Origin of the sequence: Skermanella aerolata KACC 11604 (assembly GCF_000936425.1) — a bacterium.
Taxonomy (GTDB): domain Bacteria; phylum Pseudomonadota; class Alphaproteobacteria; order Azospirillales; family Azospirillaceae; genus Skermanella; species Skermanella aerolata.
Genome location: NZ_AVFK01000003.1, coordinates 115,344 through 173,014, shown reverse-complemented (window position 1 = coordinate 173,014; position 57,671 = coordinate 115,344). Strand labels below are relative to the sequence as shown.

The window sequence follows — 57,671 nt, the reverse complement described above, 5'->3', positions numbered from 1 at the left end:
GCGATCTCGACGCTGATATGGGCGCGGGCGTAGGTGCAGAGCGCAGCACCTACGAAGGTCAGCGGCGCCATGGCGACGATGCCCAATTCGCTGACGTTCGGAACAGGCAGTTCGAAATAGCGCGCGATGACGCTGAACACGATGGTAGCGAGCATCACGACGAGGGATGCCCCGGCGATGAACGCCTCCACCCGGTAGATTTCCCGTTCGACCCGGTCGAGCGCCGAGGACCCGGGGACCGGCGCCACCATGGCGCCGGGGTGCATCTGAGTTCGGTCCAACTGGGTTCGCTCCGCCATGGACATCAATCCAGGTCCGCGATCTCGGCGCGCAGCAGCTTGACCCGCTCCTCGCCATAGATCTTGCCCAGGCCATCCCATTGCGCCCGGCCGAACTCGGCGAACTCCTTTAGGGTCTCGGGCGAAAGCTCGGTGACCTCGACGCCGCCGGCCGCGATCTTGGCGAGGAATTCCTTGTTGAGCGCCCGGTTGTTTTCGATCTGCTTGCGGGTGACTTCCGTCGCGGTATCAAGGATCATGGTCCGCTGCTCGTCGCTGAGACGGCTCCAGAAGCGGTCGCCGGCGACGACGGTGCCCATGGCGTAGACGTGGTTGGTCGTCGTCATGAACTTCTGCGCTTCGAACAGGCGCGAGTTGTAGGTGATGCTCGGACCGTTGTCCTGGCCGTCGACGGTGCCCTGCTGGAGGCCGGTGAACAGTTCCGGGAAGGGCATCGTGATCGGCTGGGCTCCTGCTGCGGCAAAGAAGCCCTTGATGCCGGCGGAGCCGGGCACCCGCAGCTTGAGGCCCTGGAGGTCGGCAATCTTCTCGACCGCGCGGCGCGAGTTGGTGACCGAGCGGAACTCCAGCTCGAAGAAGCCCAGCGGCTCCATCTTGTGCTTGCTCAGGGTTTCCCGCAGCGTCTTCTGGAGGATGCCGTTCTCGTTGTAGAAGATCTTGTCAGCCTGCGCGAAGTCGTTGACGATGTATGGCAGGTAGTGGATGTCGAGCAGGGGGTCCAGGCCGGTCAGCGAGCCGGGGTTGAGGAACGCCAGTTCCAGCGAACCCCTCGCCAGCTCGCGGCCCAGCGTCTCGTCGCCGCCGAGCTGGCTGTTGGGGAACACCGAGATGTCGATCTCGCCGTTCGATCGCTCCTTGATCAAACGGGCGAATTCCTGGCTGGCCTGATCGACCGGGCTGTTGGTGGCGAAGACGTGACCCAAGCGGCCCCGCATCTCGCGCGCCTCTGCCGGCATGGCATTGAAGGCCGCGAAGGCGAGCGCGCAGGCGCAGGCACCGAACAAGGCGCGACGGGACAACATGGGCGATCCTCCCCTTGGAATTTACGGTTGATTATCGTTGCTTGGTCTTGGCTGGTGACTTGACGGGTGCTCAGCCGTGCTTGAGAACGACCGTCTTCGCCACGGTGAACTCGCGCAGCGCCTCGAACCCCTTCTCGCGGCCATGGCCGCTCTTCTTGACGCCGCCGAACGGCAGTTCGATGCCGCCGCCCGCCCCATAGGCATTGACGAAAACCTGTCCCGCCCGCACGGCGCGCGCCAGACGGAGCTGGCGGGCGCCATCCTTGGTCCAGATGCCGGCGACCAGCCCGAAGTCGGTGCCGTTGGCGATCCGGATCGCGTCGGCCTCGTCGTCGAACGGGATGGCGGACAGCACAGGCCCGAAGACTTCCTCGCACGCCAGCGAGTGCTTCAGCGGCACAGGTCCGAACAGCGTCGGCTTGACGTAGTAGCCGCCTTGGGGAGCGCCCTCGACGATGACGCCCTCGGCGAGGACGGGAACACCGTCGGACTTGGCCTGGGCCAGGAAGCCCTGGACGCGGTCGAACTGGTTGGCGCTGATGACGGGACCGCAATCCAGGTCGTCGCCATGGGGACCGACGCGGACCGCCGCGACGCGCCGGGCGAGGTCGGCGATAAAGCTGTCGAAGATCGAGCGCTGCACCAGCACGCGGCTGCCGGCGGAGCAGGTCTGGCCGGCGTTCTGCACGATGGCGTTGACGATGCTCTCGATCGCCAGCCGCTGGTCGGCGTCCTCGAACACGATCTGCGGCGACTTGCCGCCAAGCTCCAGCACGCAGGGAACGTGGTGTTCCGCGGCCGCCTTCTGGACCAGCGTGCCGACCTCGGGCGAGCCGGTGAACGACAGGAAGTCGATGCCGGGGTGGGCGGCCAGCGCCGCGCCGGCTTCCTCGCCATAGCCGGTCACGACGTTGATGGTGCCGGGCGGGAAGCCGATCTCCATGGCGATCTCTGCCAGCCGGATGCAGGACAGGCAGGCCTCCTCGGCCGGCTTGAGCACGGCGGCGTTGCCGGCGGCGAGGCTTGGGCCGAGCGTGCGGCCGAACATCTGGGCCGGGTAGTTCCAGGGGATGATATGGCCGGTGACGCCGCGCGGCTCGCGCAGGATCATGACGGTGTAGCCGTCGAGGAACGGGATGGTGTCGCCGTGGATCTTGTCGGCGGCGCCGCCGTAGAACTCGAAATACCGGGCGGCGTTGACGATGTCGGCGCGGGCCTGCTTGAGCGGCTTGCCAGTGTCGCTCGCCTCGATCTGGGCCAGTTCCTCGGCGTTCTCCAGGATCCGCTGGCCGAGACGGGTCAGCAAGCGGCCCCGCTCCATCGCCGGCGTCTGGCCCCAGGCGCCCTCGAAGGCGCGGCGGGCAGCGCGGACGGCGTTGTCGACATCCTCGGCCGTGCCGCGGGCGATGCGGGAGATCTCCTTGCCGTCGCTCGGGCTCAGCATCGGAATTGTCTGGCCGCCCGACCCCGAAGACCAATTGTTATTGATGAGAATCTGGTCGAAAGGCATGTGTCCTCACTCTCGTGGTGCGCGGTCCGAGATATTTCCTGAGCCATGATGGAGTTCTTGATCGGCTTTACTGGCTTTGCCCAGCCGTGCCGCCGGCGACTACGCGCCAGCCCAATCCCATCTCCCCGAACCGCGTTTTTATTCTTTGGCGGTCTTGAGAATAGACGCGTCGAGAAAACGTGGGAAATACGATATAACGTATGGAGGTATCGGAATAAGCTATAGCCGGGGAGGGAGGCTGCGGATGGCGCTATAGCCGTGGCGATGGCTGGCGGTTTGTAAACTACTCGCCCGCCGACGGCCGATCGAGGCGTGACGCAGCGCGATCACCGACGCGAGCGTCCCAGCCCATCATGGCGACCTGCGCCACATCCTCCAGTTCGGCGCGGCTCGCACCGTCCCGCGCCAGGATCGACATGCCGCTCTGGACCGTTTGCACGAAGCGAGCCAGTGCGTTGAGATCGACCGACGTCGGAACTTCGCCATCCGCGACGGCCCGCTCCAGCCGCGCCTTTATGCGTTCAAGTCCGACAGCGCGCGCCGACCGCAGCAGTTCGCCGAGTTGCTCGTGACCTTCGCTGCCGACCGACGAAAGGGCAACCATGCAACCGTTGGGGATATCGGCGCGGCATCCGCTCATGGATGCGGCAGAGTCCAGCAGCAGTGACATTACCGCTTCGCGCGCCGTGGCGGCAGAGTGGAAATTGCTCCAGAAGAGCGGTTCGTAGCACTGGCCATAGTGTTGGAGCGCCTCGGCATACAGCGCTTCCTTCGACCCGAAAGCCGCGTAGAGGCTGGGCGAACCGATCCCCATCGCTTTCGTGAGGTCGGAAATCGACGTCGCTTCGTAGCCTTTGGACCAGAACACACGGGTCGCCTGTGCTAGAGCGGCCTGACGATCGAACTCGCGAGGCCGCCCGCGGCTGCGTGCGGGACTTCTCGGTTCAGCTTGCTCGCTTTGCGGTGACTTCTGCATCGGACGATACATATCTCCAGCAGCGTATCGCCGCAATGCGGCAGGTCGGATTCACGTCGGCCGGCACGGATGATATGCTTACGGCGATCCGATGGTTTCCAGAAATTTGATCAGCTCGACGTTGACGCGGCTCGCCGCCTCGTGCTGGATCCAGTGGCCGGTGTTCTCCAGCTCGATATGGTCGACGAGGCCGGGCATGACGCGCCGAAGCTCCTCGGTCGTGGGCGGTGTGGGATGGAACATCCCGCTGAGGCCGTCGGCCGCGCCATAGATGTAAAGGGCCGGCTGCCGGATCACGGCGCCCTTGAATGCCGGCGTGAGATCGAAGGTCGTTTGCAGTGCGCGGTAGTAGTTCAGCCCGCCGCGAAACCCTGTTCGTTCGAAGGTGCGGATCGTGTGGCGAACATAGTCCGGATCGGCCCAGTCCGGCACGGCCACGGGCGAGGGCCGAAGCATGTGCCGGGCCGGATCGCTGGGGTCCCATCGCGTCTCCGGCGGCGGACTGGCCGATAGCCAGTACAGGACGCTCGGTATCGTCGTTCGAGCCGGCGCAAAACGGGCCTCGGCGTCCTGCTTCAGCATGTCGAAGTAATAGGAGCGGCCTTCCATGCCCTGCCTGCGCAAGCTGTCCCAGTGGCTGATCTCGCCGCGTGGCAGATAGGGGATGCTCAGGCTGACCATCGCGCGAAAGCGATCCGGCCGCATCAGCATCGCGCGCCACGCGTGATCCGCTCCCCAGTCGTGCCCGACGAGGACGGCGGACTGGATTCCAAGGGCATCGAGCACACCCACCAGATCGCCGGCGATGTGGAGGGAGGAATAGAGGTTCGCCTCGGCCGGAGCATAGCTCCCGCCATAGCCCCGCATGTCGAGAGCCACCGCACGGTATCCCGCTTCGGCCACGGCGCGCATCTGGCTGCGCCAGGTCTCAGCGGTATCGGGAAAGCCATGACAGAACAGGACGGCCGGTCCCCGCCCCTGTTCGATCACGTGGAAACCGGCCCCATTGGCCTGGACCTGCGCCTGTCGAACCGGGAACCGGTCGGCCGGGTCCGGAACTGCCGCCAGCGCGGACGGCATACTCAGGCCAAGGCCAAGCACGGCCGATGCTTTAAGAAGTTCGCGCCGCGACGGGTGCCAAACGGCGCGGGTGGTATCGTCCATCATCCGTCTTCTTCCTTGGTTGCCTCAAGGTCCTCGTACCGCTTCCAGCCCCGCCCGATGGGCGGCGAAGGCCCACATGTCGGCGATCTCTTCGCTGTCCATCAAGCCCACACCGGGAAGTTCGGCCGCGAACAGATCGGGCCGCTGGTTGACCACGGCCCCCCCAGGAGCCCGCCACCGGACTCGCCCTGGTCCAACCATCCAGCGGAGCGGGCGAGTAGACCGGGATGACGTCGATCCCGTGGCCGTAGTACCAGGCCCACGACCCGAAGTCGGGAAAACGCTTCCGCTCAGGCGTTCAATCCGCCGTCGACGGTGACGACCGTCCCGGTGATCTGTCTTGCCGCAGGGCTGGCAAGGAACGTCACGGCGGCCGCCACATCCTGTGGGTTTCCGTAGCGCCCGAGCGGCGTCAGGGCGCGCAGCCCATCGGCCTGTTCGCCATCGGCCGGATTCATATCGGTGTCGGTCGCTCCCGGCTGCACCAAATTCACGGTGATGTCGTGCGGCCCGAGTTCGCGCGCAAGGCCCCGGGTGAAGGCGAGCAGCGCTGATTTGGTCAAGGAGTAGACCGTCACGCCCGGAAACGGAACCCGTTCGCCCAGACTTGATCCGATCGAGACGATGCGGCCGCCCTGCCCGAGATGCGGGATCGCTGCCTGCGAGGCCAGCACGACCGCACGCACGTTGATGTTCAGGAGTGCGTCGATATCGGCGAGGCTCATCTCGGCCACCGTGCCCGCGCGGGCGATGCCGGCGTTGTTGACGAGAATATCGAGGCCGCCGAGCCCTTCGGCCGCCTCTTCGACCGAGCGCTTCACCGCCGCCGGATCGGCGCTGTCGGCCTGTATGGCAAGACCCCGCCTGCCCTTTTCCTCGATGGCACGGACGACATCGGCCGCGCGATCGGCCGAACGCTCATACGTGATGGCCACATCGGCGCCCTTTTCCGCAAGCGCCAGCGCGATGGCGGCACCGATACCCCGCGAGGCGCCCGTCACCAGGGCGCGCTTACCAGCCAAATCACTCATCGTTCATCCTTTCCATGACGGACCGTCGGTAATCCCGGTCGGGTCGCGCGATCGGCCCGTTATTTCTGTATCGATCATTATATAAACAGCTAGACGCGTTGCTGGAGCAAGTCAACCACATTATCTGGCGATCGATACAAAAACCCGGCGGGGGATTATCACGGATAGGCGGGAGAGACCTGATGGCCTCCCCCGCTTCCCATATTTCCGGCGGTTCTCAAAGGACGACGAAGAGACCCCAGACGACGACGGGCGCCACGACGGTCACCAGCGCGCCGTAGCCCATCAGGCGGCGGAAGAACTGGTCGCGGTCGACGCCTTGGGCATTCGCTAGGACGAGCGCGCCATTGGTCGAAAACGGGCTGACATCGACGATGGTCGACGAGACCGCCATCGCGGCGATGAAGCCGATTGCGCCGACGCCGGTATCTGCCTGAAGGAACGGCACGGCCAGCGGGATCAGCGATCCCAGGACCGCCGTCGATGAGGCGAAGGCCGAGACAACGGCCCCGATGAAGCACAGCAGCAGGGCTGCGATCAGCGGCGAGGTCATGCCGGCGACGCTGTGTCCGACGAAGTCGATGGTGCCCATCGCCTCCAGCACGCCGACATAGGTGCTGACGCCGGTGATCAGCACGATTTCCGGCCAAGACACCTGCCCTATCGCCCGCTTCTGGAGGTTGGGCGACATCAGCGACAGGACCAGGCCGATGGTGATCGCGACGAAACCAATGTCGAGCTTGAACGCCAGCGTCAGCACGGCGAGCAGCACCAGACCGGCGATGGTGACCATCTGGTATGGCTTGGAGAAAGCGCTTTCGCGGGCGACCTGCTTGCCCATGACGCTGTCGGCGTTGCCCATGGAAAGCTCAAGCTCCTCGCGGAGCGACTCAGCCTCGGCATCGCCGTAGACCTGGGCGCCGCCCTGCGGCGTGGACTGGCCAATGGTGCGGATGTTCGACATGGCGCCGACGCTGCCCGCCGGTACGCCGTCGGGGATGCTGTCGGAAACCCCGGCCATTACGGCGCGGCGGCTCATCAGCTTCCGGCCGCCCAGCAGCACGAAAAGCAGCGCCGCTACAGCGAAGTTGACGAAGAAGCTGGCCGCGAAGGTCGTGACGGCGCTCAACGGAAGGCCCGCCTTGGCGACGATGCCGTTGGTGATGCCGCCATAGATGCTGATCGGAGAAAAGCCGCCGGCCTGCGCGCCGTGGATCACCATCAGGCCCATCAGCAAAGGGCTGATCTTGTGCTGGATCGCGAAGCCGAGTGCTATCGGGGCGATGATCGCGACCGCCGCCGGGCTGACGGCGCCGACGGAGGTCAGGACCGCGGCAATGAAGAACATGATCCAGGGGATCGCCGCGACATGTCCCTTGACCGCCCGGACCGCTAGCTGGACCAGCCAATCGATGGTGCCGTTGTTCTGCGCCAGGGCGAACAGGTAGGTGATGCCGACCAGCGTCAGGAACAGTCCGGTCGGGAAACCAGCGATGATTTCCTTGGTGCCCAGCCCCGCCACCAGCGTCCCGATCAGGAAGGCACCGACGAACGCCAGTATGCCCATGTTGATCGGCAGCAGCGTGGCGATTATGAACATCACCGCCAGCGCATAGATCGAGATCAGTTCAGGGGACATGGCGCAGCGCCTCCCCCTCGATATCGGATCGGCACAGGGGTACCGGGAGCGGGATAGATCCTCGCTTCTGCATATCGAACGTTCCCTCCGTTATGAGCCGGGCTTAGTCTTTGTATGCCCGCTCTTGCCTTTTGCTGCATTATTGTATGCATGCCAATCAGATTATGGCAAGCATGTATCTTGAAACCGGAACAAACGGCATTCGGCGTATACAGAAGGGAGGGGTTTGAGCTGTTCAGGGCACAGTTTGCACGGTCTTGCGGGAGGAACGGCATAGCCTTTCGACGCCAACCTTGCGTCTATGTTTGACCCGTGCCTTAGTGCCTTATATGTTAGTCATATAAGGTGTTTTGACCTGATATGCCTGATATATGAGGCAACTATATGCTGGATCTGCTGGGCATCGGCGAAAGGATCGCTGTCGAGCGCAAGGCGCTGGGGCTGACCCAGACGCAGCTTGCCCAGCGCTCCCGCACCAGCCGGGCTACGATAACGGCTCTGGAAACCGGAGCCCAGCGCGAGCTCGGCTTCAACAAGATAATGGCCATCCTGACCGTGCTCGGCCTCGATCTGCGCCTCACCGCCGCCAACGCCGGCCAGCAGACACTCGAAGATCTCCAACGGGAGAGGGATCGATGATCAGGGTCTGGAGCGACAATCTCGGCTATGAGACCAACGGCCCCTAAGTTTGACCTGAGAGTTCCGGTACGGATGTCGGGCTGAAGAGGCCCGACCTACGGATGACGCTTGCTGCAAGCGCCCCAGCAGGAAACACCGATGCCGACGCAGGGTAGATTCGCAGGTCGGGCCTCTTCAGCCCGACATCTAACGTTCCAGACAGGACAGTGTTTGTTGGGCCACGGCCCAACCTACGGGCTCCTGCTTCGTAGGTTTGGCCGTGACTCAACACTTGCCGTCCGCCGGTCAACCTCGTCGGCTCCTGGTATCAGCCGTCAGAAAGACGACTCACCCGTTGATGTCGACCACCACGCGGCCTCTGATCTGGCCGGCTAGGATCTTCGTTGCCAGATCGGGCAGGGCGTCGAAGGGCTGGACTTCGTACATCGACTTCAGGTGCGCCTTGTCGAGGTCGCGGGCGAGGCGGGTCCAGGCGGCGTCGCGCTTGGGCTGCGGCGCCATCACGCTGTCGACGCCGAGCAATGCTACGCTGCGCAGGATGTGAGGCAGCACCGTTCCCGGCAGGTCGGCCGAGCCTGCCAGACCGCAGGCGGCGATGGCGCCGCCGTAGACGGTCTGCGACAGGGCGGTGACCAGCGTCTGGCCGCCGACCGCATCGACGCCGCCGGCCCAGCGTTCCTTCTGCAAAGGCGCGCCCTTTTCGGAGAGTGCGCCGCGCTCGATGAAGCTGGTGGCGCCGAGGCTGCCGAGATAGTCGTGGGTTTCCGGACGGCCGGTCGCCGCGGTCACCGGATAGCCCCGCTTGGCGAGCAGCGCCACCGCGACCGAGCCGACGCCGCCGGCGGCCCCCGTGACCAGCACTTCCTTGCCGCCGGGCTGGATGACGCCCCACTTCTCCAGCGCGTCGACGCACAGGGAGGCGGTGTAGCCGGCGGTGCCGATGCCCATCGCCTCTTCAAGGGTGAAGGCGTCGGGCAGGCGGGTCAGCCATTCCGGCTTCAGGCGCTGGAACTTGGCATAGCCGCCCCATACCGTTTCCGACAGGCCCCAGCCGTTGACGATCACCCGGTCGCCCTGCTTCCAGTCGGGAGAGCGGGATTCGACCACCGTGCCGGCAAGGTCGATACCCGCGACCATGGGCAGCTTGCGGGCGATGCGGCCCTTGCCGGAAACCGCCAGGCCGTCCTTGTAGTTGACGGTGGAATAGGCGACCTCGACCAGCACGTCGTTGTCGGGCAGGTCGGCGAGGGTCAGGTGCTTGAAGCCGCCCTTCGGCTTGCCGTCAGCATCCTCGATGACAAAGGCTTTGAAGCTATCGGTCACTGTGGATTTTCCTCCGAGCAGCGTGATTTCCAGGGGAGGACTCAACGGTCCGCCGCGATGGGAATCACGCTACGAAGCATTGGCATATTTGTCAAACAAATAGGCCGATACTCACCGGGAGTTCGTCCTCAGTGGGAGATCATCCAGGGGCGCTTGGACGGGAAAGTCTTGGCCCCGTCCCTGGTATAGACGGCGCTGCTCTTGCCGCCCGAACAGCAGGAGCAGCCGGGGGCGTGGGCTCCCGCTTCCCGCTCCGCCTTGCTCGACCGCTTCGGCGCATGGGCGCTTCGCTCGTTGGTCTCGAAGGCGTTGCGGCGGGCCGGGTCCATGCCGCCGATGCTGGGGAAGGACAGGAATGCGCGAGCGGCGGGCGCCCCGCAATCGGGGCACCCGCACGGCTCGGCCGACTTCGCCATGGGCCGCAGCGCCGTGAAGGCGCCGCAGCTTTCGCACATGTAGTCGTAGACGGGCATCGGTTGATCCTCGGTTCAGGAGCGTCAAAGATCGGGAGCGAGCGGCACGTCGATCAAGCCGTCCAGGAACTTCTTCGGCCCGTCGGAGCCGGGATTGATGTCGAACTCGAAGATCCCGGTCGGCAGCCAAAGGGTCGCGCAGGCGTTGGGGATATCGACCACGCCGCTGATGTGACCCTGGACCGGTGCCGTGCCGAGGACGGCATAGGCCTGGGCGCGGGTGAAGCCGAACTTGGTCAGGTATTCGATCGCGTTCAGGCAGGCCTGCCGGTACGCGATGTGGACGTCGAGATAGTGCTGGACGCCGCCCTCGTCGACGGAGATGCCTTCGAAGATCAGGTAGTCGTCGTAGGTGGGCTTGATCTTGCTCGGCTTGAAGATCGGGTTCTTGATGCCGAACTTCGCCATGCCGCCCTTGATCAGCTCGACCTTCATGTGAATCCAGCCGGCCATCTCGATGGCGCCGCAGAAGGTGATCTCGCCGTCGCCCTGGCTGAAGTGAAGGTCACCGACCGAAAGGCCGGCGCCCGGCACGTAGACGGGGAAGAACACCTTGGCGCCGCGCGACAGGTCCTTGATGTCGCAGTTGCCGCCGTGCTCGCGGGGCGGCACGGTGCGGGCGCCCTCGGCCCCGGCCGCCGCCGCGTCGTCGCCCTTCAGGCGGCCCATATGGGCGGTCGGGCCGTAGGGCAGCGTGGCCAGCGCGGGCACGCGTTCCGGATTGGTGTCGAACAGCGCCTTTTCGCGGGTGTTCCAGGTCTGGAGCATGTCGCGCGACGGCAGGCAGCCGATCAGGCCGGGATGGATCAGGCCGGGGAAGCGGACGCCGGGGACGTGGCGCGACTTGGTGAACATGCCCTCGAAGTCCCAGATCGACTTCTGCGCCTCGGGGAAGTGTTCGGTCAGGAAACCTCCGCCGTTGTTCTTGGAGAAGAAGCCGTTGAAGCCCCACTGGCTCTGCGGGAAGGCTCCGATGTCGAGGAAATCGACCACCAGCAAGTCGCCCGGCTCCGCCCCCTCGACGCCGATCGGCCCGGACAGGAAGTGGACCTGGGACAGATCGACGTCGCGCACGTCGGCGGCGCTGTCGTCGTTCTTGATCTGGCCGCCGGTCCAGTCGAAGCACTCCACGATGAAGTCGTCGCCCGGCTTGACCGTGGCGACCATCGGGATATCCGGGTGCCAGCGGTTGTGGATCATGTCGTTGTCGTAGGGCGAGGAGCCGAGATCGATCCTGATGATTGTTTCCGCCATGTCATGTCTCCTTCCGGTGAGTTCTTATTCGAGTGGGGTTTTTGTTTCAGGGGGCGAAGGGTTCGTCCGGCCGGCTACACCGACAGGTATCTGGCGACCTGTGCCTCGTCGATGCCGGCGCGGGGCTGGTCCTGGACGATGTTGCCGTTCTCCAGCACCAGGACGCGGTCCGCGATGTCGAGCGCGAAGCTCAGCACCTGTTCCGATACGACGATGCTGAGGCCGCGTTCGTCGCGGATGCGCTTGAGGGTTCGGGCCATGTCGCGGATGATGCTGGGCTGGATGCCCTCGGTCGGTTCGTCCAGCAGCAGCACCTTGGGCCGGCTGGCGAGTGCCCGAGCGATGGCGAGCTGCTGCTGCTGGCCGCCGGACAGGTTGCCGCCCCGGCGGCCCTTCATCTCGAGCAGGACAGGGAACAGTTCGTAGATGTCGGGCGGCACCTTGGTCTCGCCCGAGACCGTCAGTCCGGTCTCGATGTTCTCCTCCACCGTCATGGTGGAGAAGATCATGCGGCCCTGGGGGACGAAGCCGACGCCCTTGGCCACCCGCTGATGGCTTTTCAGGTGGGTGATGTCGGCGCCGCCGACCGCGACCGACCCGCTCCGGGTCGGCACGATCCCCATCAGCGACTTCATCAGCGTTGTCTTGCCCATGCCGTTGCGCCCCATGATCGCGACGATCTCGTTGGGGGCCACGGTGAAATCGAGGCCGTGAAGGACCTCGCTCTGCCCATAGGCGACGTGCAGGTCGGAGACGTTGAGCATTTCCGGCGTTTCCCCTAATGGCCAAGGTAGACTTCGACGACGCGGGGATCACTCTTCACATGGCTCATTGATCCTTCGGACAGGACCTTGCCCTGATGGAGGACGGTGACCCGGTGGGCGATGTCCTCGACGAACTTCATGTCGTGCTCGATCACGATCACCGAGCGGTCCTTGATGATGCGGTTGAGCAGTTCGGCCGTCTTGGCCCGCTCGGCGACACTCATGCCGGCGACCGGTTCGTCCAGCATCAGGAGCTGCGGGTCCTGGATCAGCAGCATGCCGATCTCCAGCCACTGCTTCTGGCCGTGGCTGAGGAACTCAGCCCGCTGGTCGAGGTGATCGGCAAGGAAGATGGTTTCGGCGATCTCGTCGATGCGGTCGCGCACGGCGGCGTCCCGCTTGAAGGCGAGGGCTCCGAACACCGAGTGGCCGCGCGGGTAGGAGATTTCCAGGTTCTCGAAGACGCTGAGGTCTTCGTAGATCGACGGGTTCTGGAACTTGCGGCCGATCCCCTCGGCGACGATCTTGTCCTCCCGCAGCTTGGTGATCTCCTTGCCCTTGAACCGGATGGAGCCGCCGGTAGCGCGGGTGCGGCCGCAGATCAGGTCGAGCACCGTCGTCTTGCCGGCCCCGTTGGGTCCGATGATGACGCGGATCTCGTTCTCCTCGACGTAGAAGGACAGGTTCTCGACCGCCTTGAAGCCGTCGAAGGATACGGTCAGCCCTTCGACCGACAGCAGGAAGCTGGAGGGTTCGGTCATGGCTCAGGTCCTCCGCTCGGCGGGCGCCGCGGTGGGGGAGATCGGGGCCGGGGAGATCGGCCGGGGAGCGCCGCGCTGGCCGATCCGGTCGAACCAGGGCTGGGCATAGGCCTGCCAGAGACCAGCGAGACCGTTGGGAAACGCCATGACGACGCCGATGAACAGGGCGCCCATCGCGAACAGCCACAGTTCCGGGAAGCTTTCGGAGAAGATCGTCTTGGCGTAGTTGACGAACAGCGTGCCGTAAACAGCGCCGAACAGCGACAGCCGGCCGCCGACCGCGCAGTAGATCACCATCTCGATCGACGGCACGATCCCGACGAAGGAGGGCGACATGAAGCCGACCTGGAGGGTGAACATCGCGCCGCCGATGGCGGCGAGGACGGAGGCGAAGCAGAAGATGAAGATCTTGAAGTTGGAGACGTCGTAGCCGGAGAAGCGGACGCGGTCTTCCTTGTCGCGGATCGCCACCAGGATGCGGCCGTACTTGGAGCGGCGGACGAACTGGGCCAGCAGCAGGCAGCCAAGCAGCAGGGCGACGTTGACGAAATACAGCACCTCCTTGGCGAAGTCGGTGCGGATGTCCCAGCCCTTCAGAGTGCGCAGGTCGGTAATGCCGTTGATGCCGCCGGTGTAGCCTTGCTGGCCGACGATCAGGATCGTCAGGATCGCGGCGATGGCCTGGGTGATGATCGCGAAATAGACCCCGCCGACCCGCCGCTTGAACATCGCGACGCCGATGATCCAGGCGAAGACGGCGGGCACCACCAGGATCGCCACGATAGTCAGGGTCAGGCTGTGGAACGGCAACCAGAAGGCCGGCAGTTCGGTGATCTGGTTCCAGTCCATGAAGTCGGGGATGCCGGGAGTGGACTGGATCGCGGTGTGCTCCGGGCTGGATGCCTCCAGCTTCAGGAACATCGCCATGCCGTAGCCACCGAGACCGAAGAAGATCCCCTGCCCCAGGCTCAGGATGCCGGCGTTGCCCCAGCACAGCACGAGGCCGAGCGCCACGAAGGCGTAGGTCAGGTATTTGCCGACCAGGTTCAGCCGGAAACTGTCGAGCGCCATGGGAAAGACGACGAGCAGGAGGGCCGACAGGATCACGACGAAGACGACTTCGTTGCGCTTGAGGAAGATGTTGCCGCTTCTCATGGATTGTTCCTCACCGCCGTACCTTGAGGACGAACAGGCCCTGCGGCCGCAGCATGAGAATTCCGACGACCGCCAGCAGGGTCAGCACCTTCGCCATCGATCCGCTGAGGAAGAATTCCATGGTGGACTGGGCCTGCGAGATCACGAAAGCCGAGGCGATCGTGCCGAGCAGGCTCTGCGCGCCGCCGAACACCACCACTAGGAAGGTATCGACGATATAGAGCTGGCCGGAGGTCGGGCCGGTCGAGCCGACCATCGTGAAGGCGCTGCCGGCGACCCCGGCGATGCCGCAGCCGATGCCGAAGGTGTAGCGGTCGACCTTCTCGGTATCGATGCCGACGGCCCCGGCCATCACCCGATTCTGCATCACCGCCCGGACCTGCTTGCCCCAGCGCGAGCGGTACATCAGCACGGCCACCGCCACCGTGATCAGGAGCGTCAGGGCCATGACGAACAGGCCGTTGATCGGAACCTCGATCACGTCGGTCACGGGCAGCGAACCGATCAGCCATTGCGGCAGTTCGACCCCGACTTCACGCGCGCCGAAGACGGAGCGGTAGAACTGCTGAAGCATCAGGCTGAGGCCCCAGGTCGCCAGCAGCGTGTCCAGCGGCCTGCGGTAGAGGTGGCGGATCATGCCCCATTCCACCAGCATGCCGAGAGCGCCGGCGCCGACGAACGCCAGGATCATGGCGACGAAGAAGTAAACGCTGAACAGGGCCGGCAGGTAGTTCAGGAAGAAGTTAGACGTGAAGTAGGTGATGTAGGCCCCGAGGATCATGAATTCCCCGTGCGCCATGTTGATGACGCCCATCTGGCCGAAGATGATCGCAAGGCCAAGCGCCATCAGCACGAAGACGGAGAACAGGATCAGCCCGGCGAACCCCTGCATGGCGAAAATGGAGCCGAGTTCGGCCAGCGTGTAGCCTTCGAACATGGATCGCTCTCCTGGAGGGTATCTTCCGTCGATTGCCGGGCGGAGCGCCGCGGACGCCGCGGCGCTCCGCCCGGCCTACGGGTTTTCGATCACTGATAGCCCTTGGGGAACGGGTCCGGCTCCATCAGGTCGGCCGTCTCGTAGATCACCTCGTACTGGCCATCCAGCTTGGCCTTGCCGACTCGGGTCTTGCTCCAGAGGTGATGGTTCTCGTGGATGCGGACATAGCCTTCGGGGGCCTTGCCGAACTCGATGCCGGGGGAGGCCGCCGCCACCTTGTCGATGTCGAAGCTCCCCGCCTTCTCGACCGTCAGCTTCCATAGCCAGGGACCCAGATACGCCGCCTGGGTCACGTCGCCGATCACGATGTTCTCGCCCCACATCTTCTTGAAGGCGGCGACGAAGTCCTTGTTGTTGGGGTTGTCGAGCGACTGGAAGTACTTCATGCAGGCATAGGCCCCGGCGATGTTCTCGCCGCCGATGCCGAGGATCTCGTCTTCCGTGACCGAAATCGTCACCAGCGTCTGCTTGGACAAGTCGATGCCGGCCGCCTTCATCTGCTTGTAGAAGGCGACGTTGGAGCCGCCGACGATGATCGCGTAGATCACGTCGGGCTTGGTCAGCTTGATCTTGTTGATGACCGAGTTGAACTGGGTGTGGCCCAGCGGGAAATACTCCTCGCCGACGACCTTGAGGCTGTTCTTCTCGATGTGCTTGCGGGCGATCTTGTTGGAAGTGCGCGGCCAGATGTAATCGGAGCCGAGCAGATAGAAGCTCTTGGCCTTTTTCTCCTTCACGACCCAGTCGATGCCGGAGAGGATCTGCTGCGTCGCTTCCTGCCCCGTGTAGATCACGTTCTTGGACTGCTCCAGGCCTTCGTAGAAGGTCGGGTAATACAGCATGCCGTTATACTGCTCGAAGACAGGCAGCACCGCCTTGCGCGATGCCGAGGTCCAGCAGCCGAAGACGGCGGCGGCCTTGTCGTTGACCAGCAGTTTCTTGGCCTTCTCGGCAAAGTTCGGCCAGTCGCTGGCGCCGTCCTCCTGGATGAACTCGATCTTCCGGCCGAGCACGCCGCCCATCTCGTTGATCTGCGAGATCGCCAGCTTCTCCGCCTGCACCGAGCCGGTCTCGCTGATCGCCATGGTTCCGGTGACGGAATGGAGGATGCCGACCCGGACGGTGGTGTCGGTCACGGCGAGGCCGGTCGTGTTGACCGCCGACGTCGCCGGCGCCTGGGCGAATGCCGCCTTGGGCAGCAGGGCCGCCGCGGGAAGTGCCGCCATGCCCATCAGGAGCTTGCGGCGGAGAGCGGAGGGTAGACCGTTCTGGTGGTTATCGGAAGACATGCAACCTCCTCGTCCATATTGATTGGCATCAGGCAGGCGCAAAGGTTCCGGGGGATACCGCGATGCAGCAATACGGCAATTGACGTATATGCTGGTATTCATGAGCGGGTTTACCGTGAACGACGCTCTTCAATCTGCCACGGATCGGGGACGGATGGCGCCGCTACAGAAGATCGTCCGTGTCCGGCGCACCTACAATCAGTGGGTCGCCAACCAGACGCTTGAGGACTTCGCGCTGCGCTTCACCGCGAAGGGAGCGCGGCGCTGGTCGGCGTTGCGCGTCGCCAACACGGCCCTGGGAGCGATCTCGTTCCTGGCGCTGGAGGCGATCGGTGGGACGGTTACGCTGAACTACGGCTTCACCAACGCGATGGCGGCCATCATAGCCGTCAGCATCCTGATCTTCGTCACCGCCCTGCCGATCAGCTACTACGCCGCCCGCTACGGGGTGGACATCGACCTGCTGACGCGCGGCGCCGGGTTCGGCTATATCGGCTCGACCATCACGTCGCTGATCTATGCGTCCTTCACCTTCATCTTCTTCGCGATCGAAGCGGCGATCATGGCGCTGGCGCTGGAGATGGGGTTCGGGATCCCGCTTTCCGCCGGCTACCTGATCAGTTCGCTGGCGGTGATCCCGCTGGTCACCCACGGCATTACCTTCATCAGCCGGTTCCAGCTCTGGACCCAGCCGATCTGGCTGGTGCTGCACGTGCTGCCCTTCGTCTTCATAGCACTCCATCATTCCGACGGGCTGGGCGAATGGACCGGCTATACCGGATCGATGGGAGATCGCGACGGCTCGTTCGACCTGCTGCTGTTCGGCGCGGCGTCGGGCGTGATCTTCGCCCTGATCGCCCAGATCGGCGAGCAGGTGGACTTCCTGCGCTTCATGCCGGTGCGGCGCAGGGGCCGCCGGCTGGTCTGGTGGGTGTCCCTGCTGTCCGCCGGACCGGGCTGGATCGTGCCGGGAGCGATCAAGCTGGCGGCGGGCTCGTTCCTGGCTGTCCTGGCGGTCAACCAGGGGGTCGCGGTCGAACACGCGGCGGAGCCGACGCGGATGTACCTGATCGCATTCGGCTACATGTTCTCGTCCGCCGACGTCGCGCTGTTCGTCATGGTGGTCTTCGTCGTCGTGTCGCAGCTCAAGATCAACGTCACGAATTCCTATGCCGGCTCCATCGCGTGGTCGAACTTCTTCTCCCGTCTGACGCACAGCCACCCCGGCCGGGTGGTCTGGCTGGTCTTTAACGTCACCATCGCGTTCCTGCTGATGGCGGTCGGGATCTACAAGGCGCTGGAGCAGATCCTCGGCCTGTATTCGATCGTCGCGGTGTCGTGGGTCGGGGCCATCGTCGCCGACCTGCTGATCAACAAGCCGCTGGGGCTGAGCCCGCCGCATATCGAGTTCAAGCGGGCGCACCTGTACGACATCAACCCGGTCGGCCTGGGCTCGATGGTGCTGGGGACGCTGACGGCGGCCATCGCCTTCACGGGAGCGTTCGGCGTCACGCTCCAGGCGCTGGCGCCGTTCCTGGCGCTCGCCGTGCCGTTCGTCTCGGCCCCGCTGATCGCCTGGGCCACGGGCGGCCGCTACTACATCGCACGGTCTTCGTCAGGGATGGGCGCGGGGGCGACGCCGGATGCCGCGACGGTCCGCTGCGTGATCTGCGAGCACGTGTTCGAGCGGGAGGACATGGCGTTCTGCCCGGCCTATTCGGGCGCCATCTGCTCCCTGTGCTGCTCGCTCGATGCGCGTTGCCACGACGTCTGCAAGACGCAGGCGCGGATGCCGGAGCAGGTTCTGGGCTGGCTGCGGCTGATGCTGCCGGAGCGGATGGTCGGCCGGGTCAATTCCCGCATTGGCCATTACCTGAGCCTGCTGACCCTGTTCGGGGCGATCATCGGCGCGATCCTGACCGTGATCTACCATCAGGCGGTGCTCAACGACGACGCGCACCGCGAGACCATCGCGGCGATCTTCTGGAACCTGTTCTTCATCCTGATGATCATCGCCGGCGTCGCGACATGGCTGTTCGTGCTGGCCCAGGAGAGCCGCAAGGTGGCGCAGGAGGAATCGATGCGCCAGACCAACCTGCTGATGCAGGAGATCGAGGCCCACGACCGGACCGATGCGAAGCTCCAGAAGGCCAAGGAAGTCGCGGAGGCGGCCAACCACGCCAAGAGCCGCTATGTCGTCGGCATGAGCCACGAGCTTCGCTCGCCGCTCAACGCGATCTTCGGCTATGCCCAACTGCTGGAGGCGGACACGACCATTCCGCCGCGCCGGCGCGACGCGATCAAGGTGATCCGGCGAAGCTCGGAGCACCTGACGAGCCTGATCGAAGGGCTGCTGGACATATCGAAGATCGAGGCAGGCCGCCTGCGGCTGAACCGGGACGAAGTCCATCTGGTCGAATTCCTGAACCAGATCGTCGACATGTTCAGGCTCCAGGCGACGGCCAAGGGCATCGACTTCCGGTTCGACCGGCCGGATACGCTGCCGCTGGTCGTCTATACCGACGCCAAGCGGCTGCGCCAGATCCTGATCAACCTGCTGTCCAACGCGATCAAGTTCACGCCGAGCGGCTTCATAGCGCTCCGCATCCGCTACCGAAGCCAGGTCGCCGAGATCGAGATCGAGGACAGCGGCATCGGCATCCTGCCCGACGATATCGGCCGCATCTTCGAGCCGTTCGAGCGCGGCCAACTGGCGGGCGCTCGCAAGACGCCGGGAACGGGACTGGGGCTCACCATCACGAAGCTGCTGACGGAGATCATGGGCGGCGAGGTGTCCGTCAGCAGCGCCACCGGCAAGGGCAGCGTGTTCCGGGTCAAGCTGCTGCTGTCGGAAGTGCGCCGGCCGAGCCGGCTGGCACCGGTGGCGCAGCCGGTCACCGGCTACGATGGACCGCGCCGGACCGTCCTGATCGCCGACGACGATCCGGCGCACCGTGACCTCGCGATCGAGATCCTGGGGCCGCTGGGCTTCATCGTGTTCACGGCGGAGGACGGGGCGTCGTGCATCGCCTTGGCGGAGGAAGTCCGGCCCGACCTCGTCCTGCTCGACATCTCCATGCCGGGGATCGACGGACGCGAGACCGCGCGCCTGCTGCGGCTGTCGCGGCACCTGAAGGCACGGATCGTGATGATCTCCGCCAACGCGGCGGAAGGACGGCCGGTGCCGGGTCCCGACGGCAAGATCTCCTACGACGCCTATATGGAAAAGCCGATCACGATCCCGGCGCTGCTGGAAACCATCCGCAGCGTCCTCGACCTCGACTGGGTCCACGGCGTTCCGGCCGAGCCGGCGGCGGCGGCCGCCCCCGGATTCGGCGCCGACGCCGTGCCGGAGCGCGCCCATCTGGACGACCTGCGCCAGCTCGGCCGGATCGGATATGTGCGCGGGATCAAGACCAAGCTGGACGAGATCGAAGTCAAAAGCCCGGAGTGCGAGCCGTTCACCAGCCATATGAAGGCGCTGGTCAACGATCTGGCGCTCGACGATTACATGCGGACCCTGGAGGCTCTCGATGGTGATGCTGGACAGCCTTAAGGCGCGCGACATCGTTCTGGTCGTCGACGATTCACCGGAAACGCTTGGTCTGCTGACCGATGCGCTGGAGGAAGCGGAGGTGACGGTCCTGGTGGCGCTGGAGGGCGCCAAGGCGCTGGCGCTGGTGGACGAGGTGACGCCCGACGTGATCCTGATGGACGCGATCATGCCCGGGATGGACGGGTTTGAGACCTGCAAGCGTCTCAAGGAGAAGAAGAACCTGATCCACGTGCCGGTCATCTTCATGACCGGCCTCAGCGAGACCGAGCATATCGTGGCGGGGTTCGAGGCCGGCGGCGTCGATTACGTCACCAAGCCGATCGTGCCGGACGAACTGATCGTCCGGATGCACGCCCACCTGACCAATGCCCGGCTGGCGCAGAGCGCCCGGAGCGCGCTGGACGCGACCGGCCGCTTCCTGCTGGCGGCCAGCGGCGACGGCGAGGTGCTGTGGTGCACGCCCCAGGCCAATACCCTGCTGGCGCCGCTGATGGATGCGTCGGGAGGCCAAGGCGGGCGGCTGCCGCCCGCGATCCGCACCTGGCTGACGTCGCGGGGACGCAGCGACAGCGTCACGGTGAAGAGCGGCGACGGCGAGCATCACCTTCAGTTCACCTATGTCGGCCGCACCGGCACCGACGAGTTCCTGCTGCGGCTGGTCAACAATCACGGCTCGGCCGAGGAAGCCTTGCTGAAGGAAAGGCTGTCGCTGACGTCGCGCGAGTCGGAAGTGCTGCTCTGGATCGCGCGCGGCAAATCCAACTGCGACATCAGCGAGATCCTGGGCATGAGCGCCCGGACGGTCAACAAGCACCTGGAGCAAATCTATGCCAAGCTGGGCGTAGAAAACCGCACCTCGGCAGCGGTGGTCGCGATCCGGACGGTCGGGTTGATGTGACGGCCGGGCCGAGGAGTTTGACCGGCGTTCAGCAAGTGTTGGGCCACGGCCCAACACTTGCTGTCCTTACAGGTCGATGTCTTCGGCCCCTGGTATAAAACCTATCCGATGGCCCCCGACCCGGCCAGACGGTCGATCTCCTCCTCTCCATAGCCCAGTTCGGCCAGAAGCGCGCGGCTGTCCTGGCCGAAGGTTGGGGCGCCACGGCGGACGCTGCCGGGGGTGCGGGAGAACTTGATCGGCAGGCCCAGCGTTTCGACCGGCCCAGCCTTCTCATGCTCGACCTTGACCACCATGTCGCGCGCCCTGGTCTGGGGGTGGTCGTGCATTTCGGCGATGGTCAGCACGGGACCGGCGGGAACGCCGGCGCGTTCCAGCACCGCCAGCCAATCGGCCGTGGTCCGCCGCTTGAAGATGGCGTTGAGCACGGCGGTCAGCTCATCGAGGTTGCCCATGCGGCCGGGATTGGCGGCGAAGCGGGGTTCCTGGGCCAGTTCCGGCGCCTCGATGGCGTCGAGCAGGCGCAGCCAGTTGGACTGGTTGGCGGCCCCGACATTGATCCAGCCGTCGGCGGTTGGGAAGGCCTGATAGGGCGCGTTGAGAGGATGGGCGGAGCCCATCGGCCCCGGACTGACCCCCGTCGCCAGCCGGATCGCCGATTGCCAATAGGTTTGGATGATGCCGGCCTCGAACAGGGAGGTGTCGACCTTCTGGCCCTGCCCCGTCTTGCCACGCTCGACCAGGGCCGCCATCACCCCCATGCAGGCCAGCAGTCCGGCGGAGATGTCGGTCACAGGCGCTCCGACCTTGACCGGCGGGCGGCCGTGGCCCTCGCCGGTGATGCTCATCAGGCCGCTCATGCCCTGGGCGATCAGGTCGAAGCCGGCCGCGTCGGCCAGCGGGCCGGTCCGGCCGAAGCCAGAGATCTCGCAATAGATGATGCCGGGATTGATCTCCCGCATCGCCTCGTAGCCGAAGCCCAGCTTCTCCATCGTGCCGCGCCGGTAGTTCTCGATCACCACATCAGCGTCGCGCAGCAGACGGTGGAGCACCGCCTTGCCGTCCTCCGTCTTCAGGTCGAGCGCGATGCCGCGCTTGTTGCGGTTCATCATCATGAAGGCTGCCGATTCACCTTCGATGGCCGGCGGCAGCATGCGGCGGCTGTCGTCGCCGCCGGGCACCTTTTCCACCTTGATAACGTCAGCGCCCATATCGGCCAGCATCAGGCCGCAGACGGGTCCGGCCATGATGTGGGCGAGTTCGATCACCTTGATGCCGGCCAGCGGACCGGAACCGGCGGGTTTGCGTTGCTCAACCATGCGTCATTTCCCCCGGTTTACCATCATCCGTAGAATACATTGACCAGTGCCAGCGACAGGGCCGGTACATAGGTGCAGATCATCAGCACGAGAAGCAGGACGCCGATGAAGCCCAGGTTGACCTTGGTCGTTTCCCAGATGTCCGACTTGGCGATCGAGCACGCGGCGATCAGGACGCTGGCGACCGGCGGGGTCTGCTGGCCGATGGCGAGGTTCAGCGTGACCACCAGACCGAAATGCACCGGATCGATGCCGAGCTGGTGGATCAGCGGCATGACGATGGGCACCACCAGGATGATCGCCGCCGCCGAGTGAAGGAACATGCCGAGGATCAGGAAGGCGACGTTCAGCAGGGCCAGCACCGCGTATTTGTCGTCGGTGAGGGAGGTGATGCCGCGCGCCAACTGCTGGGGAAGCTGCGCTTCGGTCAGGAAGGTGCCGATCAGGGCGGAACTTGCGACCAGCAGCATGACCACGGCCGTCTGGATGCCGCCGTCGATGCAGGCCTTGCGCAGTTCGCGCAGGTTTAGTTCGCGGTAGATGAACAGGCTGATGAACAGGGCGGTGGCGACAGCCAGCCCGGCTCCTTCGGTTGCCGTCACGAAGCCGCCGAAGATGCCGCCGAGGATGATCACCGGCAGCAGGAAGGCCCAGGCGGCGTCCTTGAAGGTTGACCAGACGCGGCTGACCTTGAACCGTTCCTCCACCGGGAAGTTCTTGCGGACCGCGATGATATAGGCCGTCAGCGCCAGACCGACCGCACCGAGGATACCCGGAATGATGCCGGCCACGAACATCTTGACCACCGACGTCTCGGCCATGACGGCGTAAAGAATCATCGGGATCGACGGCGGGATGATGATCGCTAAGCTGGACGCCGAGGAGCAGATGGCCGCCGAGAACTCCTTGGAATATCCTCGCGCCCGCATCGCCGGAATCAGGATCGTGCCGAGTGCGGCGACGCCGGCGACGGCGGAGCCGGAGATTTCCGCGAAGAACATCGACGCGCCGATCACCACCATCGACAGGCCGCCGCGGACGAAGCCGAACAGCGCGGAGGCGAAGGCCACCAGCCGGCGCGAGATGCTGGACGCGTTCATGATGGCGCCGGCCAGGATGAACAGGGGGATCGCCAGCAGCGGGAAATTGGTCGATCCGTCGAACATGACGAGAGCGACGTTGGGCAGCATGTCGATGCCCTGCATCAGCACGATAGCCGTCATCGCGACGAGGCCGAGGGCCACGGCGATCGGAACGTTGAGCAGGACCAGGGCGAACAGGCCGCTGAGCATGAAACCGATAGTCATCGGCGCGGACCTCCCTCAAGAACGGGGCTGCCGGCTGCGGCGGCGCCCTGAGCTCCGGTGTGGACGGGCGGCGCCTCGATGCCGGGGAGAGCTTCTTCAAGTTCGTGATCGACGAAGCCGTCGCCGAGCGCCGACTTGATGACGTCGGGCAGGCGCAGCAGTTCCGCGATCATGAACAGGACGGCGCCGATCGGGATCACCGACTGGGTAAGCTGGAGCGGAATGCTGGGCAGGCTGACCAGGGTGTCGCCTTCCAGGATCATCAGCACTTCCATGCCGGTATAGGTCAGGACGATGAAGAACAGGAAGACGCAGGCCTCGCCGAACAGGGCCACCGCCAGCCGCAGGCGCGGCGGCATGGCGTTGACGATGCCGGGAAAGCCGATATGGGCGCCGCGCAGGGCCGCCAGGGCCGAACCGTAATAGGTCAGCCACGCGAGACCGATCGACGCGACCTCGTCGTACCAGACCAGCGAACTGCCGAAACTCCGGAAGACGAAGCCCGCGATGATGATGACGGTGAGCGCTACGACGAGAAAGACGACGATAGCCTCGAGCACCCGGCCGAAGCCGTTGCGCAGCATTGGGAGCACGGACAAGGAAACGCTCCTTTGGGGATGGCGGAGAAGCCGGGCGGCCATCCCTCAAGTCGGGACGGCCGCGATGCTACGAGCGATCAGGAACCGGATTTGGCGAGTTCCTGCGCCTTCTGGATCAGATCCTTGGCTTCCGGCACTTGGGCGGAGAAGTCCTTGTAGATGCCCTCGCTGGCGGTCACGAAAACGCTCTGATCGACCTGGTTTACCTGCATGCCGCCGTCCTTGAGCTTCTGCAGGAAGTCCTCGTCCATCTTGGCGGCGATTTCGTAGACGACGGGCTGGGTTTCCACCGCCGCGTCGGTCAGCGCCTTCTGGATTTCGGGGCTGTACTTCTTCCAGCTCCGTCCGGCGGTCAGATAGGCCGGCGTGTAGACGTGGTTGGTCATCGACAGGAATTTCTGCACTTCGTAGAAGCGCGACGGGTAGATCTGAGCCAGCGGGTTTTCCTGCCCGTCCATCACGCCGGTCTGGAGCGCCACGAACACTTCGGAGAAGGCCATCGGGCTAGGGTTGGCGCCGTAGGACTGGAACATCTTCACGCGCCAGACACCGCTGGGGACGCGCAGCTTGATGCCCTGGAGGTCCGTCGGCTTTTCGATCGGACGCTTGCTGTTGGTGATCTGCCGGAAGCCGTTCTCCCAGATGCCTAGGATCTTGAAGCCGTCCTTCTCCGCCGCCGGAGCCATGACCGGCATGACGATCTCGTCGCGGAGGCGGGCCATGTGGGCGCGGTCCTTGACCAGATAGGGCAGTTCGAACAAGCCGAAGAGCGGCACTTCCGACGACATGACGGTCGAGGGCAGTGCCAGATCGACGGTGCCGAGCTTCAGCTTCTTCAGCAGTTCGGAATCGCCGCCGAGCTGGCTGGAGCCGAACACCACGATCTTGGCCTGGCCGCCCACCTTTTCGTTGACCCGGCGGGCGAACTCCTCCGCCGAGAGCGCGAGCAGCGATCCGGGCTCGCCGACATGGCCGAGCTTGATCTCGGTCTGCGCCGAGGCGGCGCTGGCGAAGAGAGAGCCGGCGAACAGCACTGAAGCCAGCAGCTTGCGGTTAAAGGACATCTCATTTCCTCCCTGGGGTTTTTATTTGAGGATGCGGCGGCGGGGCCGCCGTTTACTCCGCAGCTTTCTTTACTTCCCCGCCATTGCCTTCCAGATAGCGCATGGCGGCGTCGAGGCCGCCGGAGCGGTGCGGAATGCCGGCGACGCTCAGCCCCATCTCCACGCCGGCCAAGGTGCCGGCCAGCGACAGGTCGTTGAAATCGCCGAGGTGGCCGATGCGGAAGACCTTGCCGGCCAGCTTGGCGAGGCCGGCGCCCAGCGACATGTCGAAACGGTCCAGGATGACGCGGCGCAGCTCGTCGGCGTTGTGGCCATTGGGGACCATCACGGCGGTCAGGGCGCTGGAATACTCGGCCGGCTCGGCACACAGGATTTCCAGGCCCCAGGCACGCACGGCGCGGCGGGTCGCCTCCGCATGGCGGTCGTGCCGTGCGAAGACGTTGGTCATCCCCTCTTCCATCAGCATGGCCACGGCTTCGCGCAGGCCGTAGAGCAGGTTGGTGGCGGGGGTATAGGGGAAGAAGCCGTTCTGGTTCGGCTTCAGCATGTCCTGCCAGTCCCAATAGGAACGCGGCATGCGGTTGTCGCGGCTGGCGGCCATGGCCTTTTCGGATACCGCGTTGAAGCTCAGGCCCGGCGGCAGCATCAGACCCTTCTGAGAACCGGCGACGGTGACGTCGACGCCCCATTCGTCGTGCCGGTAGTCGATCGAGCCGAGCGACGAGATGGTATCGACCAGCAGCAGGGCCGGGTGCCCGGCGCGGTCGATGGCCTGGCGGACCAGGGGGACGCGGCTGGTGACGCCGGTCGAGGTCTCGTTATGGACGACCATGACGGCCTTGATGGCGTGGTCGCGGTCCTCACGCAGCTTGGCTTCGACCACCCCGGCATCGACGCCGTGACGCCAATCGCCGGGCACGAACTCCGTTTCGATGCCGAACTTCTGTGCAAGGGTGCGCCAGAGGGTCGCGAAATGCCCTGTTTCGAACATCAGCACCTTGTCGCCGGGCGTCAGCGTGTTGACGATGGCCGCTTCCCACGCGCCGGTACCGGAAGCCGGATAGATGATGACCGGCTGGGTGGTGCCGAAGATCGGCTTGATGCCTTCGAGGACTTCTTGCCCGAGCTTCTGGAATTCCGGCCCGCGATGGTCGATGGTCGGCCGGTCCATCGCCCGCAGGATGCGGTCGGGGACGTTTGTCGGACCCGGAATCTGAAGGAAGTGGCGTCCGCCGCGATGGGCCATTTTAATGTTTCCTCCCATATACGTTCTTTGATCCGGAACGGGTTTGTCGTTTCCAATCCGGAGTACATGAACCATTTTGCATTCAAAATTGCCATTATGGCAACCATGTTCGACCGCGGTACGCGATAAATTCGATCCGACCGCAAGATCGAAACGATCCGGCTAGGCCATAAGTGGGCATTAATCAGCTTCCATTCCGCTACAGCGGATCGCGTTAAGTTCGATCAGGCGAACCGGAAGCAGGATACCGATCTTCGGGGCATTGGCATTTTGCATTCAAATCGTTATGTTGGTGGAAACGAACCAAATAACGCTCCGGGGAAAACGCCATGCCGCTCGACTCTCGTCCCACGCCAGCCGGCCCGACCTCTTCGCGGATCGGCGACAGTGCGCTGGCCGAACGGCTGCGGCGCGAGATGAAGGGCGACGTGCTGTTCGACGCCTTCTCGCGCGGGCGCTACAGCACCGATGCGTCTATCTACCAGATCGAGCCGATCGGCGTGGTGATCCCGCGCGACGAGCAGGACGTCGAGATCGCCTTGCAGGTCGCAGCGGACGCCGGCGTTCCGGTGCTGCCGCGCGGCGGCGGGACCTCGCAGTGCGGACAGACCGTCGGCGAGGCGCTGGTGATGGACTGTTCCCGGCACCTGAACGGCCTCGTCGCCTTCGACGCGGAAGCACGCACCGCAGTCGTCCAGCCCGGCCTCGTGCTCGACACGCTGAACAAGCGGCTGAAGCCGCATGGCCTGTTCTTTCCGGTCGATGTTTCCACCAGCGCGCAGGCGACGCTGGGGGGCATGGCGGGCAACAACAGCTGCGGCACCCGCTCGCTCCGCTACGGAAACATGGTCCACAACGTCCGCGCCATCGACGCCGTCCTTGCCGACGGCAGCGCCCTCCATTTCGACGAGGTCGATCCCGAGCGGAACGACCTTCCGGCCCGCCACCAGGACCTGCTGCGGCGGATGCGGGACCTGTACCGGCGCGAGGCCGACGAGATCACGGCGCGTATCCCGACGGTGCAGCGCAAGGTCGGCGGCTACAACATCGAGCGGCTGGGCGGGGACAAGGTCAACCTCGCCAAGCTGCTGGTCGGATCGGAGGGGACGCTGGGCTTCTTCCAGCGGATCGAGATCGACCTGCAACCCCTGCCCCGCCACAAGGTGCTGGGCATCTGCCACTTCCCGACGTTCCGGCAGGCGATGGAATCGGCGCAGCATATCGTAGCGTTGCGCCCGGCGGCGGTGGAACTGGCCGACCGCGCGATGATCGACCTGGGCCGCGCGATCCCCCTTTTCCGGGCGACGATGGACCTGTTCGTCAGGGGCGAACCGGACGCCCTGCTGTTCGTCGAGTTCTCCGGCGAGGATCTGGATGCCGAGAAAGCCAACCTGCGGCGGCTGGTCGAGCTGATGGACGACCTGGGCCTGCCCGGCAGCGTGGTCGAGGCGATCGATCCGGCGTTCCAGAGTGCTATCTGGGAGGTACGGAAGGCCGGACTGAACATCATGATGTCGATGAAAACAGCCGGAAAGCCTGTCTCCTTCATCGAGGACTGCGCCGTCCCGCTGGAGCATCTGGCGGACTACACCGAGCGGCTGACCGAAGTGTTCCACAAGCACGGCACGACGGGGACATGGTACGCCCATGCCTCCGAAGGATGCCTGCACGTCCGGCCCGTGCTGAACCTGAAGCTCGACCTGGACGTCAGGAAGATGCGGGCCATCGCGGAGGAGACCTTCGCGCTGGTGCGGGAATACAAGGGCTCGCATTCGGGCGAGCACGGCGACGGGCTGGTGCGTTCGGAGTTCCACGAGCCGATGTATGGGTCTCGGGTGGTCCAGGCCTTCCGGGAGGTCAAGACGGCGTTCGATCCGTCCGGCATGTTCAATCCGGGCAAGATCGTGGATGCGCCGAAGATGGACGACCGGCGGCTATTCCGCTACAAGCCCGGCTACGCGCCGCTGCCGATCGAAACCGCGCTCGACTGGTCGGACTGGAACGGCTTCAGCGGCGCCGTCGAGATGTGCAACAACAACGGCGCCTGCCGGAAGTCCGACGCCAGCGTGATGTGCCCGTCCTACCGCGCCACGGCGGACGAGAAGCACGTCACGCGCGGACGGGCCAATACGCTGCGGCTCGCCATCACCGGGCAGCTCGGCCCCGACGCCTTCACCTCGGAACCGATGTACGAGACGCTGGACCTTTGCGTCGGCTGCAAGGGCTGCAAGCGGGAATGCCCGACCGGCGTCGATATCTCGCGCATGAAGATCGAGTTCCTGCACCACTACCGCAAGCGCCACGGGCTGCCCCTGCGGGAGCGCCTGATCGCGTGGCTGCCGCGCTATGCGCCGAAGGCGGCGCGGCTGGGCGCGCTGATGAACCTGCGCAACAGCGTCCCAGCCCTGGCGGCGCTGGGTGAACGGCTGACCGGCTTCAGCAGCAAGCGGCCGCTGCCGAAGTGGCACGCCAAGCCCTTCCGCGATGAGGCGCATTCTGCGGGCGGGGCGGCGGCCGAGGTCGTGCTGTTCGTCGATACCTTCAACCGATGGTTCGAGGCCGACAACGCCCGCGCCGCCCTGACCGTGCTGGAGGCCGCCGGCTACAAGGTCCATGTCGCGATGCCGCCCAAGGGCGAACGTCCGCTGTGCTGCGGCCGGACCTTCCTGACCGCCGGGCTGGTGGACGAGGCGCGGGCCGAACAGCGCCGCGTGCTCGACGCTCTCGGCCCCTATGTCGAGCGCGGCATTCCCATCGTCGGCCTGGAGCCGTCCTGCCTGCTGACGATGCGCGACGAGTTCAAATCGGTTTTGCCGGGCGAGGCGAGCACGGCACTGGCTGGACGCGCCCTGCTGCTGGAGGAGTTCCTGGCGGCGGAGGCGGAGGCCGGCAGGCTGAAGCTGCCGCTGAAAGCCCTGCCCCAGAGGAAGGCGCTGCTGCACGGTCACTGCCACCAGAAGGCGTTCGGCGCGCTGGCCCCGACCGAACGGGTGCTGAAGATGATCCCTGGCTTGGAGGTCTCGACCATCCAGTCCACCTGCTGCGGCATGGCCGGCGCCTTCGGCTATCAGGCGGAGCATTACGACGTATCGATGAAGATGGGCGAACTGGGAGTGCTGCCGGCGGCGCGTGAAGCCGGTTCCGATACCGTCATCGTCGCTGACGGCACCAGCTGCCGGCACCAGATACAGGATGGAGCGCAACGTCAGGCAGTCCATATCGCTATTCTGCTGCGGGATGCGTTGGAACAGCCGGAGGAGAACCATGCTCCATGAAGATGTCGTAGCCCATCTGAGAGACAAGCTGATCGACGGCGTCCTGCCGCCGGGGTCGCGGGTGCCGGAGAAGGAGCTTTGCGCCGAACTGGGCGTGTCGCGCACTCCCTTGCGGGAAGCGCTGAAGGTGCTGGCGTCGGAGGGCTATATCGTCCTGCTGCCGAACCGGGGAGCCCGCGTGGCGAAGATGACCGCCAGGAACATGGAGGAGCTTTTCGAGGTCTGCGGCGGCATGGAGGCGCTGGCGGGAGAGCTTGCCTGCCACTACGCGACCGATGCCGAAATCGCCGAGATCAAGGCGCTTCACGACCGGATGGCGGAGTTCTACGAGGCGCGGAATCTTGCCGGCTACTATCCGCTGAACCGTGCCATCCACGAGGCGATCGTCCGGGCGACCCATAACTCCGTCCTGATGAACCTGTACGAGAACGTCAGCGCCCGCATCCGCCGCGCCCGCTTCGTGGTGCCGATGCCCCCGGACCACTGGCGGCTTGCCATGGCGGAACACGAGGCGATCCTGAACGCGCTCCAGCGCCGCGACGCCATCATGCTGTCGTCGATCCTGAAGACCCATCTGCGCAACAAATCCGAGCAGGTCGAGAGAGCGGGCTTCGCCGAGAGCGACGAGACGCCGGTTCCGGCCGCCACGGCCAGGAAAACCCCAGCCGGCAAAACCCCGGCGAAGAAGCCCCCGGCAAAGAAAAACCAGCCCGCGAAATCCGAAATGGAGCGAATCCCTTGACCGAAGAACTTCTCTACGACGTCCAGGACGGCATCGGCACCATCACCTTCAACCGCCCGCAGGCGCGCAACGCGATGACCTTCGCGATGTACGAGCGGCTGGGCGAGATCTGCCGGGAAGTGGAAACCGACGATCGGGTCAAGGCCCTGCTGATTACCGGCGCCGGCGACAAGGCCTTCGCCGCCGGCACCGATATCGGCCAGTTCCGCGCCTTCAAGGGTCCCGACGACGCTCTTGCCTACGAAGCGCGGATCGACCGCCTGCTGAGCGCCCTGGAGCGATGCCGCGTGCCGACCGTCGCCGCCATCGCCGGCGCCTGCACGGGAGGCGGCGCCGCCATCGCCGCCGTCTGCGACCTGCGGATCGCAGCTCCCAACGCCCGCTTCGGCTTCCCGATCGCCCGCACGCTCGGCAACTGCCTGTCGGTCGCCAACTATGCCCGGCTGTCGGCACTGATCGGCACCGCCCGCGTCAAGGACATCATCTTCACCGCCCGTCTGGTCGAGGCGCCCGAGGCGCAAGCGATCGGGCTGGTATCGGAAGTCATAGCTGAGGGCGCCGACCTGCTCGGCCGCGCCGGCGAAGTCGCCCGCACGGTGGCCAGCCACGCGCCGCTGACCCTGCGCGCGACCAAGGAAGCGCTGCTGCGCATTCAGGAGAAGATGACGCCGGAGGAAAGCGACGACCTGATCGTCAGCTGCTACATGAGCCAGGACTTCCAGGAGGGCATGGACGCCTTCCTGAACAAGCGGCCGCCGGTCTGGACAGGGAAGTAAGACTGCTCGAAACCTCAAAATATTAGTCCGACAAATAATGGCTTAACTTCAACGACGCGCCGTACTCCGGACCGTGCTAAACTCCCCGCCCCAGGGAATGCGGAGAGCGCACGGGTATGGCGGTCGAGTTCGAGAGTGTCGTGACGGTCAGTGCCGCCAAGCAGATCGCGGAAAGCCTGCGGGCGGCGATCATGGACGGCAGGCTGAAGGTGGACGAGCGTCTGCCGACGGAAGAGGAGCTTGCGCAGCGCTTCAAGGTCTCGCGTCCCACCGTGCGCGAAGCCCTGAAGCGGCTGGCGGCGCAGCACCTGATCCGGTCGCGGCGGGGGCCTGCCGGCGGCAACTTCGTATCCAGCCCGGCCCCGGAAGAGGCGGCGCAGTCGCTGGCCAACGCGGCGACGCTAATGGTCGCCGTCGGCGACATCAGTCTGGACGCGATGGCGACGGCCCGGCTCGAACTCGAGGTGGTATGCTGCCGGCTCGCGGCCTCGAACCGGACGGACGAGCATCTGGACGCGATGCGGCGGGAGTTGCAAGCCCAGCGGAACGCGGCGCTGACCGACGAGGAGTTCTGCGCATCCGACATCCGGTTCCACCGCGCCATGGTCGATGCCAGCGGCAACACGCTCCTTCAATTCCTGATGCATGCCGTCGTGGAAGCCCTGCAACCCGTCAGCAACATGATCATCTTCCGGGTGCGCGACCGGCAGGCCATCGTCGGCTTCCACGAACGCATCCTGCATTCGGTGGAATCGCGCGACGCGGAAACCGGCGCCGCCGCTCTGGCCGATCTGGTCGCCTATACGCGCGACCGCTACCGCGAAGCGCTCGAACGGCGGGCCGACCGCACCGGCTGAGGATCAGGACGCGGATTAAACCGAATTCAGGCTTAATTCTAGAATTCCCATTGCGCTCTTTTGGCGGTAGGATGGCAATCGCCATCGCCTTGTCTGGACGATGACACCTGGCAAGGTTATCGTCCTGGCCAGAATTCGGCCAATCGTCAGCAGCCATTAACGTCATTTTCCGATGGTCGATGATTACGACAATAAATTATTTCTCTCTTGTTCATCTTAGCTACATAGCCGATTAATCGATACATCCCAGTCCTGAGTATTTTTTATTCACTGAATAAAAATAAAATTTCTCTCCACCATAGCAAAACCGCTAAGCCATAACTGTGTCTGGGATCGCAAGAGCATGTACCAAATGTTGACAGTCGACAGAAAGTGCAGCATCTCGACCCGGTCCTATCTGGCACTGCTGGCGCTTTGTCTCATGCTGCCGATCCTGATCTTCGTCACCCTATTGCTGAACCAGCAGATAAAGCTCGAACGCTCCAGGATCGAACAGGATCTGCTCAAGGAATCCCGCTCGATAACGGCCACGATCGAACGCGACCTGCGCGGCGTCACGTCCATGGTGGAAACCCTGGCACAGATGCCGACCCTTCAGCAGGGGGACTTCGAAGCCTTCCATCAGCAAGCCAGCCAGATCACGTCACGTTACGGGATTGGCATCGTCCTGAACGATCTGGCCGGGCGGCAGCAGCTCAACACCCGCGTTCCCTGGAATACGCCGCTGCCGGCCATCACCGGCACCGATGCGATGCGGACCGTTCTTGAGACGAGGGCGCCTTATGTGACCGATCGGGTGACCGGGGCCGTCTCCCGGAAGGAGCTTGTCGGAGTCGTCGTCCCGGTCGTGCGCGGCAACGAGGTCACCCACTTCCTGACGGCCAGTCTTAGATTGGAAAGAATCAGCGATATCCTAAATCAGGCCGGCGTCGGCGACGGCAGGACCGCCACCGTCGTCGATCGCAAAGGCAAGGTCTTGGCCGTCATTCCCGAGAGGGGCAAAGTGGACGCCGCGTCCTGGGACTGGATCGGCAAGGCCGCTGCCCGGGAAGGTGTCGCGGCCTCCACCCACGGCCCCGGCGACTCCCGGCTGACTTCCGGCTACAGCAAATCCGGAATGACCGGCTGGTCGACCATCGTGAGCCAGCCCGGCGACGAGATCGACGGCAAGCTGGCGCGCGACCTGTGGTCGCTCATCCTGGTGGGAACAGCGTTTCTGGTCCTGTCGGGCCTATTGGCCGCCGCCCTGGGCCTGCGGATAGCCGGAGCGGCCAAAGCCCTGACGGCGGCGGGCCGGGCACTGCAATCGGGCGGGGTGGTGCCGCCGGTCCGCACCAGCTGGCGCGAAGCCAACGAAGTCGGTCTCGCGCTGACCACCGCCTTCAGGCGGTTGAGCGAGAAGTCGGAGGCGCTTCGTACGGCGGAGGAACAGTATAGAACCCTGTCGCGCAGTTCGCCGGTCGGCATCTTCCGCACCGATGCCGAAGGCCGCTGCACCTGCGTCAACGAACGCTGGTGCGAGATCGCCGGCGCCCGGCCGGAACAGGCGCTCGGCAACGGCTGGAGCGATTTCCTGCATCCGGACGATTTCTCCCGGGTATTCGCCGAATGGCGGCGGAGCGCGGTCGAGAACCGGCCGTTCCGGTTGGAATACCGGTTCCGGACCCCCACGGGCGCGATTACCTGGGTACTCGGCGAAGCCTTGATCGAGCGGGACGGCGACGGGAGCATCACCGGATACATCGGCACGATAACCGACATATCCGAGAACAAGCAGCTGGAAAGGCAACTGCTCGATACCAAACAACAACTGGTCCGCGCGATGATGGCGGGCGGCATGTTCGCCTTCGAATGGGATGCCCTGAGCGATGCCGTCCGCAGAAGCGAATCCTGCGGGACGATCCTGGGCCTCGACGACAGCCCGCAGACCGATACCGGCAGGAACTATATCGGCCATATCCATCCCGATAACCGCCGAGGCTTCACCGATACCCTTACAGCCTTGAGGCCGGAACGTCCGAACTACGTGATGTCCTACCGGTACATCCGTCCGGACGGCGCGGTGGCGTGGCTGGAGGAATCGGCCGCCGGCATCTTCGACGACGGCGGCCGTTTGACCGGCCTTACCGGCATTACCGCCGACGTGACCGCCCGCATGGCCGCCGAGGCGATCCTGCGCGACAGCAACACCGCCCTGGAGGCGCGGGTCGCGGAAAGGACCCGCGCGCTGACCGATGCTGCGCGGGAGCTTTCCGCCGAGATCCGCAGGCGCGAGCAGACCCAGGCGGCGCTGCTTCAGTCGCAGAAGCTGGAGGCGCTGGGACAGCTCGTCAGCGGCGTTTCCCACGATTTCAACAATGTGCTGGCGGTGATCCAGAGCAGCTACAGCTTGCTCCGACGGCAGACCGGCAGCATGGACCAGGCCAAGATCCTCGACATGGCCGAGCAGGCCGTCGAGCGTGCGACGGGGTTGATCCACCATATGATGGCCTTCGCCCGGCGCGAGGAAGCGCATCCGCGCAAGGTGGATCTGGCGGCGGTGCTGCGGGAGAGCGAGGACATGATCTGCCACACCGCCGGTAGCGGAATAAGGTGCGTGTTCGATATCCAGGCGGAGCTGTGGCCGTCGGTCGTCGATCCGTCCCGGCTGAACGCGGTGCTTCTCAATCTGGCGGCCAATGCCCGCGACGCCATGGCAGACGGTGGCGAGCTTGAAGTCTCGGCACGCAACCTGCCCAGGGGCGAAGGTCCGGGGAACGCTGCGGGAAACGGCACGGACAACGGCGGCTGGATCGTCATCGCCGTCAAGGATACCGGAGCCGGCATGACGCCCGAGGTGGTCGCCCGCGCTTCGGAGCCGTTCTTCACCACCAAGCCGCCCGGCAAGGGCACCGGCTTGGGGTTGGCTTCGGCCCATGACTTCGTCAGTCAGGCCGGCGGGACCATCCGCATCCGCAGCGCGGTCGGCGCAGGCACGACGATCGAACTCCATCTGCCCCGCGCGGCGCTCTCCGCCGAGGAGGAGGAACCGCCACTGAACGCCGATTTGGCCAAGCTGAGCGGCAGCGCGACGATCCTGGTGGTGGACGCTGACGAGAACCTGCGAACGCTCGCAACCCAATTGCTTCGGGATTTCGGCTACACCGTGATCGAGGCGCAAAACGCCGGAACGGCGGCGGCATTGGCTCACATTTCGGAAAGGCTGGATCTGGTGATTACCGATGTCGCACTGCCGGGAGCGTCCGGAGCGGAGCTGACCGGCCGCCTTCGGCTCGACCGCCCCAACCTGCCCGTCCTGTTCATCGGCTGTTATGAACAGGACACCGGACCGGACGGAGAGCGGCTGCTCAGAAGGCCGTTCGGCAGGGCGCAGCTCGCCGAGGCTGTCCTTGAGCGGCTTGGGCGTCTGCCCAAGCCGGCCGCTCCAGCCGCAGCGTCCGCCTCGGCGCCGGACAAGCTGCGCGACCGTCTGAGGAACCCAGGGCTGCGCGACGCCTACGACCGCTGGAAGGCGCTGCGGAACGCCGGCGGCGGCCTGCCGGACCGCGACCTGTTTCCGAGCGACGATACGACCATGAAGGACAACAGCTTCATGGTCGAGCCGGATGGCACCGGCGGATACCGGTATGTCCGTTTCGGCGACGCGCTGGCCGAGAGGCTTGGCCGATCGCTGCTGGGCGAGCAGGCCGGCGACGACGGCGACGATCTGGGATCGGCCGGCGCATCGTACCGCCGCTGCCAGGAAACCGGTTTGCCATCCTACGAATACGCCCGCTACTCTCTGGCCGACGAGGTGCCTCTGCTGTTCGAACGCCTGCTGCTGCCCCTGTCCGACGACGGCAAGCGGGTGACGCACCTGCTCGGCGTCGCCTTCTTCACCGAGCTTCCCAAGCTCGACCTGCAACCGCGGATTTGATTATGGACCAGACATCCCCGCTCACGTTCGACATGAACGGATTGGCCGAAGCGGTGGAGCGGTTGCCGAAGGACTCCGTCGATGCCCTGCCGTTCGGCGCCATCAAGCTTGACGAGGCCGGGCTGGTGACCTTCTACAGCGCCGCCGAGGCGAAGCTGTCGGGATACGGATCGCGGCGGCCGGTGCTCGGCATGTCGTTCTTCGTGGATGTCGCGCCCTGCATGAATACGCCCACCTTCAGCGGGCGGATCGAAAAAGCCAGGGCCGCCGGGAAATACGATCTGGAATTCGGCTGGATCGGCGATTTCTCCGACCGCTCGCGGGAGCTTAGGGTCAGGATTCAGCCGGCGTCCGACGGCGGCTGCTGGATCTTCATCCAGCGAGAGTAGTACCAGGAGCCGAATAGTTTGACCGGCGGTCGGCAAGTGTTGGGCCACGGCCCAACCTACGAAGCAGGAGCCTGTAGGTTGGGCCGTGGCCCAACAAACACTGTCTTCACAGGTCGATGTCGTCGGCCCCTGGTATAAGCTGGCATCGGTCCACCCGCTTCAGGTACTCTCCCGCTCGATCACTTCGAAACCGACATCCAGCACCTTTTCCGGTCCCGCCCGGCCTTCCATCCGGGCCAGCATGGCTTCGGCGGCGATACGGCCGATGCCCCGGCGGTCGATCCGGACCGTCGTCAGCGCCGGGAACGTGTAGGGGGAGAAATCCAGGTCGCCGAAGCCCATCACCGCGACATCGCCGGGGACCGACATCCCGCGCGACTGCGCTTCGGCCAGGACGCCCTGCGCCAGCGCGTCGGAATTGCAGAAGACGGCGTCGGGGCGGTGGCCTTCGTCCAGCAGGCGGGCCATCTGCTGCCGGCCGGTCCGCAGGCTCCCGGGAGCCGGAATGGCCATGGTCGGCACGTCCTCGATGCCATGCCCCGCAAGAGAGGACAGGAAGCCCTTGCGGCGCTGCATGGCGCGATCGTCGTCGCCGCCGATCATGGCGAGGCGACGGTAGCCCTTGGCGATCAGATAATCGCCGACCGCCTCCCCCACCCGCTCGTGGGAAAACCCGACGAGCATGTCTATCGGCGTCGGCGTGTAGTCCCAGATCTCGACCACCGGGATCTTCGCGGCCAGAAGCTTCTGGCGGGTCGAGGCGGAATGGACGATCCCGGTCAGCAGGATGCCGTCCGGGCGGCGGCTCAGGATCGCTTCCAGCAGGTCGTCCTCGCGCGCCGCCGGGTAGCCGGACAGGCCGAGCAGCACCTGATAGCCGGCCTCGCCCAGCCGGTCGGTCAGCGCTTCCATCGTTTCGGCGAACATCGAACTCGCGATGGTCGGGAACAGCGCCGCGACCAGCCGGCTGCGCTTGGAGGCGAGACCGCCGGCCAGCATGTTGGGAACGTAGCCGGTGCGCGCGATGGCCTCGCGCACGACCTCCATCGTGTCGGGCGTGACCAGTTCCGGGCGATTGAGCACGCGGGAAACCGTGATCGGCGACACGCCCGCCAGCTTCGCGACGTCGCTCAAGGTGACGCTGCCGGACGAGCGGCTGGAGGGGGTGGAGCGGGACACGGGAAAAGCCTGCTTCAAGAGAATGAGCCGAAGCTCGCGTTAGCGCTGACACTAACAGTCGGCGTGACGCATTCCAAGTTTTTAGGCGACGCTGCCGCCGTGATGACAGCGCCACCAGAACAATCGGAACGTGCCGTCAGTCGAGGCTGACGCCCGACGCCTTGACCACCTCGGCCCACTTCTTGCGCTCGACCGCGATATGCTGCGTGAACTCTTCGGGCGTGTTGCCGACGGGAGTGGCGCCCATGCCCTGCATGCGCTGCTGGATATGGGGCAGCTTCATGATGCGCTGGACCTCGGCGCTGACCTTCTCGACGATCTCCTTCGGCGTGCCGCCCGGAGCGAACAGGCCGTGCCAGGAGGTCGCCTCGAAGCCGGGCAGGAATTCGGCCATGGCGGGAACGTCGGGCAGGAGCGGCGCCCGGGTCAGGCTGGTCACCGCCAGCGCCCGCACCTTGCCTGCCTTGGCCTGCTGGGCCGCGGTCGGAATGTTGTCGAAGACCATGTCGACGTGACCGGCCACGACATCCATGATTGACTGCCCGCTGCCCTTGTAGGGAACATGGGTCATCTTGGTGCCGGTCAGTGTCGAGAACAGCTCGGCGCCCAGATGGGGCGAGGTGCCGGGGCCGGAGGACGCGTAGGTGTGGACCTCCGGCTCCTTCTTCAGCAGTTCGACCAGCTCGGGAACGCTGTTGGCCGGGATCGACGGGTTGACCACCAGTACGTTGGGCAGGGTGGCGATCAGCGATACCGGAGCGAAGCCCTTGTCGGCGTCGAACGGCAGCTTCTTGTAGAGCGACGGGTTGATCGCGTGGGTGCTGACGGTGCCCATGCCCAGCGTGTAGCCGTCCGGCTGGGCATTCGCCACGGCGGCGGCGCCGAGGTTGCCGCCCGCTCCGGGCTTGTTCTCGACCAGGAAACGCTGGCCCAGCGCCTTGTCCAGTTCGTCTCCGACCATGCGGGCGAAGGCGTCGGTGTTGCCGCCCGCCGTGAAGGGGACGATGATCGTCACCGGCTTGTTCGGGTAGCCGGCGGCCTGGGCATCGGCCCGGCCCGGCAGGGCGGCGACGGTGGCGAACAGCAGGGCGGTCAGGGCGCCCGGAACCGTGCGCAGCAGGGTTCTTCTCAACATGGCATTTCCTCCGGTTTCGTCTTTTTTGGAAACTTCGTTATGGGAGATACGGTTCTTGGGGATATCAGCGGTTGTTGGCCTTGCGCCAAGCCGCGAAGTCTTCGCGGGTCCGTTCCTCGGTCGCCGGGTACAGGCCGAGGATCGAGCGGCCTTCCATGACCTTCTCGGTCACGAAGTCCTCGAACGCGGTCATCTCCACCGCCTCATCGGCGATTTCGTCGGCGATATCGGCCGGAATGACGATCACGCCCTCGCCGTCGCCGACGATCACGTCACCGGGAAAGACCGGCGCGTCGCCGCAGCCGATCGGAACGTCGATGTCGATCGCCTGATGCTGGGTCAGGTTGGTCGGGGCCGACGGACGGTTGTGATAGGCCGGGATGTCCAGCCCGGCGATTTCCGGCGAATCCCGGAAGCCGCCGTCGGTGACGATGCCGGCGACGCCGCGCTTCATCAGGCGGGTGACCAGGATGGAGCCGGCCGACGCGGCGCGTGCGTTCTTCCGGCTGTCGATGACGAGTACCGCCCCTTCGGGGCATTCCTCCACCGCCTTCCGCTGCGGATGGGCACGATCGAGGAACACGCCGATCGTGTTGAGATCCTCGCGCGCCGGGATGTAGCGCAGCGTATAGGCTTCGCCGACCATCGGAGCGCCGCCGGGATTCAGCGGATGGACGTCCTGGATCATCTGGTTGCGCAGGCCCCGTTTGAAGAGTGCCGTCGCCAATGTCGCGGTGCTGACCGTCTTCAGCTTCTCGCGCGTTTCCACCTTGAGTCTTTTCATTGTCACCGGTTCCAAGTTTCTCATCGGCCCAGGTGCGGAAAGCAAGCCTGAACAACTATGACAGCGCTCCCATAAGCAATGATAGCGATGTCATCATGATTTTGGAAGAGGTTTTCGGCCAATGCCCCATGATTGCCGAGAGACGGGCGGGATCGGGACCTAGGCTTCGTCCTGCATCTTGCCGAAGACGCTGGACTGGCGCTGGTAGAGGCTGGCGGCGTCGGCATGGAAGCGTCCGCATTCGTTGCGGGGCACCAGGGGGAGGATACGCAGCGTCGTCAGCATCAGCATGGGGTCGCCGGCCGGGCCGGACCACCCGCTCCACAGGTCGCAGACCGGCTGCCATCCGTCGAGCAGCCAGCGGAGGCGCTCGACGGCGTGCTTGAGTCGCTGGCTGTGCGCCTCCCAGTCCTTCAGGAAAGCGCCGGGTTCGGACATATCGCGGTCGATCTCCCGGATCAGGTCTTCGCCGATCGCCAAGGTAAGCCGCGCCACCTCGGCCACCAGCGCCGCCCCCTCGCCGGTGTCCGCTCCGGGCCGGGCGGCGAAATCGCTTATCCTGCCGAACAGGGATCTCAGCTCCCCCGGGTTCGCCCTTGCGTCGGTCCCGACAGGAAGCGCCAGGAACGCCATCTTCTGCACCCGGTCGAACGCCGTGTCGGCGTCGCTGGCGAGCACCCCGGCGGCGGCGGCGGACTGGAGGGCGGCGCGGGCGGCCGCCTTGCCGGCGGGAGTGCCGAGCAGCGCCGGGGTCATCGGCGATCCGTCGACGGCCAGGCCGGTGTCGTTCAGCAGGCGCCGGAGGATCTGGAAGGCGGTGGCGGAGGATACCTGCGCCCGCTCCACCAGAAGCTCGTCGGCGGCTTCCAGCATCTCCTCCCCCGCCAGACCGCTGCGGGCGACGCGGTATGCCGCGATCTGGAGCCGTTCGGGCGTCACGGCATTTGTCGTCAGCACCTCCGCATGCAGGGTCAGGTCGTGGAGATTGAAGCGCAGGATGTCGGGAATAGCCCGCCAGGGCAGGACATAAACGCCGCGCCCGCCGGAGAATCCATAGACGAGCGCCTCAAGCTCGCCGTGAACGTTCTTTCGGATGCGGGCATTGGCGAGTTCCGGCTTCTGGAAGGGGACCGTGGCGCCGCGCTCCTCGAAGGTGGCCGGTGCGTAGTCTCCCGAAAGGCGGGTCGTGAACGGCGTCGCGATCTCTGTCATGGCGGGAGGTCTTTCGGGGCTGTGGGGCCTGGCGCTGGCATCGCGCCGATGATGCGCCGAAGTTGCTGAAAAAATCGTTGGTCCGCCGGCTCAGGCTTCACGGACGGGGGAACAGCAGGAGCGGACGATCTCGGACAGGAAGGCTTCCCGCGTCCGGGGAGGCGGCCGGCCGGTCGCGTCGGAGAAGGCGGCCTGGAGGAAGGAGAGCACGTCTTCCTGAGCGGTCAGCGCTTCGAAGGCATGGGCCGCGCGCGCCGCGACGCGAAGCGCGCGGTCGGCCAGGGCCGGTTCGGGGGCTGCCCCGGGAGCCGGCCGCGCGAGGGCGCTGATTCGCTTCTGCGTCGCCGCGAGCAGCCGTTCCACCGACGGCGCTGTCATGTCGTTGAAGCCGGCGCTGGCACAAACCTCGCGGCCCGTCGTCAGCATGCCGACCGCACCCATCAGGGCCGAGACGAACTCCGTCTCGTTGGCCGTCCTCGGCGTTTCGGGCAGCCGGTCGATCATGGCGTCGACATTGGACACCAGCTTGTCGCGGACGGCCGCCTTCAGGTCCTGGGTCAGGCGTTCGGCGGCCGTCGAGCCTGCCCGCCCCAGCGACTGGGCGCGCAGGATGGCCAGCCGCTCGGCGACCGGCTTCAGGCCGCGCGCCAGCGTCAGCGGGTCGAGGTCGCGGGCTTCCTCCTCCGCGGTCTCGACGCCGAGGTCGCGCCGGGCGTCGTCGAACGTGCAGCGCGTGATGTCGGTCAGGACGCGGGTCACTTCCTGCGACTTCTCGCGGCTGAGCGCGTCGGCGAAGGCGGGGAAAGCCTTCCGGGTCTGTGGCGAGCGCGCCAGCGACAGCAGCAGGACATGCATGGACAGGGCGTCGTTGCGGGCACAGGTCAGGAACTCGGTCACCGCCAGGCTGACCCGGTTCCCCAGCAGGTGCTGCTTGACGAGCCAGAGCTGATGGCGCAGGCCGATCGCCGCTTCCATCTCCGGCACGATGTCCCAGATATCGGGATGGATCCGCTTGCCGACAGTGGCGATCCCCGCATTGCCCACGGCGGCGCCGCGCATCGCCGACAAGGTGCTTCTGCCGACTTCGAACAGCGGGTGGTCCAGCGCGCCGAAGTCCATGCGAGGCGGCAGCGGATGTTCGTCGCTGGGGCCGCGCAGGAGTTCGGACACGGTGGAGGGCTTTGTCAGCATGGTCCAGAACGGCATCAGGACACGGCGCGGGATCAGCGCCGCCGGCCGGACCCGGGGATTCCGGTCGGTCAGCAGGTCCTCGAACGGCCAGCAGAACAGCCGCATCGGGGTGACGGGCTTAGGCGGCCGGGTGGTCCGCAGGCGGGGACGCAGGGCGTCCTCCAGCGCCGCGCGTGCCGGCGAGGGCGGCAGTTCCGCCGAATACCTGTGGATGCGCTCGATCGTCTTGGCAGGCAGAGTCGCGATCTCTTCGGCGGTCGGCATGATGAAGTCGCCCTTGTCAGGCAGCGACCCTTCATCGGCACGCGTCACGACCGGCCTCAAATCCGCAACCCTCCCCCGGCTCGATGCAGATGCCCAGGGACAAATACTATTAGATGCAGATTGAGGTAAATTCAGACTAACCGCCTAAGATCCTTGCCGTTGGTGCTGCGGGGTCTCAGCCCTGGCCGGGAGCCGGTTGCCGGTCACTCGCCCAGCACGTCGGAAACGATCCTGGACAGCTTGTCGACATCGCGGACGATCAGGCTGCAATTCTGCCGCTCCAGCAACCCGGCGCGGCACAGGTTGCTGAGTTCCCGGGTGACGGCCTCCCGGTGGGTGCTGATGCGGTTGGCGATATCGGTGTGGGTCGGCACCGGGAATATGACAGCGGTGTTCTGGCCGGGTGACGATATCCGGGCAAGCCGCAGCAGCTCGGCGCGGATGCGGTCCTGGACCCCCAAGGTGCTGAATTCCACGATCCGCTCCGACAGGCAGCGGATGAGCCGCGTCATCCGGAGCATGATGGCAATGGCGCACTGTTCGTGCTCCCTCATCAGTTCCCGCAGCACGGGAGCCGGCATCATCGCGACCAGCATCTCGGACTGGGCGACGACGCTGAGCGACCGCGGCTGGGCGTCGATGGCGGAAACCTCGCCGAACATGTCGCCGGCGCCGAGATCGCGGAAACTGATCTCCCGCCCGCTCGCGGCGTAGTGCGTCGCCCGCGCCCGGCCGGACGAGATGAAGAAGACGTCGCGGGTGGCATCCTTGTACCGGATCAGCGGCTGGTGCGTCTCGAACCGCTTCCAGACGCACCGCCGGGAATACGCATCCACCGCTTCGGCAGGCAAACCCTTGAAGATCTCGAAGTTTTCCAGAGTTTCCTTGCCGCTCCGTACCCGCGAAAGCTTGGACGTCATGCAGACTCTCCGGTAGATCGGACCACACACGAGCGATATGAGGAACGTTATCAGCCCGAAATTCGTACCGGACAGTGCTATTTGGCACAATGGACGCCTTTTCCCGCCCCTTGGGCAGGGCGGCGCCACCGATCAGCGATGCATGTTTCCTGCCGGCAACAGTGCTACCAGATCGGTTTCCAGCGCTGCTATCGTCTCGGCATGCTGGCCGGCCGGAAAGTCACCCGGCAGATGCTTATCGAGGGCATGGGCGACCTGCGCCGCTTCCCGGACCAGGAGTGCGGTGAACCGCACTCTTTCGGCGGGTGTCCTGCCGGGCGCGTAGCCCAGGCTCAACGGGTCGAACGGCATGCCGGCGCCCAGCTTCGGCAGATATGTGGCCATCGACCAGAGCGGGCCCAGCATATGCGCCCGCGCCAGATCGAGCGCCGCGTCCCCGTCCTCGCGGTAGTGGATGTCGAGCAGGGACAACGTGGTCCAGTACTCCAGGTTCCCGAGCCATGCCAAGCCGAGTGCTACGGGATTCTCGATTTCGTTGGGATGTCCCTTGTAGGCGCTGGGGTCCAGGGGCAGGCGGTACGAGGGGTATGCCGGATCGGCCTGCGCCAGCTTCCAGATGTCCGCCTGCTGCCCGAACCCGGCGTGCCGGCCCATGAAGAGGTTCCTGAAGAAGTGGTAGTGATCGATCTCGCCTTCCCCCTTGATGTCTTCGAGCTTGACCTTCCAGGCATCCAGATCCGGATGGCGGCTGGTATTGGGGGTTGCCTGGAGTTCCGACACGAGGTCGATGATCGTCCCGTACAGGGTCCCGACATGGTTGGGCCTGACATCGCCGCCCAGCACGGTCCGGAGTTCGGCAAGGAAGCGGCGGTCTTCGGCCGACCGGGCCTGTCCGATGTCCAGCGCGTCTTCCGGCGCTTCGGTGAAGACGTATTTGGCAAGGCTGTGCCGGCTCAGCGGTTCCAGGTGGAAGGGGAACGGGTAGAGGTCCGGTTCGTAGGGAAAGTCCTGGCGGCCCATATGCGGTGCGGCGCCTAAGTCGACCAGGAGCCGATTGACCGCGCCGAGATGCTGCATTTCCTGAACGGCGACGCCGACGAGATCGTCGACGTTTGGTGCTCCGGTCCCGCGAACCTGTTCGTATTCCGGCTTCAGGGAGAACGCGGCGTAGAGATACTGCACCATCAGGGCATGTTCGATCTCGGCGGCTTCGTGGAGCAGCCGGATCAATTCCAGCTTCGGATGCATGAAGTCGCGGACGATCCGGGCCTGCGCCGGCTCCAGTCCGGGGTCGGGACGGATGGCGCCCTTGTGTCCGGGTTTATGGGCCGGCTTGGCGGCGGCGGCGGGAGATGGCCGAGCGACATCGTAGAGAGCGGCGCATGCGGCGGGCAGAACGATGCCTTGCGCACCCGCCATCCCCAGGAACAAGCGGCGTGTCGGCATCGTCGATGTAATGGCAGTATTCGCCTTATCGTCTCTCTCGCGATAAAAAGACCCAATAGGAGACATCTTCAATAAACTCCCGTCTTTTTGCCTTTCCAAAGTCATGTATTCTTGCTTGAAATCCAGTTTTCGCTATGTGAGAATCGACACAATCTTTGGTTTTATCAGTGGCCGTAATCCTGCTGATGCATGAACGGGAATGCCTGAGGCGGCGTGCCGCAAATCCGGACATGCCGGTGCCTTCGCGGAATCCGGGGTTACCGGCTTCCGCGAAGGCTTTTCAGGATCGTAGCATCCGGCAGACGGTTACAGCGTGCTGGCTTTCAGGCCGCTGTCGAAGATGTCGTTGGCGATGTCTAGACCGAGCTTAACGCCGCCCACTTGCTTGGTATATTCGATGTCGGCGGGGTCCTTGAAGGTTTCGGAGTCGACCATCACGTCTGCCGCATCGAAAGCATCGAATATCCAGTGGACTCCGAGGAAGACGCGGCTCAGGCCGTTTTCGAAGATCGCATGCCACAGACTGTCGAAATGACGAACATGGCGTGGACGGACGGTCCCGTTGGTATCGACGCTGATGCCGTTCAACTCGTCCGAGACGAAGTCGAAGGCGATCGTATCCGGCTTCTGCGCGCCGGCAGCGATCTCCTCTGATGTGAAGTCGCCGTAGAACCGGCGGATCATCTGCAAGGCGGAAGCGCCGAACGTGGCGTGGCCGGAGGGATAGGCCGGAAAATTCGGCGTGAAGTTCCTGCCGCCGGGTTCGTTGGTCTTCGGCGCACCGAGGGGCAGCCAGAACGGATGGCACGCGGGATCGAGAGTGCTGGCGGGCGTGCCGGTCGGCCCCATGGACCGATCGTGCTCCCTCACCCCCAGCACCGGCCGCCAGAGATCGTATCTGTACTTCTCGTGCCAGCAGAACTTCCCGGCGTCGGCCATCGCCACGTTGACGAGGGCAAATAGGCGGGCATTGTCGGCCTCGGAATTGTTCTTGCTTCGCGCGACAGTGCGCAGGATCTGATTGTAGAGCCGGGGCGGCGTCCCGATCGACTTGACGCCGTCATACGCCCAGTAGACGCCGATCAGCGTATCCTTGGACAAGCGATCCGTCGTCTTGAGGGCGGTGGCGCCGCCTTTCCTGATGACTTGATCCAGTGCCGCCTTGTAGTCGGGCGTGTCGGACATCGGCGGCGGGGCAAGCGTATGGCCGTTGAATGCAGCCATCGTCCGGGCTGTCGCACCATAGAACGGTCCGTAGAACCCTTGTCCGGGATTGTCCGGATCCTGCCGATGGTGACCATGGGCGAAGGAAGCTTCGTATTCCTTGTCGCCGACACCGGGTTCGTTCGGCTTGATTGCGAGACTGGCGAAGATCCGGTGTCCGACCGCCCTTCCCAAGGCACCGCTGGCGGCGGCATCCGCGGCCAGGATCCCGGCACCGAGAACAGCCGCTTCGAACTTCGCCCGCTGGCTCGGGTAGAGGGCCGATAGCGCGGTGCAGGCAGCGGCCGATACGGCGGCGGCTATGTTCGTTCTTTCGGAAATGGGGTTGCCCGGCGAACTCGGCGGCAGGGCCATGTAGAGGGGATGCCCGCCGTCGATAGCGAAGAAGGCGTCATGCATGGCAAGATGAACGATCCCGAGCGCGCGAGCGCTGAGCGTCGGGCCGGTCTGTTCGCCATTCGGGACCGAATGCGACTCGCGATTGGCTTCGAGCGCCACGGCATTCCAGTACAGGATGATGTCGGCTGCGGCAGATGCCGGAGACATCGTGGCAGCGGTGGATACTGCGGTCGTCGGAGGAGATTGCAGATTGGTGACGGCTTCGTTGGGTGCCATGTTGCTGTTTCCTCATTGCAGTGAGGAAGATATCAGACCAAATAATCAATGGAAAAAATGTGATTTTTCTCTCTGCTTGAATGTGTTTTTTATCGGGTTATACTCAGTAGATAAAGCCTGAAACTTCCATATTCAAAACGATACGAAGTCCTGGCCTCTGGGATATCAGACTGATTTTTTGTAGAGCCTCGGGGAGATATCGCCAAAAGCTGCAAGAAGCGGTGGTAAAATCCACTGGCTTGCTGGTCTTTCAAATGACAAGCAGGTCCTTGAAACCAGCACCTGCCTATTGCCTTGAGGCTATCAGACTATACCGGTCAGGTAGCAGACGCCGATCATGGCGAACACCGCCGCCGCTGGCCATCAAGGCGACCCGGTGCAGCACTTCCAGCGGGATGCCTGCCGCATTGGCGCCTTCGATGAACTGGTTCGCCATGGCGGCCTTGGTGCGTTCGGCTAACTTGCGGATCACGCTGAAGCCGCGATACGCAACGGACATAAGAAAGATCGGAGCCGCCGAGGCTGTGAGAAACGGTTATGTTTCAGCATCAAGAACTATCGGGAACTGGCGAGACCGACAGTCTCGTGCATGGGACGGATCGCGACTCCGGCCTCTTCCAGGGCACTTCGGACGGCTTTGGCCATCGCGACGGCGGCGGGGCTGTCGCCGTGGATGCAGATCGTGTCGGCCTTGACCGGGACCATGGTTCCGGACAGCGCCCGGACCGTGCCGGCCGTCACCATCTCCACCGTGCGGTGGGCCGCTTCCTCCGGATCGTGGATCAGGGCGCCGGGCTGGCCACGGGGGGCCAGACTGCCGTCGTCCAGATAGCCCCGGTCGGCGAAGACCTCGCAGGCGACGGCCAGACCGGCGGCGTGGCCGGCCCGTTCCATCTCGCTGCCGGGCAGCACGACGAAGAGCAGGCCGGGATCGACGGCGCGGATCGCCCTGGCGATGGCGCCGGCTAGGGCGGCATCGGCCGCCGCCATGTTGTAGAGCGCGCCGTGCGGCTTGACGTGGGTGACGCGGTGGCCGGCCAGGGTCGCGACGCCTTGCAGGGCGCCGATCTGGTAGGCCACCATCTTCTCGATATCGGCCGGGCTGTCGCCCGTGATCCGGCGGCGCCCGAAGCCCCAGAGATCGAAGAAGGCGGGATGGGCACCGATGGCGACGCCTTTTTCACGGGCGACCTTGGCGGTATCCGTCATGATGACGGGATCGCCGGCATGGAAGCCGCAGGCCAGGTTGGCCGAGGACACGATGTCGAGCATGGCCCCGTCGTCGCCCATGCTCCAAGGGCCGAAGCCCTCGCCCAGGTCGGAGTTCAGGTCCACGCTGATGCCGGCGGTCATGGCGTATCCTTCCTGTCCATTCGCAATGGGGGCGGGTCCGGCGCCTTGCCGGCTAGGACCATCCCGTCGATCAGGTTTAGCGACAGCAGCCGCTCGCTGTCCAGGACGCCGCCGGGGATCGCCGTCTCGACCAGGGCCGGAAGGTTGCCGATCAGTTCGGCGAAGACGCGGTGGGCATCGGTCCCCTCCTCGACCGTAACAGCCCGGAAACGCAGCTTGGCTCCGGGCCGGAACTGCGACAGGGCCGCTACGTCGGGCACGATCACGCAGGCGATCTTGGGGTAGCCGCCGGTGGTCTGGCGGTCGGCCAGCAGGACGATCGGCCTGCCGGTCCCCGGCACCTGGATGGCGCCCAGCGGTATGCCGTCGGAGATGATGTTGAAGCCGCCGGCGTGTTCGATCGCCGGACCGTCCAGCCGGTAGCCCATGCGGTCGGCCTCGGCGGTGACGGTGAACTCGCTCTCCAGGAAGGTCGCCATACCGGCCTCCGTGAAATGCGACTTCTGCGGACCCAGGACCACCCTCAGCACGCCGGAGCGGTCCAGGATGCGACGCGGATCAAGCACCCGCTCCGGTTCCTGCGGCGCCTCCGCCAGCTTCAGCGGCAGGTGGTCGCCCGGTTGGAGCCTGGTGCCGGTGAAGCCGCCCAACCCGCTGCGCAGATGGGTGGATACGCTGCCGAGGACAGGGGCCGCGTCGAATCCGCCGGCCACCGCCAGGTAGCCACGCGCACCCGTCGCCAGCGCGCCGACACGGAGGCGCTGGCCCTGGTCCAAGCGATGGCTGGTCCAGGGCAGGTGCGGCTGGCCGTCGATCGTCAGCTCGGCGTCGCCGGTCACGGCGATGCGGCAGGACCGTGCTGCGACTTCCAGGGTGTCGCCGACCAGCGTGAACTCGATGGCGCCCTCGAAGGCGTCATTGCCGACCAGGGCGTTGGACGCGGCCAGCAGCAGCGGGTCGGCCGCCCCGGCGGTCGAGACGCCGAAGCGCTGATGGCCCAGGCGCCCCCGATCCTGAAGGGTCGAGCCGGGGCCGGCCGCGATGACTTTAAGCCCGCCGCTCATCCGATGACCTCGCTCTCGGGCAGCCGGTCGCCGTCGCCGGCCATCAGGTCGAAGTCCCCGACCGTGATGGCGACCAGCCGCACCCGGTCGCCCGGGGCCAGCAGGAAGGGCTGCGAGCGGGCGGGGTCGAACAGGCGCAGCGGAGTCTTCCCGATCAGGTGCCAGCCGCTCGGCATCGCGACCGGCGACAGCGCCGCCTGGGCGCCGCCCTGCATGAAGCTGCCGGCAGGGGTGACCGACCGGGGATTTTCCCGCCGGGGCAGGTGCAGGGCCTCCGGCAGGCCGCCGAGATAGGCGAAGCCGGGCGAGAAGCCCAGCATATAGACGCGGAAATCGGCGCCGCAGTGCAGATCGACGACTTCCTTCGCGGTCAGGCCGGCGCGTTCGGCGACGGCGGTCAGGTCCTCGCCGTGTTCGCCGCCGAAACGGACCGGGACGAACCAGCGGCGACGCTCCGCAACGCTCGCCGCGGGCACCGATGTATCCAGGGACGAGATCGCGGCGGCAAGGGCGGCTTCGGTCGTGCGGGTCGGGTCGAAGGTCACCAGGATGGAGCGGTAGGTCGGCACCGTCTCGACCAAGCCGTCGGGTGCGGCCCGGTTGATCGCGGCGTCCAGCCGGTGGACGGCCTCGTTCAGGTTGGGGTCGATGGCGTCGCCAAGCTCGACCAGCAGGGCCGCCTCTCCGGCCGGCAGGAGCTTCAGCGGGGTCTTCGCGTCGTCGTCCATCCCCATTCGGCGTCTCGTCCTTTCCGTCACCTGACTTCCCGCCGGACCGGTGCGGCGAGGCTCCAACCGTGAATAGCCCAATGGCGGCGCCCAGGCCAACCTTCGCCGATCTAACGGGCCGCACCGTGCGGCGCACCATGCGGAACAAGGTCCGGAGCGGGGCAAGCAGGGAAGCGGCCGGTCGAAGTGGAAGCGTCGGTCATGATCTAAAGGTCACGAACTGATGGGACTAAGCCAACAACAATCTACAGTAGTAGCATGCCTCTCAAAATAGAGGGAGGGACACTATGGCTACTCAGATCGGCGACCTCGGCGCCAATATCCTTACCGGCGGAGCGGAAGTCGATATTCTGCTTGGGCTCGCCGGTGACGACCGACTGACCGGCGGCGCCGGTGACGACGTGTTGCTTGGCGGCGACGGCAACGACCGGCTCTACGGTCAGTCCGGGCTGGACCTGCTCTACGGCGGCGCCGGCAACGATTACCTCGACGGCTGGGGCGTCGCCCGGCTTTCCGGCGAAGCGGGGGACGACCTTCTCGTCTGGGATCCCGGAGCCGTGCTGGTGCGCCGGGGATTGATCGAAGGGAACCAGTTCGACGGCGGTTCCGGCACAGACACCCTGCGGATCGTCAACAACGCGACCGAGGATAATGTGACGGGACCGGAAGACCTGGTGGAGAGACCCGCCGTCACGCGGATCAGCTTGTCCGGCATCGACGGCTACGGTGGGGGCGATCCGGTCGTGACCATCGGCGACTTCGAGACCGACGAGGGTCCCCAGCTCTGGGGCAATGTCTACGGCATAGAGATCTTCGATCTGCGGGGGACGGCGAGCCATGCCATCTTCGACGGCGATGCCGGAAGTACGACGGTGCTGGGGACGGAGAACGCCGACACCTTCCGGGGTAATGCCGGATTCGACGTGCTCGATGGGCGCGGCGGCAACGATCGTATTTCCGACGGCGGTGTCGACTCCAATATCCTGCGCGGCGGTGCCGGCGACGACCGGCTGTCGCTGGAACTCGACAACGTGAACAATCCCATCAGGGGTGATGTCTTCAGCGAGGTCGACGGTGGCACGGGAGTCGACACGCTCAACTTCAACGTCAACATACGGGGAGATGTGCCGGACCAGTCGGCATCCAACAGGATCGACCTGTATATCGGCCAGTCCGACGTACCGGACCGGTTCGGCTTCCTCACCCTGAAAGACGTCATCATGGTCGGGGACTCCGCCGGCGACCAGGACCGGTATACCGGCTTTTCCGACATCGAGCGCTTCGATTTCTCCACCTCCAGGGAAAACTTTTTCTATCAGGCGTTTACCGACCGCGACGTGACCGTTCTTGGAAGCAGATCCGCCATCGGCGACATCTTCAAGGACGGAGCCGGAGACGAGGTGCTGTCCGGGCTGGCAGGCAACGACAGGTTCGAACTCGCCAAGGGCGGCACCGATACCGTCGATGGCGGAGCCGGCAGCGATACCTTCGTCGTCGGGTTCAGCGGCGCCGGGAACGACACGATAAACGGCTTCGAAGGGGCGGGCGTCGCGGGCGGCGACGTGATCGAATGGCGGCTGGGGAGCCGTCCGTTCACGATCGACGAAACGGACGGCACTACGGTCTTCACCTGGGATAGCGGTTCGCTGACCGTCGATGTCGTCGGCCTTCAGGCGGGTCAAGACTACGTTTTCGCGTGAAGACCAGGATCGGGAGTGGCAGGAGTATCGTGGAACCGAACCCTTGCCGCTTCTGTTCTCCCCCGGACTTCGACAAAGACGAAATCCGGAAAACATACGCGATGACCGTTTCCTACTCCGCAGATCCCGTTCCCTACTCGCCCGGCGTCGAGACGCCGGAGCCGGACGAGGCCGAGACTACTAAGGAACTCCTTCAAACGCTGCGGAAGATCAGCGAAACGACCTACAAGGACGGCGGCCATGCGCTGCGGAGCGTGCATGCGAAAAGCCACGCCCTGCTCGAGGGCCGGCTGGACGTGCTGGACGGGTTGCCGCCCGAACTGGCCCAGGGGATATTCGCCCGGCGCGAAAGCTATCCCGTGATGCTGCGCCTTTCGACCAACCCCGGCGACATCCTGGACGACAGCATCACCGTGCCGCGCGGGCTGGCGATCAAGGTGCTGGGTGTAGAGGGCGAGCGGCTTCCAGGTTCGGAAGGGGCGACGAGCCAGGACTTCGTCATGGTCAATGCCCCAGCCTTCGCGGCGCCCAACGCCAGGAAGTTCGCCGGCAGCCTGAAGCTGCTCGCCGCCACGACCGACCAGCCGCAGATCCTGAAGAAGGCGGTATCGGCGGTTCTGCGCGGCGCCGAGAGCGTCGTGGAAGCGTTCGGCGGCGAAAGCGCCGCGCTGAAGACCATGGGCGGGGCATCGCAGACGCACCCGCTCGGCGATACCTTTTACACGCAGACGGCTTTCCGGTACGGCGACTACATCGCCAAGCTTTCGCTGGCCCCCGTCTCGCCCGAACTGACCGCGCTGACCGGAACGACGCTCGCCACGTTCGGCAATCCCAACGTGATTCGCGATGCCGTCGGCGGGTTCTTCCGGCGCAATCCGGGTTCTTGGGAGATCAGGGTGCAGCTTTGCACCGATCTCGATGCCATGCCGGTCGAGGACGCCTCGGTCGAGTGGCCGGAGGACCGTAGTCCTTTCGTCGCGGTTGCCCGGATCACGCTGCCGCCGCAGACGGGATGGAGCGAGCAGCGGTCGCATGTGGTCGATGACGGATTCGCGTTCAGCCCTTGGCATGGACTGGCGGCTCACCGTCCGCTCGGCTCGATCAACCGGGTCCGCAAGCTCTCCTACGAGATGTCGGCGGGCTTCCGCGCCGAACACAACGGCTGCCCGATCCACCATCCCGGCAAAGCGGCCAGACTGCCGGAGTAAAGTCAAGGGCCGAAGAGTTTGACCGGCGGTCGGCAAGTGTTGGGCCACGGCCCAACCTACGAAGCAGGAGCCTGTAGGTTGGGCCGTGGCCCAACAAACGCTGTCCAAACGGATCGATGTCTTCGGTCCTTGGTATAAGATCAAGGGTAATGAAGATTGGATTTTCCGGAACGCTGAATGCTGGGCCACTCCAGCGCGACATCTTCACCTCCCGGAGTAAAAAGCGGAGGTACCCAAAATTAAATACAATACACGGCAATTGCTATCTCAAAGATCGCTTGCGGCATCTAGGTAGTTCTTTATGTTGGCGGGCTGTAGTCTGCCGCTAAGGGGCTTTGAGATGGCACTGATCAAAAAATCCACCTATGCGGCCCAGCGCCCCGTCGAGCAGACGGAGAAAGCGGCCCCCCGGCCCGCTTCCGTACAGCCTCCCGCCGCCGCTGCCCCGCAACGCACCCGCGCCCGTACCTACGCGCGACAGCAGAAGATCGCGGAACGCATTGCCGCCGCCAGCACCGAAATGGCATCCGCCACGACGGAAGCAGCTTCGGCGGCCGAGGAGCTTCGGCGCGGCATGGAGGAGATCGCCAGCGGCGCGCAGGAGTCCTCCGGAGCCGCACAGGAATCGCTGGCGGCGATCACCGACATCGTGGCCCTGCTCGCCAGGGCGCGCACCATGGCGGCGGCATCGCGCCAGAAGACGGAAGCCCTTCAGGTACTCCTGAGCGAAACCGGCGCCCAGATCACCGCCTCGGTCGCGGGGATCACGGCGGCGGCCAAGCGGCAGACGGCCGCGGTGGCGCTGATCGAGGAGTTGAAGGAGCTGGCGTCCAGCATCGGCACCGTCGTCCGCACCGTCAGCTATATCGCCGACCAGACCGACCTGCTGGCGCTGAACGCCGCGATCGAGGCCGCACGGGCCGGTCAGGCGGGTAACGGGTTCGCTGTAGTGGCCGACGAGGTCCGTGCCCTTGCCGAAACGGCGGAGAAGAGTGCGCGCGAAATCGCGGAGCTGGTTTCCCGCATCCAGGACGAGGTCGGGACGCTGGCAGCCGGCATCACGGCGACGGCGGCGACGGCACTGCGCGAGGTGGACAACAGCGCCAAGGTCGTCGCGACCGTCGAGCAGGTCCGCACCGGCATGGGCGATCTGGCGCGCGACAGCCTGAGCCTCGCCGCGGCGGCGCAGGAGGCCGAGCACGCGGCGGTCGAAGTCCAGCGCGGCTCCGAGCAGATCGCGGCCGCCGCCGAGGAACAGTCGGCGGCCACCGACGAGTCGCTGCGCAGCCTGGCGGAACAGACCCTGGCGCTGGAACAGGCGCAGACGACGGCGCAGGAATTGGCGGGACTGGCGGACGAACTGCTCCACAGCGGCGACCTCATCCGGAGCGCCGAACAGGTGGCATCCGCGTCGGAAGAGCTGTCCGCCACGGTCCAGGAGTTTTCCGGCGCCGCGGCCCACATCATGACCGCCGTCGATCAGATCAGCCGGGGTGCGGAACAGCAGGCCGCCGCGACCCGCCAGTCGAGCGCCGCCCTCAGCCAGATCGAGGCGGCGGCACAGCGGATACGCAGCGGCACCGGCGCCGCCGCCGACCGGTCCGCCGCCATGGCTGATCTGATCGCGGACGGCCGGCGGAACGTCACGTCCCTGATCGACGGGGTCGAGCAGGCCGTGGCCCAGACCCATGCAAGCCTTGGACGGATCGGGACGCTTGAACAGATGGTGCGCCGGATCGGCAAGATCGTCGACGGCATCAACACGGTGTCGATCCAGACCAACATGCTGGCGATCAGCGGTTCGGTCGAAGCGGCGCGAAGCGGCGACGCGGGCCGGGGCTTCGCGCTGGTTTCCGCCGACATCCGCAATCTGGCGCGGGACTCGGCGGAGAACGGCGACCGGATCAAGGACACGGTGCTGGCGATCCAGGACCATGTGCGGGCGGTCAGGATGGAGCTGGAAGTGACTCTGTCCGCCAACGACCTGGAAGTACGGAAGAACCGCGACATCATCGATACGTTCGGCGCGGTAGAAGCCGACATGGCGGAGATCCGCACCGGCAACCAAGGACTTCTCCAGGACGCCGACGTCATTCTGCGGGCGGCGGCCCAGGCGTCGGCCGGAACCGGGCAAGTCGCGACGGCGGCGGAGCAGGCCAGCCGCGCCGCCGAGCAGGCGGCGGCGGCATCCCGGCAGCAGGCGCGCGGCGCCGAGGATCTGGCGGCCTCGATCGAGGAAATAGCCTCGCTCGCGGACGAACTCCAGAACTCCGCAGAGTGACCGGGGAGTGACCAGGACACGGGGAAAGCCGATGGCAGCCGCTTCCACGGTCCCGGCCGCCGCTGGCGGCCCGGCCGCGCCGGCGGGGCTAAGCCAGCATCTCGTCTTCCGGATCGGCGACGTCAGTGCCGCCCTTCCGGTCGTCGACATCGTCGAGGTGGTCCGGCGGCCGGAGGTGCTGCCGGTCCCCCTCAGTCCGCCGGCGGTCGAAGGACTGATGAACCTGCGCGGCACCGTCACCGTGCTGATCGACATGCGGCGGGCGCTAGGGCAGCCGGAGGCCGCGGCCGGCGAAGGCGTGCGGGTGGTCGTACTGGGCGGCGGGCGGCGGATCGGGCTTCAGGTCGACCGCATCGCCGGCATGATCGGTTCGGCGCCGGGGGAGACGGGCGAGGAAGCCGGCGAAGCGGCGGTTTCGCTGCTGGACCTGGACCGGGTGCTGCCGCGCATCGCCGCCGGGGCGGCACGCCCGGCCCACCTGTCTGCGGGCGCACAACGAACCGGGCAGGGCGCCGGACAGGCTGCCGTCCCGGTCAGGGCGGATTTGGCGGCGGCGGAAACTCGCACTCTGGTCACCTTCGAAGCCGACGGCGAGGAATACGCGATCCCGGTCTCCGCCGTGCGCGAGATCGTCCGACGGCAGGCCGGCGTCGCCAGGATGCCCCATGCCGACGGCCACAACCTGGGCGTCATGACTTTACGAGGCCGGCTGCTGCCGCTGGTCGACCTGCGGTCGCTGCTGGGGCTCGGGGCATCGGTGGCCGGCCGGCGCGAAGACGCGGCGGGCAGGATCATCGTGCTGGCGTTCGGCGGGCTGGAGGTCGGACTGGTGGTTGACCGCGCGCGGGAAATCCTGCGGGTCCCGAACGACAGGATCGACCCCGTGCCCGCGCTGTTCAGGCAGGACAGCGGCGAGATCGAAGCGATCTGCCGGCTCGACCAGGGGCGGCGGCTGATCTCCATCCTCGACCCAGACCGCCTCTTCCGGACCGAAGCGGTGCGCCGCACGCTGGCGGGCGGCGCCGGTCCGGGCACGGAACCGAACGGCGAGCAGAGCGGAGTAGCGGACATGCCCGATCCTGACGCGGTCCAGCGGTCGGCCCAGACCACGACCGCGACCACGACCTTCGTGATTTTCCGGCTCGGATCGGTCGAGTACGGTCTGCCTTCGTCCTGTGTCGAGCAGGTGGTGGCGGTGCCGGAGCAACTGACCGCCGTCCCGAAGGCGCCCGCTTTCATCGAGGGTGTCATAAACCATCGGGGCGCCGTCCTGCCGGTGATCGACCAGCGGCGGCGGTTCGCGATGACCGGAACGGCCCGCAGCCGGCACATCGTCGTGGCCGCCCTGGGTGCTGCCCGCGCCGGTGTCATGGTCGATGCCGTGACCGGCGTCCTGAAGATCCCCGAGGAAGCGATCGAGCCGGCACCCGACCTGTCGGCCGAGCAGATCGCCCTGATATCCCGCGTCGCGACCCTTGACGGGCGCATGATCCTGCTGCTGGACCCCGCACACCTGCTTGCCCGCGGCGAGGCCGCCGAGATCGCGGCGCTGGACGATACGGCCGCTTCGGGGGATATCCCCGCGCCATGATCCGCCTGCTGATCGTCGACGACTCCGCCCTGATGCGAAAGCTGCTTTCCGACATCTTCACGGCGGAAGGCGACTTCGACATCCGCATCGCCCGCAACGGCGCCGAGGCGCTGGAACTTGCCCGGAGCTTCGTGCCGCAGGTCATGACGCTGGACGTCAACATGCCGGTGATGGACGGATTGACCTGCCTGAGCCGGCTGATGATCGAAACGCCGCTGCCGGTCGTGATCGTCTCGTCCCAGACGCCGGAAGGCGCCGAAACCACGCTGGAGGCGCTTCACCTGGGCGCGGTAGACGTGATCCCGAAGCCGGACGGCACCGTCTCGCTCAGCATCGACCGGATCAGGCCGACGCTGATCGAAAAGGTCCGGACAGCGGCGCGGGCGAAACTGCGTCCAACTCACCGCCTGACCGACCGTGTCCGGCACCGGATCGGCGGGACTGGCGTAACCGCCGGACCTACCGCACTCGCCGGCGGGGTCGCACCCCGGCGGGCGAAGCCGCTCCCCTCGCCCGCCGCCTTCCGGGAGGCGGGGCATCCGGATGACAGCGGCCTGCTGCTGATCGGCGCTTCGACCGGCGGACCGCAGGCGCTGGAAGCGATCCTGAGCGCCCTGCCCGCCGACCTGCCGTGGCCTGTCCTGATCGCCCAGCACATGCCGGCGACCTTCACAGGCGCCTTCGCCCAGCGGCTCGACCGGCTCTGTGCCCTGAACGTGTCGGAGGTCCGGCAATCGACCGTGCTGCGCCCCGGACAGGTCTACATCGCCCAGGGCGACGCCGACCTGATCGTGGCGCGGCGTCCGCTTGGCCTGATAGCGCTGCCGGTGCCGGCGTCGCCGTCGCACCGGTGGCATCCTTCGGTGGACCGGATGGTCGTGAGCACGCTTAACCACGTACCGGCCGACCGGCTGGTCGGCGTCCTGCTGACCGGCATGGGCGACGACGGGGCCGCCGCCTTGGCGAGGCTGCGGGCGGAGGGCGGCCACACCATCGCCCAGGACGAGGAAACCGCCGTCGTCTGGGGAATGCCGGGCGATCTGGTCAGGCGTCAGGGGGCCGACGTCGTGGCGCCGCTGCCGGAAATAGCCCGCCGGATCGTCCAGGCGGTCACGCGGAGGCTGACGCCGGCATGCCGCTGATCCGCCGCGATCCGCCCGGTCCCGGGGGTATTTCCGGTCAGGGGGACCTGAACAGCGCCGACCCGGCCGAACGCCGGCACGCCGTCCGCTCGCTGGGGCATGACGCCCGGGCCGTGCCGCTGCTGATGACCGCCCTGGAGCGCGAAGGCGACGCCGCCGTCCAGGAGGCGATCTTCACGGCGCTTGAAATCATCCCCGAGGCGGCGGCGCCGCTGGCGTCGCTGCTGCGGTCCGACGATGCCGCCCTGCGCAACGGCGCGGTCGAGGCTTTGCAGGCGATGCCGTCGGCCGTCCGGCCGCTACTCCCCGGTCTGCTGGCCGACGGCGACGGCGATGTCCGCATCCTCGCGGTCGAGGTAGTCCGCTGCCTGCCGGCCGGCGAGACGGTGGCGCT

Annotated in this window: 48 protein-coding genes (2 of these 48 cut by a window edge); 15 read left to right on the top strand and 33 right to left on the bottom strand. The window is 65.6% G+C overall.

The genetic code is table 11. The features are described 5' to 3' along the window. From N826_RS06015 to N826_RS05985, 8 genes are all read right to left on the bottom strand, one after another. On the bottom strand, positions 1-299 hold the 5' portion of the coding sequence (locus tag N826_RS06015) for a TRAP transporter small permease (RefSeq protein WP_211099220.1). It extends 283 nt beyond the left edge of the window; only the first 299 of its 582 coding nucleotides appear in the window; it begins with the start codon at positions 297-299; its stop codon lies beyond the left edge, outside the window. 5 nt (positions 300-304) lie between these two features. Continuing rightward, the gene (locus N826_RS06010; RefSeq protein ID WP_044426659.1) at positions 305-1,321 is read right to left on the bottom strand and encodes a TRAP transporter substrate-binding protein; all 1,017 of its coding nucleotides are present in this window, start codon (positions 1,319-1,321) and stop codon (positions 305-307) included. A gap of 70 nt (positions 1,322-1,391) precedes the next feature. Beyond that, entirely contained in the window at positions 1,392-2,831 is a 1,440-nt protein-coding gene (locus tag N826_RS06005) for an aldehyde dehydrogenase family protein (RefSeq protein ID WP_044426657.1), read from the bottom strand. 283 nt (positions 2,832-3,114) lie between these two features. Continuing rightward, positions 3,115-3,807 (bottom strand): TetR/AcrR family transcriptional regulator, encoded by a 693-nt coding sequence (locus N826_RS06000; protein ID WP_044426883.1) that lies wholly within the window; start codon positions 3,805-3,807, stop codon positions 3,115-3,117. A 78-nt stretch (positions 3,808-3,885) separates the two neighbouring features. After that, complete coding sequence (locus tag N826_RS05995) at positions 3,886-4,974, bottom strand: alpha/beta fold hydrolase (protein WP_211099218.1); 1,089 nt, start codon at positions 4,972-4,974, stop codon at positions 3,886-3,888. 21 nt (positions 4,975-4,995) lie between these two features. Continuing rightward, positions 4,996-5,127: a hypothetical protein gene (locus N826_RS45675; protein ID WP_280178437.1), complete on the bottom strand. Its 132-nt coding sequence runs from the start codon at positions 5,125-5,127 to the stop codon at positions 4,996-4,998. Positions 5,128-5,261: 134 nt separating this feature from the next. Further along, entirely contained in the window at positions 5,262-6,002 is a 741-nt protein-coding gene (locus N826_RS05990) for an SDR family NAD(P)-dependent oxidoreductase (protein ID WP_044426655.1), read from the bottom strand. A 217-nt stretch (positions 6,003-6,219) separates the two neighbouring features. After that, a complete protein-coding gene (locus N826_RS05985; RefSeq protein ID WP_044426654.1) occupies positions 6,220-7,641 on the bottom strand; it encodes an SLC13 family permease in 1,422 nt (473 codons plus the stop codon). A 384-nt stretch (positions 7,642-8,025) separates the two neighbouring features. On the opposite strand from N826_RS05985, the gene N826_RS05980 reads away from it, so the two are divergent. Further along, positions 8,026-8,280 carry a helix-turn-helix domain-containing protein gene (locus N826_RS05980; protein ID WP_052830869.1) on the top strand — a complete coding sequence of 85 codons (255 nt, stop codon included), beginning with the start codon at positions 8,026-8,028 and terminating at the stop codon, positions 8,278-8,280. 327 nt (positions 8,281-8,607) lie between these two features. Here N826_RS05980 and N826_RS05975 read toward each other — a convergent pair whose 3' ends face one another. From N826_RS05975 to urtA, 8 genes are all read right to left on the bottom strand, one after another. Then, on the bottom strand, positions 8,608-9,603 hold the full coding sequence (locus N826_RS05975) for an MDR family oxidoreductase (RefSeq protein WP_044426653.1): 996 nt from the start codon (positions 9,601-9,603) through the stop codon (positions 8,608-8,610). A 128-nt stretch (positions 9,604-9,731) separates the two neighbouring features. Next, entirely contained in the window at positions 9,732-10,076 is a 345-nt protein-coding gene (locus N826_RS05970; RefSeq protein ID WP_044426652.1) for an FmdB family zinc ribbon protein, read from the bottom strand. Positions 10,077-10,100: 24 nt separating this feature from the next. Further along, positions 10,101-11,330 carry a formamidase gene (gene fmdA, locus N826_RS05965; protein ID WP_044426651.1) on the bottom strand — a complete coding sequence of 410 codons (1,230 nt, stop codon included), beginning with the start codon at positions 11,328-11,330 and terminating at the stop codon, positions 10,101-10,103. 74 nt (positions 11,331-11,404) lie between these two features. Next, positions 11,405-12,094, bottom strand: a complete 690-nt coding sequence (urtE, locus tag N826_RS05960) for an urea ABC transporter ATP-binding subunit UrtE (RefSeq protein WP_044426650.1) — start codon at positions 12,092-12,094, stop codon at positions 11,405-11,407. Between the two features lie 14 nt (positions 12,095-12,108). Next, positions 12,109-12,855: an urea ABC transporter ATP-binding protein UrtD gene (gene urtD, locus N826_RS05955; RefSeq protein WP_044426648.1), complete on the bottom strand. Its 747-nt coding sequence runs from the start codon at positions 12,853-12,855 to the stop codon at positions 12,109-12,111. A gap of 3 nt (positions 12,856-12,858) precedes the next feature. Further along, positions 12,859-14,010, bottom strand: a complete 1,152-nt coding sequence (urtC, locus tag N826_RS05950) for an urea ABC transporter permease subunit UrtC (protein ID WP_044426646.1) — start codon at positions 14,008-14,010, stop codon at positions 12,859-12,861. Positions 14,011-14,020: 10 nt separating this feature from the next. Beyond that, complete coding sequence (gene urtB / locus N826_RS05945; RefSeq protein WP_044426645.1) at positions 14,021-14,947, bottom strand: urea ABC transporter permease subunit UrtB; 927 nt, start codon at positions 14,945-14,947, stop codon at positions 14,021-14,023. Between the two features lie 89 nt (positions 14,948-15,036). Then, positions 15,037-16,296, bottom strand: coding sequence for an urea ABC transporter substrate-binding protein (gene urtA / locus N826_RS05940; protein WP_044426643.1), 1,260 nt, complete (start codon positions 16,294-16,296; stop codon positions 15,037-15,039). A gap of 154 nt (positions 16,297-16,450) precedes the next feature. On the opposite strand from urtA, the gene N826_RS05935 reads away from it, so the two are divergent. Then, complete coding sequence (locus N826_RS05935) at positions 16,451-19,852, top strand: hybrid sensor histidine kinase/response regulator (RefSeq protein WP_044426641.1); 3,402 nt, start codon at positions 16,451-16,453, stop codon at positions 19,850-19,852. Further along, entirely contained in the window at positions 19,830-20,750 is a 921-nt protein-coding gene (locus N826_RS05930) for a response regulator transcription factor (protein ID WP_044426639.1), read from the top strand. Before N826_RS05935 ends, N826_RS05930 begins: the two co-directional genes overlap by 23 nt. 101 nt (positions 20,751-20,851) lie before the next feature. Here the strand turns inward: N826_RS05930 and N826_RS05925 are convergent, their stop codons facing one another. The 5 genes from N826_RS05925 to N826_RS05905 form a co-directional block, all read right to left on the bottom strand. Beyond that, on the bottom strand, positions 20,852-22,069 hold the full coding sequence (locus N826_RS05925; protein ID WP_044426638.1) for a CaiB/BaiF CoA transferase family protein: 1,218 nt from the start codon (positions 22,067-22,069) through the stop codon (positions 20,852-20,854). 23 nt (positions 22,070-22,092) lie between these two features. Then, entirely contained in the window at positions 22,093-23,376 is a 1,284-nt protein-coding gene (locus tag N826_RS05920) for a TRAP transporter large permease (protein ID WP_186818070.1), read from the bottom strand. Then, complete coding sequence (locus N826_RS05915; RefSeq protein ID WP_211099228.1) at positions 23,373-23,969, bottom strand: TRAP transporter small permease; 597 nt, start codon at positions 23,967-23,969, stop codon at positions 23,373-23,375. Before N826_RS05915 ends, N826_RS05920 begins: the two co-directional genes overlap by 4 nt. Before the next feature lie 83 nt (positions 23,970-24,052). Continuing rightward, complete coding sequence (locus N826_RS05910; RefSeq protein WP_044426637.1) at positions 24,053-25,039, bottom strand: TRAP transporter substrate-binding protein; 987 nt, start codon at positions 25,037-25,039, stop codon at positions 24,053-24,055. 52 nt (positions 25,040-25,091) lie between these two features. Then, on the bottom strand, positions 25,092-26,285 hold the full coding sequence (locus N826_RS05905) for a pyridoxal-phosphate-dependent aminotransferase family protein (protein ID WP_044426635.1): 1,194 nt from the start codon (positions 26,283-26,285) through the stop codon (positions 25,092-25,094). Between the two features lie 329 nt (positions 26,286-26,614). On the opposite strand from N826_RS05905, the gene N826_RS05900 reads away from it, so the two are divergent. From N826_RS05900 to N826_RS05875, 6 genes are all read left to right on the top strand, one after another. Then, positions 26,615-29,560, top strand: coding sequence for an FAD-binding and (Fe-S)-binding domain-containing protein (locus tag N826_RS05900; protein ID WP_044426633.1), 2,946 nt, complete (start codon positions 26,615-26,617; stop codon positions 29,558-29,560). Then, entirely contained in the window at positions 29,550-30,302 is a 753-nt protein-coding gene (locus N826_RS05895) for a GntR family transcriptional regulator (protein ID WP_063772208.1), read from the top strand. Before N826_RS05900 ends, N826_RS05895 begins: the two co-directional genes overlap by 11 nt. Next, on the top strand, positions 30,299-31,078 hold the full coding sequence (locus N826_RS05890; protein ID WP_044426631.1) for an enoyl-CoA hydratase/isomerase family protein: 780 nt from the start codon (positions 30,299-30,301) through the stop codon (positions 31,076-31,078). The genes N826_RS05895 and N826_RS05890 overlap by 4 nt, the downstream gene beginning before the upstream one ends. 116 nt (positions 31,079-31,194) lie before the next feature. Beyond that, complete coding sequence (locus N826_RS05885; protein ID WP_044426630.1) at positions 31,195-31,935, top strand: FadR/GntR family transcriptional regulator; 741 nt, start codon at positions 31,195-31,197, stop codon at positions 31,933-31,935. Positions 31,936-32,287: 352 nt separating this feature from the next. Then, positions 32,288-35,851 carry a PAS domain S-box protein gene (locus N826_RS39705; RefSeq protein WP_169789291.1) on the top strand — a complete coding sequence of 1,188 codons (3,564 nt, stop codon included), beginning with the start codon at positions 32,288-32,290 and terminating at the stop codon, positions 35,849-35,851. Positions 35,852-35,853: 2 nt separating this feature from the next. Next, positions 35,854-36,240 carry a PAS domain-containing protein gene (locus tag N826_RS05875; protein WP_052830867.1) on the top strand — a complete coding sequence of 129 codons (387 nt, stop codon included), beginning with the start codon at positions 35,854-35,856 and terminating at the stop codon, positions 36,238-36,240. A 159-nt stretch (positions 36,241-36,399) separates the two neighbouring features. On the opposite strand, the gene N826_RS05870 is transcribed toward N826_RS05875, so the two are convergent. The 12 genes from N826_RS05870 to pxpB form a co-directional block, all read right to left on the bottom strand. Beyond that, complete coding sequence (locus N826_RS05870) at positions 36,400-37,419, bottom strand: LacI family DNA-binding transcriptional regulator (protein WP_052830866.1); 1,020 nt, start codon at positions 37,417-37,419, stop codon at positions 36,400-36,402. Positions 37,420-37,555: 136 nt separating this feature from the next. Next, on the bottom strand, positions 37,556-38,554 hold the full coding sequence (locus tag N826_RS05865; RefSeq protein ID WP_147040285.1) for a Bug family tripartite tricarboxylate transporter substrate binding protein: 999 nt from the start codon (positions 38,552-38,554) through the stop codon (positions 37,556-37,558). A gap of 64 nt (positions 38,555-38,618) precedes the next feature. After that, a complete protein-coding gene (locus tag N826_RS05860) occupies positions 38,619-39,338 on the bottom strand; it encodes a ribonuclease activity regulator RraA (RefSeq protein ID WP_044426626.1) in 720 nt (239 codons plus the stop codon). Between the two features lie 159 nt (positions 39,339-39,497). Beyond that, positions 39,498-40,550 (bottom strand): hypothetical protein, encoded by a 1,053-nt coding sequence (locus N826_RS05855; RefSeq protein ID WP_044426624.1) that lies wholly within the window; start codon positions 40,548-40,550, stop codon positions 39,498-39,500. A gap of 90 nt (positions 40,551-40,640) precedes the next feature. Then, positions 40,641-42,053 carry a hypothetical protein gene (locus tag N826_RS05850; RefSeq protein ID WP_147040283.1) on the bottom strand — a complete coding sequence of 471 codons (1,413 nt, stop codon included), beginning with the start codon at positions 42,051-42,053 and terminating at the stop codon, positions 40,641-40,643. A gap of 155 nt (positions 42,054-42,208) precedes the next feature. Next, entirely contained in the window at positions 42,209-42,925 is a 717-nt protein-coding gene (locus tag N826_RS05845; protein ID WP_044426620.1) for a Crp/Fnr family transcriptional regulator, read from the bottom strand. 132 nt (positions 42,926-43,057) lie between these two features. Next, positions 43,058-44,371 carry a ferritin-like domain-containing protein gene (locus N826_RS05840; RefSeq protein ID WP_044426619.1) on the bottom strand — a complete coding sequence of 438 codons (1,314 nt, stop codon included), beginning with the start codon at positions 44,369-44,371 and terminating at the stop codon, positions 43,058-43,060. 306 nt (positions 44,372-44,677) lie between these two features. Continuing rightward, positions 44,678-46,210, bottom strand: coding sequence for a vanadium-dependent haloperoxidase (locus N826_RS05835; RefSeq protein WP_052830865.1), 1,533 nt, complete (start codon positions 46,208-46,210; stop codon positions 44,678-44,680). A gap of 286 nt (positions 46,211-46,496) precedes the next feature. Then, on the bottom strand, positions 46,497-46,709 hold the full coding sequence (locus tag N826_RS44140; protein WP_044426618.1) for a hypothetical protein: 213 nt from the start codon (positions 46,707-46,709) through the stop codon (positions 46,497-46,499). A gap of 56 nt (positions 46,710-46,765) precedes the next feature. Next, positions 46,766-47,563, bottom strand: a complete 798-nt coding sequence (locus N826_RS05825) for a LamB/YcsF family protein (protein ID WP_044426616.1) — start codon at positions 47,561-47,563, stop codon at positions 46,766-46,768. Further along, positions 47,560-48,627, bottom strand: a complete 1,068-nt coding sequence (locus N826_RS05820) for a 5-oxoprolinase subunit C family protein (protein ID WP_044426615.1) — start codon at positions 48,625-48,627, stop codon at positions 47,560-47,562. Before N826_RS05820 ends, N826_RS05825 begins: the two co-directional genes overlap by 4 nt. After that, a complete protein-coding gene (gene pxpB, locus N826_RS05815) occupies positions 48,624-49,361 on the bottom strand; it encodes a 5-oxoprolinase subunit PxpB (protein WP_052830864.1) in 738 nt (245 codons plus the stop codon). The genes N826_RS05820 and pxpB overlap by 4 nt, the downstream gene beginning before the upstream one ends. Positions 49,362-49,642: 281 nt before the next feature. On the opposite strand from pxpB, the gene N826_RS05810 reads away from it, so the two are divergent. From N826_RS05810 to N826_RS05785, 6 genes are all read left to right on the top strand, one after another. Beyond that, complete coding sequence (locus N826_RS05810; RefSeq protein ID WP_044426614.1) at positions 49,643-51,055, top strand: calcium-binding protein; 1,413 nt, start codon at positions 49,643-49,645, stop codon at positions 51,053-51,055. Between the two features lie 101 nt (positions 51,056-51,156). Then, on the top strand, positions 51,157-52,263 hold the full coding sequence (locus N826_RS05805) for a catalase family protein (protein WP_044426611.1): 1,107 nt from the start codon (positions 51,157-51,159) through the stop codon (positions 52,261-52,263). 340 nt (positions 52,264-52,603) lie between these two features. Next, a complete protein-coding gene (locus N826_RS05800; protein WP_044426608.1) occupies positions 52,604-54,544 on the top strand; it encodes a methyl-accepting chemotaxis protein in 1,941 nt (646 codons plus the stop codon). Between the two features lie 31 nt (positions 54,545-54,575). Then, positions 54,576-56,135, top strand: coding sequence for a chemotaxis protein CheW (locus N826_RS05795; RefSeq protein ID WP_044426606.1), 1,560 nt, complete (start codon positions 54,576-54,578; stop codon positions 56,133-56,135). Further along, complete coding sequence (cheB, locus tag N826_RS05790) at positions 56,132-57,277, top strand: chemotaxis-specific protein-glutamate methyltransferase CheB (protein WP_044426603.1); 1,146 nt, start codon at positions 56,132-56,134, stop codon at positions 57,275-57,277. Before N826_RS05795 ends, cheB begins: the two co-directional genes overlap by 4 nt. Continuing rightward, positions 57,268-57,671: the 5' portion of a HEAT repeat domain-containing protein gene (locus N826_RS05785; protein WP_044426600.1), read on the top strand. 190 nt of this gene lie beyond the right edge of the window; the window shows 404 of its 594 coding nt (coding positions 1-404); it begins with the start codon at positions 57,268-57,270; its stop codon lies off the right edge, out of view. Before cheB ends, N826_RS05785 begins: the two co-directional genes overlap by 10 nt.

What these genes read in the sequence shown, in the direction of transcription:
- N826_RS06010 (WP_044426659.1), bottom strand. Translation starts at nt 1,321, where the DNA reads ATGTTGTCCCGTCGCGCCTTGTTCGGTGCCTGCGCCTGCGCGCTCGCC.
- N826_RS06005 (WP_044426657.1), bottom strand. Translation starts at nt 2,831, where the DNA reads ATGCCTTTCGACCAGATTCTCATCAATAACAATTGGTCTTCGGGGTCG.
- N826_RS06000 (WP_044426883.1), bottom strand. Translation starts at nt 3,807, where the DNA reads ATGCAGAAGTCACCGCAAAGCGAGCAAGCTGAACCGAGAAGTCCCGCA.
- N826_RS05995 (WP_211099218.1), bottom strand. Translation starts at nt 4,974, where the DNA reads ATGATGGACGATACCACCCGCGCCGTTTGGCACCCGTCGCGGCGCGAA.
- N826_RS05990 (WP_044426655.1), bottom strand. Translation starts at nt 6,002, where the DNA reads ATGAGTGATTTGGCTGGTAAGCGCGCCCTGGTGACGGGCGCCTCGCGG.
- N826_RS05985 (WP_044426654.1), bottom strand. Translation starts at nt 7,641, where the DNA reads ATGTCCCCTGAACTGATCTCGATCTATGCGCTGGCGGTGATGTTCATA.
- N826_RS05980 (WP_052830869.1), top strand. Translation starts at nt 8,026, where the DNA reads ATGCTGGATCTGCTGGGCATCGGCGAAAGGATCGCTGTCGAGCGCAAG.
- N826_RS05970 (WP_044426652.1), bottom strand. Translation starts at nt 10,076, where the DNA reads ATGCCCGTCTACGACTACATGTGCGAAAGCTGCGGCGCCTTCACGGCG.
- fmdA (WP_044426651.1), bottom strand. Translation starts at nt 11,330, where the DNA reads ATGGCGGAAACAATCATCAGGATCGATCTCGGCTCCTCGCCCTACGAC.
- urtE (WP_044426650.1), bottom strand. Translation starts at nt 12,094, where the DNA reads ATGCTCAACGTCTCCGACCTGCACGTCGCCTATGGGCAGAGCGAGGTC.
- urtD (WP_044426648.1), bottom strand. Translation starts at nt 12,855, where the DNA reads ATGACCGAACCCTCCAGCTTCCTGCTGTCGGTCGAAGGGCTGACCGTA.
- urtC (WP_044426646.1), bottom strand. Translation starts at nt 14,010, where the DNA reads ATGAGAAGCGGCAACATCTTCCTCAAGCGCAACGAAGTCGTCTTCGTC.
- urtB (WP_044426645.1), bottom strand. Translation starts at nt 14,947, where the DNA reads ATGTTCGAAGGCTACACGCTGGCCGAACTCGGCTCCATTTTCGCCATG.
- urtA (WP_044426643.1), bottom strand. Translation starts at nt 16,296, where the DNA reads ATGTCTTCCGATAACCACCAGAACGGTCTACCCTCCGCTCTCCGCCGC.
- N826_RS05935 (WP_044426641.1), top strand. Translation starts at nt 16,451, where the DNA reads ATGGCGCCGCTACAGAAGATCGTCCGTGTCCGGCGCACCTACAATCAG.
- N826_RS05930 (WP_044426639.1), top strand. Translation starts at nt 19,830, where the DNA reads ATGGTGATGCTGGACAGCCTTAAGGCGCGCGACATCGTTCTGGTCGTC.
- N826_RS05925 (WP_044426638.1), bottom strand. Translation starts at nt 22,069, where the DNA reads ATGGTTGAGCAACGCAAACCCGCCGGTTCCGGTCCGCTGGCCGGCATC.
- N826_RS05920 (WP_186818070.1), bottom strand. Translation starts at nt 23,376, where the DNA reads ATGACTATCGGTTTCATGCTCAGCGGCCTGTTCGCCCTGGTCCTGCTC.
- N826_RS05910 (WP_044426637.1), bottom strand. Translation starts at nt 25,039, where the DNA reads ATGTCCTTTAACCGCAAGCTGCTGGCTTCAGTGCTGTTCGCCGGCTCT.
- N826_RS05905 (WP_044426635.1), bottom strand. Translation starts at nt 26,285, where the DNA reads ATGGCCCATCGCGGCGGACGCCACTTCCTTCAGATTCCGGGTCCGACA.
- N826_RS05900 (WP_044426633.1), top strand. Translation starts at nt 26,615, where the DNA reads ATGCCGCTCGACTCTCGTCCCACGCCAGCCGGCCCGACCTCTTCGCGG.
- N826_RS05895 (WP_063772208.1), top strand. Translation starts at nt 29,550, where the DNA reads ATGCTCCATGAAGATGTCGTAGCCCATCTGAGAGACAAGCTGATCGAC.
- N826_RS05885 (WP_044426630.1), top strand. Translation starts at nt 31,195, where the DNA reads ATGGCGGTCGAGTTCGAGAGTGTCGTGACGGTCAGTGCCGCCAAGCAG.
- N826_RS39705 (WP_169789291.1), top strand. Translation starts at nt 32,288, where the DNA reads ATGTTGACAGTCGACAGAAAGTGCAGCATCTCGACCCGGTCCTATCTG.
- N826_RS05875 (WP_052830867.1), top strand. Translation starts at nt 35,854, where the DNA reads ATGGACCAGACATCCCCGCTCACGTTCGACATGAACGGATTGGCCGAA.
- N826_RS05865 (WP_147040285.1), bottom strand. Translation starts at nt 38,554, where the DNA reads ATGTTGAGAAGAACCCTGCTGCGCACGGTTCCGGGCGCCCTGACCGCC.
- N826_RS05860 (WP_044426626.1), bottom strand. Translation starts at nt 39,338, where the DNA reads ATGAAAAGACTCAAGGTGGAAACGCGCGAGAAGCTGAAGACGGTCAGC.
- N826_RS05855 (WP_044426624.1), bottom strand. Translation starts at nt 40,550, where the DNA reads ATGACAGAGATCGCGACGCCGTTCACGACCCGCCTTTCGGGAGACTAC.
- N826_RS05845 (WP_044426620.1), bottom strand. Translation starts at nt 42,925, where the DNA reads ATGACGTCCAAGCTTTCGCGGGTACGGAGCGGCAAGGAAACTCTGGAA.
- N826_RS05840 (WP_044426619.1), bottom strand. Translation starts at nt 44,371, where the DNA reads ATGCCGACACGCCGCTTGTTCCTGGGGATGGCGGGTGCGCAAGGCATC.
- N826_RS05835 (WP_052830865.1), bottom strand. Translation starts at nt 46,210, where the DNA reads ATGGCACCCAACGAAGCCGTCACCAATCTGCAATCTCCTCCGACGACC.
- N826_RS44140 (WP_044426618.1), bottom strand. Translation starts at nt 46,709, where the DNA reads ATGTCCGTTGCGTATCGCGGCTTCAGCGTGATCCGCAAGTTAGCCGAA.
- N826_RS05825 (WP_044426616.1), bottom strand. Translation starts at nt 47,563, where the DNA reads ATGACCGCCGGCATCAGCGTGGACCTGAACTCCGACCTGGGCGAGGGC.
- N826_RS05820 (WP_044426615.1), bottom strand. Translation starts at nt 48,627, where the DNA reads ATGAGCGGCGGGCTTAAAGTCATCGCGGCCGGCCCCGGCTCGACCCTT.
- pxpB (WP_052830864.1), bottom strand. Translation starts at nt 49,361, where the DNA reads ATGGGGATGGACGACGACGCGAAGACCCCGCTGAAGCTCCTGCCGGCC.
- N826_RS05810 (WP_044426614.1), top strand. Translation starts at nt 49,643, where the DNA reads ATGGCTACTCAGATCGGCGACCTCGGCGCCAATATCCTTACCGGCGGA.
- N826_RS05805 (WP_044426611.1), top strand. Translation starts at nt 51,157, where the DNA reads ATGACCGTTTCCTACTCCGCAGATCCCGTTCCCTACTCGCCCGGCGTC.
- N826_RS05800 (WP_044426608.1), top strand. Translation starts at nt 52,604, where the DNA reads ATGGCACTGATCAAAAAATCCACCTATGCGGCCCAGCGCCCCGTCGAG.
- N826_RS05795 (WP_044426606.1), top strand. Translation starts at nt 54,576, where the DNA reads ATGGCAGCCGCTTCCACGGTCCCGGCCGCCGCTGGCGGCCCGGCCGCG.
- cheB (WP_044426603.1), top strand. Translation starts at nt 56,132, where the DNA reads ATGATCCGCCTGCTGATCGTCGACGACTCCGCCCTGATGCGAAAGCTG.